Origin of the sequence: Nitrosomonas sp. Is35, assembly GCF_033063295.1 — a bacterium.
GTDB lineage: Bacteria > Pseudomonadota > Gammaproteobacteria > Burkholderiales > Nitrosomonadaceae > Nitrosomonas.
Genome location: NZ_JAWJZH010000001.1, coordinates 230289 through 287959, shown reverse-complemented (window position 1 = coordinate 287959; position 57671 = coordinate 230289). Strand labels below are relative to the sequence as shown.

Annotated in this window: 64 protein-coding genes (1 of these 64 only partly in view); 15 read left to right on the top strand and 49 right to left on the bottom strand. The window is 46.9% G+C overall.

Translation table 11 applies throughout. The annotated features are described in order from the left end of the window. Positions 1-181 precede the first annotated feature (181 nt). From R2083_RS01425 to R2083_RS01410, 4 genes are all read left to right on the top strand, one after another. Entirely contained in the window at positions 182-385 is a 204-nt protein-coding gene (locus R2083_RS01425; RefSeq protein ID WP_090317641.1) for a cold-shock protein, read from the top strand. Between the two features lie 361 nt (positions 386-746). Next, positions 747-1973 carry a bifunctional glutamate N-acetyltransferase/amino-acid acetyltransferase ArgJ gene (argJ, locus tag R2083_RS01420; protein ID WP_317537268.1) on the top strand — a complete coding sequence of 409 codons (1227 nt, stop codon included), beginning with the start codon at positions 747-749 and terminating at the stop codon, positions 1971-1973. Between the two features lie 20 nt (positions 1974-1993). Next, complete coding sequence (locus R2083_RS01415) at positions 1994-2869, top strand: ATP-binding protein (RefSeq protein ID WP_317537267.1); 876 nt, start codon at positions 1994-1996, stop codon at positions 2867-2869. A 3-nt stretch (positions 2870-2872) separates the two neighbouring features. Beyond that, positions 2873-3841 carry a Nudix family hydrolase gene (locus R2083_RS01410; protein WP_317537266.1) on the top strand — a complete coding sequence of 323 codons (969 nt, stop codon included), beginning with the start codon at positions 2873-2875 and terminating at the stop codon, positions 3839-3841. A gap of 26 nt (positions 3842-3867) precedes the next feature. Here the strand turns inward: R2083_RS01410 and R2083_RS01405 are convergent, their stop codons facing one another. Continuing rightward, the gene (locus tag R2083_RS01405; RefSeq protein ID WP_317537265.1) at positions 3868-4998 is read right to left on the bottom strand and encodes a GGDEF domain-containing protein; all 1131 of its coding nucleotides are present in this window, start codon (positions 4996-4998) and stop codon (positions 3868-3870) included. Beyond that, entirely contained in the window at positions 4998-5186 is a 189-nt protein-coding gene (locus R2083_RS01400) for a DNA gyrase inhibitor YacG (protein ID WP_317529769.1), read from the bottom strand. Before R2083_RS01400 ends, R2083_RS01405 begins: the two co-directional genes overlap by 1 nt. A 276-nt stretch (positions 5187-5462) precedes the next feature. Between R2083_RS01400 and R2083_RS01395 the strand changes: the two genes are divergently transcribed. The 4 genes from R2083_RS01395 (at position 5463) to R2083_RS01380 (ending at position 9629) form a co-directional block, all read left to right on the top strand. Beyond that, the gene (locus R2083_RS01395; RefSeq protein ID WP_317532039.1) at positions 5463-6029 is read left to right on the top strand and encodes an RNA polymerase sigma factor; all 567 of its coding nucleotides are present in this window, start codon (positions 5463-5465) and stop codon (positions 6027-6029) included. Then, positions 6026-6592: a DUF3619 family protein gene (locus R2083_RS01390; protein WP_317537264.1), complete on the top strand. Its 567-nt coding sequence runs from the start codon at positions 6026-6028 to the stop codon at positions 6590-6592. Before R2083_RS01395 ends, R2083_RS01390 begins: the two co-directional genes overlap by 4 nt. Before the next feature lie 272 nt (positions 6593-6864). Next, positions 6865-9159, top strand: coding sequence for an ABC transporter ATP-binding protein (locus R2083_RS01385; protein ID WP_317537263.1), 2295 nt, complete (start codon positions 6865-6867; stop codon positions 9157-9159). Then, positions 9156-9629, top strand: a complete 474-nt coding sequence (locus R2083_RS01380; RefSeq protein ID WP_317537262.1) for a DUF1854 domain-containing protein — start codon at positions 9156-9158, stop codon at positions 9627-9629. Before R2083_RS01385 ends, R2083_RS01380 begins: the two co-directional genes overlap by 4 nt. Positions 9630-9676: 47 nt before the next feature. On the opposite strand, the gene mnmE is transcribed toward R2083_RS01380, so the two are convergent. The 5 genes from mnmE to rpmH all read right to left on the bottom strand — a co-directional run bounded on the left by mnmE (position 9677) and on the right by rpmH (position 13901). Next, entirely contained in the window at positions 9677-11032 is a 1356-nt protein-coding gene (mnmE, locus tag R2083_RS01375) for a tRNA uridine-5-carboxymethylaminomethyl(34) synthesis GTPase MnmE (protein WP_317538961.1), read from the bottom strand. Between the two features lie 77 nt (positions 11033-11109). After that, positions 11110-13038 (bottom strand): membrane protein insertase YidC, encoded by a 1929-nt coding sequence (gene yidC / locus R2083_RS01370; protein WP_317537261.1) that lies wholly within the window; start codon positions 13036-13038, stop codon positions 11110-11112. A gap of 140 nt (positions 13039-13178) precedes the next feature. Then, positions 13179-13388: a membrane protein insertion efficiency factor YidD gene (gene yidD / locus R2083_RS01365; protein ID WP_132427095.1), complete on the bottom strand. Its 210-nt coding sequence runs from the start codon at positions 13386-13388 to the stop codon at positions 13179-13181. Then, a complete protein-coding gene (rnpA, locus tag R2083_RS01360) occupies positions 13376-13720 on the bottom strand; it encodes a ribonuclease P protein component (RefSeq protein ID WP_317529764.1) in 345 nt (114 codons plus the stop codon). The genes yidD and rnpA overlap by 13 nt, the downstream gene beginning before the upstream one ends. A gap of 46 nt (positions 13721-13766) precedes the next feature. After that, on the bottom strand, positions 13767-13901 hold the full coding sequence (gene rpmH, locus R2083_RS01355) for a 50S ribosomal protein L34 (RefSeq protein ID WP_090317686.1): 135 nt from the start codon (positions 13899-13901) through the stop codon (positions 13767-13769). 266 nt (positions 13902-14167) lie between these two features. Here rpmH and R2083_RS01350 point away from each other — a divergent pair, with 266 nt between their 5' ends. Beyond that, on the top strand, positions 14168-14893 hold the full coding sequence (locus R2083_RS01350; protein ID WP_317537260.1) for an RNA methyltransferase: 726 nt from the start codon (positions 14168-14170) through the stop codon (positions 14891-14893). A 21-nt stretch (positions 14894-14914) separates the two neighbouring features. Here R2083_RS01350 and argB read toward each other — a convergent pair whose 3' ends face one another. Together argB and R2083_RS01340 are read right to left on the bottom strand one after the other, a co-directional pair. Continuing rightward, a complete protein-coding gene (argB, locus tag R2083_RS01345) occupies positions 14915-15802 on the bottom strand; it encodes an acetylglutamate kinase (protein ID WP_317537259.1) in 888 nt (295 codons plus the stop codon). Between the two features lie 58 nt (positions 15803-15860). After that, positions 15861-16370, bottom strand: coding sequence for a chemotaxis protein CheW (locus R2083_RS01340; protein WP_317537258.1), 510 nt, complete (start codon positions 16368-16370; stop codon positions 15861-15863). A 112-nt stretch (positions 16371-16482) separates the two neighbouring features. On the opposite strand from R2083_RS01340, the gene R2083_RS01335 reads away from it, so the two are divergent. Both R2083_RS01335 and R2083_RS01330 read left to right on the top strand, forming a co-directional pair. Next, complete coding sequence (locus R2083_RS01335; protein ID WP_317537257.1) at positions 16483-17061, top strand: BON domain-containing protein; 579 nt, start codon at positions 16483-16485, stop codon at positions 17059-17061. Positions 17062-17082: 21 nt separating this feature from the next. Further along, the gene (locus R2083_RS01330; RefSeq protein ID WP_317537256.1) at positions 17083-18459 is read left to right on the top strand and encodes an FAD-binding oxidoreductase; all 1377 of its coding nucleotides are present in this window, start codon (positions 17083-17085) and stop codon (positions 18457-18459) included. An 89-nt stretch (positions 18460-18548) separates the two neighbouring features. Here R2083_RS01330 and cyoE read toward each other — a convergent pair whose 3' ends face one another. The 29 genes from cyoE to R2083_RS01185 all read right to left on the bottom strand — a co-directional run bounded on the left by cyoE (position 18549) and on the right by R2083_RS01185 (position 43598). Continuing rightward, positions 18549-19442 (bottom strand): heme o synthase, encoded by an 894-nt coding sequence (gene cyoE, locus R2083_RS01325; RefSeq protein ID WP_317529758.1) that lies wholly within the window; start codon positions 19440-19442, stop codon positions 18549-18551. A 77-nt stretch (positions 19443-19519) separates the two neighbouring features. Beyond that, entirely contained in the window at positions 19520-20101 is a 582-nt protein-coding gene (locus tag R2083_RS01320) for a hypothetical protein (protein WP_317529757.1), read from the bottom strand. Then, positions 20070-20792, bottom strand: a complete 723-nt coding sequence (locus R2083_RS01315; protein WP_317537255.1) for an SURF1 family protein — start codon at positions 20790-20792, stop codon at positions 20070-20072. Before R2083_RS01315 ends, R2083_RS01320 begins: the two co-directional genes overlap by 32 nt. Before the next feature lie 221 nt (positions 20793-21013). Then, positions 21014-21871: a cytochrome c oxidase subunit 3 gene (locus R2083_RS01310; RefSeq protein WP_317529755.1), complete on the bottom strand. Its 858-nt coding sequence runs from the start codon at positions 21869-21871 to the stop codon at positions 21014-21016. A gap of 36 nt (positions 21872-21907) precedes the next feature. Then, positions 21908-22117, bottom strand: a complete 210-nt coding sequence (locus R2083_RS01305; protein WP_090317714.1) for a DUF2970 domain-containing protein — start codon at positions 22115-22117, stop codon at positions 21908-21910. 10 nt (positions 22118-22127) lie between these two features. Then, positions 22128-22679, bottom strand: coding sequence for a cytochrome c oxidase assembly protein (locus tag R2083_RS01300; protein ID WP_317529754.1), 552 nt, complete (start codon positions 22677-22679; stop codon positions 22128-22130). Positions 22680-22798: 119 nt separating this feature from the next. Then, positions 22799-24385: a cytochrome c oxidase subunit I gene (gene ctaD / locus R2083_RS01295; RefSeq protein ID WP_317529753.1), complete on the bottom strand. Its 1587-nt coding sequence runs from the start codon at positions 24383-24385 to the stop codon at positions 22799-22801. A 12-nt stretch (positions 24386-24397) separates the two neighbouring features. Beyond that, positions 24398-25219, bottom strand: coding sequence for a cytochrome c oxidase subunit II (gene coxB, locus R2083_RS01290; RefSeq protein ID WP_317529752.1), 822 nt, complete (start codon positions 25217-25219; stop codon positions 24398-24400). 736 nt (positions 25220-25955) lie between these two features. Next, on the bottom strand, positions 25956-26627 hold the full coding sequence (locus tag R2083_RS01285; RefSeq protein ID WP_317537254.1) for a Bax inhibitor-1/YccA family protein: 672 nt from the start codon (positions 26625-26627) through the stop codon (positions 25956-25958). Positions 26628-26752: 125 nt separating this feature from the next. Then, positions 26753-27187 (bottom strand): hypothetical protein, encoded by a 435-nt coding sequence (locus tag R2083_RS01280; RefSeq protein WP_317537253.1) that lies wholly within the window; start codon positions 27185-27187, stop codon positions 26753-26755. 26 nt (positions 27188-27213) lie between these two features. Next, complete coding sequence (ruvB, locus tag R2083_RS01275) at positions 27214-28260, bottom strand: Holliday junction branch migration DNA helicase RuvB (RefSeq protein WP_317529749.1); 1047 nt, start codon at positions 28258-28260, stop codon at positions 27214-27216. A 22-nt stretch (positions 28261-28282) separates the two neighbouring features. Then, positions 28283-28867: a Holliday junction branch migration protein RuvA gene (ruvA, locus tag R2083_RS01270; protein WP_317529748.1), complete on the bottom strand. Its 585-nt coding sequence runs from the start codon at positions 28865-28867 to the stop codon at positions 28283-28285. Continuing rightward, positions 28864-29382, bottom strand: a complete 519-nt coding sequence (gene ruvC / locus R2083_RS01265; RefSeq protein ID WP_317532037.1) for a crossover junction endodeoxyribonuclease RuvC — start codon at positions 29380-29382, stop codon at positions 28864-28866. The genes ruvA and ruvC overlap by 4 nt, the downstream gene beginning before the upstream one ends. Positions 29383-29409: 27 nt before the next feature. Beyond that, entirely contained in the window at positions 29410-30135 is a 726-nt protein-coding gene (locus R2083_RS01260) for a YebC/PmpR family DNA-binding transcriptional regulator (protein ID WP_317529747.1), read from the bottom strand. Between the two features lie 153 nt (positions 30136-30288). Next, a complete protein-coding gene (gene glmS / locus R2083_RS01255) occupies positions 30289-32145 on the bottom strand; it encodes a glutamine--fructose-6-phosphate transaminase (isomerizing) (protein ID WP_317537252.1) in 1857 nt (618 codons plus the stop codon). Between the two features lie 51 nt (positions 32146-32196). Beyond that, positions 32197-33570 (bottom strand): bifunctional UDP-N-acetylglucosamine diphosphorylase/glucosamine-1-phosphate N-acetyltransferase GlmU, encoded by a 1374-nt coding sequence (gene glmU / locus R2083_RS01250; protein ID WP_317537251.1) that lies wholly within the window; start codon positions 33568-33570, stop codon positions 32197-32199. Between the two features lie 221 nt (positions 33571-33791). Beyond that, entirely contained in the window at positions 33792-34214 is a 423-nt protein-coding gene (locus R2083_RS01245) for a F0F1 ATP synthase subunit epsilon (RefSeq protein ID WP_160818001.1), read from the bottom strand. 17 nt (positions 34215-34231) lie between these two features. Then, complete coding sequence (gene atpD, locus R2083_RS01240; protein ID WP_317529744.1) at positions 34232-35611, bottom strand: F0F1 ATP synthase subunit beta; 1380 nt, start codon at positions 35609-35611, stop codon at positions 34232-34234. A 33-nt stretch (positions 35612-35644) separates the two neighbouring features. Then, entirely contained in the window at positions 35645-36529 is an 885-nt protein-coding gene (gene atpG / locus R2083_RS01235) for a F0F1 ATP synthase subunit gamma (RefSeq protein ID WP_317529743.1), read from the bottom strand. Positions 36530-36533: 4 nt separating this feature from the next. After that, a complete protein-coding gene (gene atpA / locus R2083_RS01230; protein ID WP_121166184.1) occupies positions 36534-38075 on the bottom strand; it encodes a F0F1 ATP synthase subunit alpha in 1542 nt (513 codons plus the stop codon). Between the two features lie 12 nt (positions 38076-38087). Further along, positions 38088-38624: a F0F1 ATP synthase subunit delta gene (locus tag R2083_RS01225; RefSeq protein WP_132427143.1), complete on the bottom strand. Its 537-nt coding sequence runs from the start codon at positions 38622-38624 to the stop codon at positions 38088-38090. Beyond that, positions 38624-39097 carry a F0F1 ATP synthase subunit B gene (locus R2083_RS01220; RefSeq protein ID WP_132427145.1) on the bottom strand — a complete coding sequence of 158 codons (474 nt, stop codon included), beginning with the start codon at positions 39095-39097 and terminating at the stop codon, positions 38624-38626. Before R2083_RS01220 ends, R2083_RS01225 begins: the two co-directional genes overlap by 1 nt. A 40-nt stretch (positions 39098-39137) precedes the next feature. Next, positions 39138-39410 (bottom strand): F0F1 ATP synthase subunit C, encoded by a 273-nt coding sequence (gene atpE, locus R2083_RS01215; protein ID WP_046848906.1) that lies wholly within the window; start codon positions 39408-39410, stop codon positions 39138-39140. 60 nt (positions 39411-39470) lie between these two features. Then, positions 39471-40280 carry a F0F1 ATP synthase subunit A gene (gene atpB, locus R2083_RS01210; RefSeq protein WP_108697669.1) on the bottom strand — a complete coding sequence of 270 codons (810 nt, stop codon included), beginning with the start codon at positions 40278-40280 and terminating at the stop codon, positions 39471-39473. 30 nt (positions 40281-40310) lie between these two features. Next, on the bottom strand, positions 40311-40685 hold the full coding sequence (locus R2083_RS01205; protein WP_317537250.1) for an ATP synthase subunit I: 375 nt from the start codon (positions 40683-40685) through the stop codon (positions 40311-40313). Between the two features lie 117 nt (positions 40686-40802). Further along, positions 40803-41981, bottom strand: a complete 1179-nt coding sequence (locus R2083_RS01200) for an acetyl-CoA C-acyltransferase family protein (RefSeq protein ID WP_317537249.1) — start codon at positions 41979-41981, stop codon at positions 40803-40805. Between the two features lie 66 nt (positions 41982-42047). Next, positions 42048-42407: an Hpt domain-containing protein gene (locus R2083_RS01195; protein ID WP_317529740.1), complete on the bottom strand. Its 360-nt coding sequence runs from the start codon at positions 42405-42407 to the stop codon at positions 42048-42050. A 205-nt stretch (positions 42408-42612) separates the two neighbouring features. Continuing rightward, positions 42613-43134 (bottom strand): cytochrome P460 family protein, encoded by a 522-nt coding sequence (locus R2083_RS01190; protein WP_317529739.1) that lies wholly within the window; start codon positions 43132-43134, stop codon positions 42613-42615. A 98-nt stretch (positions 43135-43232) separates the two neighbouring features. After that, a complete protein-coding gene (locus R2083_RS01185) occupies positions 43233-43598 on the bottom strand; it encodes a DUF6164 family protein (protein ID WP_317529738.1) in 366 nt (121 codons plus the stop codon). Positions 43599-43726: 128 nt separating this feature from the next. On the opposite strand from R2083_RS01185, the gene R2083_RS01180 reads away from it, so the two are divergent. Continuing rightward, on the top strand, positions 43727-44563 hold the full coding sequence (locus R2083_RS01180; RefSeq protein ID WP_317537248.1) for an SDR family oxidoreductase: 837 nt from the start codon (positions 43727-43729) through the stop codon (positions 44561-44563). 23 nt (positions 44564-44586) lie between these two features. On the opposite strand, the gene R2083_RS01175 is transcribed toward R2083_RS01180, so the two are convergent. Then, complete coding sequence (locus R2083_RS01175; RefSeq protein WP_317537247.1) at positions 44587-45078, bottom strand: hypothetical protein; 492 nt, start codon at positions 45076-45078, stop codon at positions 44587-44589. Between the two features lie 60 nt (positions 45079-45138). Beyond that, positions 45139-45327 (bottom strand): DUF3460 family protein, encoded by a 189-nt coding sequence (locus tag R2083_RS01170; RefSeq protein ID WP_090317792.1) that lies wholly within the window; start codon positions 45325-45327, stop codon positions 45139-45141. A 174-nt stretch (positions 45328-45501) separates the two neighbouring features. Between R2083_RS01170 and tsaD the strand changes: the two genes are divergently transcribed. Beyond that, the gene (tsaD, locus tag R2083_RS01165; protein WP_317537246.1) at positions 45502-46533 is read left to right on the top strand and encodes a tRNA (adenosine(37)-N6)-threonylcarbamoyltransferase complex transferase subunit TsaD; all 1032 of its coding nucleotides are present in this window, start codon (positions 45502-45504) and stop codon (positions 46531-46533) included. 5 nt (positions 46534-46538) lie between these two features. On the opposite strand, the gene plsY is transcribed toward tsaD, so the two are convergent. Continuing rightward, on the bottom strand, positions 46539-47150 hold the full coding sequence (plsY, locus tag R2083_RS01160) for a glycerol-3-phosphate 1-O-acyltransferase PlsY (RefSeq protein WP_317537245.1): 612 nt from the start codon (positions 47148-47150) through the stop codon (positions 46539-46541). 106 nt (positions 47151-47256) lie between these two features. Here plsY and folB point away from each other — a divergent pair, with 106 nt between their 5' ends. Together folB and R2083_RS01150 are read left to right on the top strand one after the other, a co-directional pair. Continuing rightward, positions 47257-47625: a dihydroneopterin aldolase gene (folB, locus tag R2083_RS01155; protein WP_317537244.1), complete on the top strand. Its 369-nt coding sequence runs from the start codon at positions 47257-47259 to the stop codon at positions 47623-47625. A 229-nt stretch (positions 47626-47854) separates the two neighbouring features. Continuing rightward, the gene (locus tag R2083_RS01150) at positions 47855-49921 is read left to right on the top strand and encodes a calcium-binding protein (RefSeq protein ID WP_317537243.1); all 2067 of its coding nucleotides are present in this window, start codon (positions 47855-47857) and stop codon (positions 49919-49921) included. 120 nt (positions 49922-50041) lie between these two features. Here the strand turns inward: R2083_RS01150 and R2083_RS01145 are convergent. The 8 genes from R2083_RS01145 to tolA form a co-directional block, all read right to left on the bottom strand. Then, a protein-coding gene (locus R2083_RS01145; RefSeq protein WP_317537242.1) for an IS5 family transposase occupies positions 50042-50805 on the bottom strand; the annotation gives its coding sequence in 2 pieces (ribosomal slippage) (positions 50042-50490 and positions 50490-50805; 765 coding nt in all). A gap of 12 nt (positions 50806-50817) precedes the next feature. Next, on the bottom strand, positions 50818-52350 hold the full coding sequence (locus R2083_RS01140; RefSeq protein ID WP_317537241.1) for a hypothetical protein: 1533 nt from the start codon (positions 52348-52350) through the stop codon (positions 50818-50820). Between the two features lie 52 nt (positions 52351-52402). After that, positions 52403-53077: a 7-cyano-7-deazaguanine synthase QueC gene (gene queC / locus R2083_RS01135; RefSeq protein WP_317537240.1), complete on the bottom strand. Its 675-nt coding sequence runs from the start codon at positions 53075-53077 to the stop codon at positions 52403-52405. A gap of 32 nt (positions 53078-53109) precedes the next feature. Beyond that, positions 53110-53766, bottom strand: coding sequence for a 7-carboxy-7-deazaguanine synthase QueE (queE, locus tag R2083_RS01130; protein WP_317529726.1), 657 nt, complete (start codon positions 53764-53766; stop codon positions 53110-53112). A 93-nt stretch (positions 53767-53859) separates the two neighbouring features. Next, on the bottom strand, positions 53860-54786 hold the full coding sequence (gene ybgF, locus R2083_RS01125) for a tol-pal system protein YbgF (protein WP_317537239.1): 927 nt from the start codon (positions 54784-54786) through the stop codon (positions 53860-53862). Between the two features lie 2 nt (positions 54787-54788). Then, the gene (gene pal / locus R2083_RS01120; RefSeq protein WP_317537238.1) at positions 54789-55313 is read right to left on the bottom strand and encodes a peptidoglycan-associated lipoprotein Pal; all 525 of its coding nucleotides are present in this window, start codon (positions 55311-55313) and stop codon (positions 54789-54791) included. 25 nt (positions 55314-55338) lie between these two features. After that, positions 55339-56637 carry a Tol-Pal system beta propeller repeat protein TolB gene (gene tolB / locus R2083_RS01115; RefSeq protein ID WP_317538960.1) on the bottom strand — a complete coding sequence of 433 codons (1299 nt, stop codon included), beginning with the start codon at positions 56635-56637 and terminating at the stop codon, positions 55339-55341. Between the two features lie 48 nt (positions 56638-56685). Next, positions 56686-57671, bottom strand: the 3' portion of a protein-coding gene (tolA, locus tag R2083_RS01110; RefSeq protein ID WP_317537237.1) for a cell envelope integrity protein TolA. 58 nt of this gene lie beyond the right edge of the window; the window shows 986 of its 1044 coding nt (coding positions 59-1044); its start codon lies beyond the right edge, outside the window; its stop codon occupies positions 56686-56688.

The following is a 57671-nucleotide window of genomic DNA, read 5'->3' as shown; positions in this document are numbered from 1 at the left end:
TCATCACTCCAGCATTATTAATAAATGCTTGAACTTTGTCAGGAAACGTGTATCTTAGAAGAGTCTTTTGGATTCAAGTTGTGAAATGTGATGCTTATAGTTGAGCTTTTTCCTTGATATTCGATGGCCACTACGGATCACTGTAGAAGAAGTAAATTCATTAATTATTAAGGAAATAAACATGGCAACAGGTGTAGTTAAATGGTTCAATGACGCTAAAGGTTTTGGCTTTATTACCCCAGATAACGGTGGAGAAGATTTGTTTGCACACTTCTCTGCAATCAACAGTAACGGTTTCAAATCATTGCGTGAAGCACAACGTGTTACTTTCGATGTAACGACAGGCCCTAAAGGCAAGCAAGCATCGAACATTGTGCCGCAGTAAACGAGCTTAAAGCTTAAATAAAAAGCCCCGGTAATCCGGGGTTTTTTATGGGCGAGATCCCGAAATCCAATAAACATTTCTTTCCTTAAAATCGTTATCCCTGCTTCGCTACGCGGCTAGTATCGGCTTAAAACCAAGCCATCACCTTTATCAGCAGCTTACCGTATTGCTCACCCAGTTCGGCCATGCTCGATAAATCCTGTCCACGAAATTTTTATCCATGTGAAGTTTTAGTGCCAAATGCTTGAATTAGTCATAGCGAAAATTGGGTACATTGCGGGAAAAATGATGTCGCAATTTATGGCAAATATCACAGCAGATGAGGTAGCATAGCGGCTTTCAATCAAGCTGATTACTAACTATGCCTGTCAATATTCCTCCTCTAACCCCTGAACAATTGCTGCCTGTTGCGGGTGTCGAGCTCGGCACCACCGAGGCCGGGATCAAAAAGGCCAACCGCAAGGATTTGCTGGTGATGGTGCTGGACGAAGGCACGCAAGCGGCCGGGGTGTTTACGCAGAACCGTTTTTGCGCCGCGCCGGTGACCGTGGCCAAGCAGCATTTGGCGCACGCTGCCATCCGCGTCTTGGTGGTCAACACCGGCAACGCCAATGCCGGAACCGGCGAGGTAGGCATTCAGCATGCCCTGGCAACCTGTGCCGAAGCTGGCCGGTTGTTGGGTTGCGACACACAGCAGGTGCTGCCGTTTTCGACCGGCGTGATCATGGAGCCGTTGCCGGTCGATAAGATTGTTCAAGGATTGCCCGCCGCAGTGGCGAATTGCAAAGCGGATAACTGGTTTAACGCCGCGCACGCGATCATGACCACGGACATCGTGCCGAAGGCGGCCTCAAAGCAAGTGCAGATCGGCGGCAAGACGGTCACGGTGACCGGCATCGCCAAAGGCTCCGGCATGATCCGCCCAAATATGGCGACGATGCTGGGGTATGTCGCGACCGATGCGGTCATCAGCCAGCCTTTGTTGCAAGAGTTGGTGAAATACGCAGCGGATCATTCGTTCAACCGCATCACGGTGGACGGTGACACCTCGACCAACGACGCGTTCATCGTCGTGGCGACCGGAAAAGCCGGGAATGCGGAAATCACCCGGCAAGACAGCAGCGAATTTAACCAATTGCAGCAAGCCGTGACCGCGATTGCCGCCGAGCTGGCGAAAATGATCGTGCGCGACGGCGAAGGCGCGACCAAATTCATTACCGTGCAAATCGAAGCGGGCAAGGATGCCGGTGAATGCGCCAAAGTGGCGTACGCGATTGCACATTCGCCGCTGGTCAAAACCGCTTTTTTCGCCTCCGACCCGAATCTGGGCCGAATTCTCGCGGCGATCGGTTACGCCGGAATCGATGATCTAAACGTCGACGGCATTCAACTGTATCTCGACGATGTGCTGGTTGCGGAAAAAGGCGGCCGGGCAGCCAATTATCGCGAAGCGGATGGGCAGCGCGTGATGAATCAAGCTGAAATCACCATCCGGGTCGTGCTCAATCGCGGTAGCGCATCGACTACGGTGTGGACCTGCGATTTTTCCTACGATTATGTGAAGATTAATGCCAGCTACCGCAGCTGACATACCGGTAAACCAATCCGATGAATGATTTAGATAAGCTCTGTGCGCGTTTGGATCGATTACTCGATCACGTGGAAAAAGCGCTGCCGTCCGTATCACCGGAACCGGATTGGCAAGCAGCGATCGCTTTCCGCTGGCGCAGGCAGGGCAACAACGGATTCATTCAACCAGTGACGCAGCCGCATCGGATCACACTCGACGCATTGTGCGGCATCGACGAACAGAAACAGCGCATCGACCAGAACACGCAGCAGTTCGTGCAGGGTTTTTCCGCCAACAATGTGTTGCTGACGGGCGCGCGCGGCACCGGAAAATCGTCCTTGATTAAAGCGCTATTGAATAAATACGCGCAAGACGGGCTGCGCCTGATTGAAGTGGAGAAGCATCATCTGGTCGATCTGCACGACATTGTGGAAAAGATTTATCAGCGCCCGGAACGCTTCATTCTGTTTTGCGACGATTTGTCGTTTGAAACCGACGAGCCAGGCTACAAAGCGCTCAAAGTGGTGCTGGACGGTTCGATTGCCACGGTTTCCGACAATGTGCTGATTTATGCCACATCGAACCGGCGTCACATGGTGCCGGAATTCATGCGCGACAATCTCGACACCAAGCATATCGGCGACGAAGTGCATCCGAGCGAGGCCATTGAGGAGAAGATTTCACTGTCGGAGCGCTTCGGGCTGTGGGTGTCGTTTTATCCGTTCGATCAGGATCAGTATCTGGATATCGTGCGCTACTGGCTGGCTTATTTCGGTATTCCGGAAATGACCGCGCTGGCGCGTACCGAAGCATTGCAATGGGCGATCGAACGCGGCTCGCGCAGCGGCCGGGTGGCGTGGCAATTCGCGCGCGATCTGGCAGGGCGGCAACAATCGGCTGGCAACCATCCCTAGTCAATGAATCACTCAACCACGCCAATTGCCGGATCGACACCTATCGTTGAAGTCGTCGCAGCGGTGATTCTGCAACCGGATGGCCGGTTCTTACTGACACGCAGGCCCGCCGGGAAAGTGTATTCCGGCTACTGGGAATTTCCCGGCGGCAAGGTTGAACCGAACGAATCGTTGCTGCACGCGCTGGAGCGGGAATTGTGGGAAGAACTCGGCATCCACGTGCGCCAAGCTCATTCCTGGATCACACGCGTTTTCAGCTATTCACATGCCACCGTACGACTGCATTTCTTTCGCGTGGTGGAATGGGAAGGTCAGCCCTCACCCCGGGAAAAACAGGGATTATCCTGGCAATGGCCACATCCGGTTGAAGTATCTCCGATGCTGCCTGCCAACGGCCCGATTTTGCAGTCGCTGCGGTTACCGCCGGTTTATGCCATCACCCATGCGGCTGAAACCGGCATCGAGGCCGCATTACAGCACATCGAGCGCGCATTACAAAACGGCTTGCGCTTGCTGCAAATCCGCGAGAAGCAAATGACGCCCGATGCGCTACGTGACTTTACCGGGAGAGTTCTGGAACTTGCCCGGCCCTATCAAGCAAAAGTGTTGATCAATGGCAGCACGGAACTGGCGCAAGAACTTGGCGCCGATGGCGTACATCTCACATCGTCGCAGCTGATGGCCATGTCATCCCGCCCCGATCCGGCCGCTGGATTATGCGCTGCATCCTGCCACAACGCCGAAGAACTTTTTGCCGCCGAACAGCTGGGGCTTGATTTTGCCGTGCTGGGACCGGTGCAGCCGACACTGAGCCATCCGGGATTGTCGTCATTGGGATGGAGAAGGTTTGCGACGCTGATTCGCGGCTATTCGCTGCCGGTGTATGCACTGGGCGGATTGCACCGGGAAGATTTGCCCATCGCCCAGGAAATGGGCGCGCATGGCATTGCGATGATGCGCGGAATCGAATGAACGCAGGTGAAAAGAACCGCCCCGGTTCAGTGCGTAATCAGATCGGCATCGGCGTATACCGCCACCTGATTGCGGCCGCCTGATTTGGCGGCGTATAACGCCTGGTCGGCTCGATCGAGTAAGGTGCTGCAGATGAAATCCGCGTCGTGTTGCTGCGCAGTCAACAAACTTCGCAGGCTGGCAATACCGATCGAAATCGATACCGTGAATTGTTTGTCATGAAAATTCAGCGCAGTGGAACAAATCGCTTGACGCAACCGTTCGGCAATTTCATGCGCTGCTTGCAACGTCGTCGACGGTAGCGCAACGACGAATTCTTCCCCGCCATATCGCGCCACAATATCACACGACCGGACTTGCTCCTTGATTAAGCCGACCATATAGCGGAGCACCAGATCGCCGGTTTGATGGCCGTAGGTGTCATTGATTTTCTTGAAATGATCCACATCGAGAAACATGCAGATCAAATCATCATCCCAGCGCATGCAGCGTGCAATTTCATCCTTGAAACGCAGATCGAAATAACGGCGGTTATACGCTTGCGTCAACACATCCTGGTAGCTGATTTCCTTGAGCCGTTGCTGATTGAGGCAGTTTTCGATCGCAACGGCAGCCATCGCGGATATTTTTTGCAAGAAAAGCGTCCCGATACCCGCCTGATAGCGATGCGGATCGTGACTAAGCAACAATAACGCGCCGATTATCTGATCGCCGCGCAGCAACGGCAGAAATGCAGCACTTTTTACCTGATCGCGGCTTTTCAGATTAGCGATCATCCAGCGGTAATTCTTCAATGCTTCCACGCCCAGCACCGGATGACTGGATAGCGAATGGATGATTTCCGCATCTTTTAAGGTATCGAGAATCAAGAGCTTGTTCTCGTAGCTCAGCTGCGCTTCTTCGTCGCGTTCAAAGAACAGACGTTCGGTGTCTTTATGGTAGTCAACCAGACACAAAACAACATCGAGTAACTGAAAACGCTCAACGGTTTGCGATAACAGCAGATCCCGCAGCTGTTTGGGTGTGCTGGCGCCAATAATTTCAAAGCCAAAGGTCTCATATAACTCCTGCTTTTTCTCATTGGCTCTGGCTTGCTTGAGCAGATGATCGAGCTTACGCTGTAACTCCCGGTTCTTCTCGTAGATCGATTCATCCATTATATCGGCTCAGTGGTTATAGTATTCTCCGGATCTTTTTCTACTTCAGGGATGCGGTAAGATTCCTGGGCCCATTGCGACAGATCGTTCGTTTTGCACCGTTCGGAACAAAACGGACGGAAACGGCTGGCCGGTTCCCAGATTATTTCTTTACCGCATTGCGGGCAATTGACTGTGCGCTGTTGCATAAAAGCAGATCATTGTTAGATTGTTTTAAGATAAGAGTTTTGTATTAGCGAAAAATAAGTAGAATAGTAATAAAATTATTACGCATGAATCTGATAGGGAATTATTCGTTTTAGTTTTAAACTGATCATAAAAAATAAAATCCTTTTTTTCTTATCTGTGATGAAATTTAACACTATTCCAGCAGCCCGCGAGATTTAGTATTCTACAAAAATTTAGCGCCCGTTAGTTTTAACTTTCTAAATTATTTTTAATCACTTACTTTAAGGTTACAAATCCTGGCCACGCGACAAGAACTTTCAGATTTTCTGATTGCAACCGAAAAGCGCGCCTATAAACAAGCCTTGTTCGCGGTTCATGACGAGCATATGGCATTGGATATTGTTCAGGATTCCATGATGAAACTGACGGCGAGCTATGCTTCAAAACCAGCCGAAGAGCTACCGTTATTGTTTCAGCGCATCCTGCAAAATACCATTCGCGATTATTACCGGCGGCAGAAGATCCGTTCACTATGGACGACACTGTTTTCAGCATTCACCCCCAGTGATCAAGATAAGAATCAAGAAGACTTCGATATACTCGAAACTTTACAGGTAAAGCAGGAATCCAATGATCCCCATGCTCAGCTTGAAAGATTACAACTCATTAATTTAATAGAGGAAGCAATAAAAATTCTGCCATCACGTCAACGCGAAGCCTTCATACTGCGTTACTGGGAAGAAATGAGTTTGGCGGAAACAGCCGCTATTATGAAATGCTCGGAAGGTAGTGTAAAAACACATTGCTCACGGGCAGTTCATACATTAGCTACAATTCTCAGAGAAAAAGGAGTGAAATTATGAACGAGCAGGAACTGGGAAAAGAAATTGCCAGATTATTGGACACCAGTGCTAATGAAACTATTAAGCAGAGTACCCTGTATCGGCTGCAAGCAGCGCGCCGTGCCGCTCTGGAAAATTGCCAGCCCACATTGGAAATGATGAATTCAGGTAATGGCACGTCCGTTTTCGGTGGACACAACGAACATTTCAATGCTGGAAAGTTGTTGTTATTAGTAGCCGTGTTGGTCACTTTTGCTTTGGTGTCGGCAACTTATTGGCAATTTCTGGAAAGAAACAGGCTAACCACAGACACTACGATACTGGTTGATGGCTTATCGGCAGACGGTCTTAGTGATAATGAGCCGAAACTGATTGATGAGTTATCGATCGATAACTATATTGACAATGTACTCCAATTGGTTGAGGACATATCCGCAGAGGTTCTGATCGCTAATGAGCCTATCCCTGAGGAAATTGATGGCTCTCCGGCAAATGTTCAAATTGAGAGTGAACCGGAATTGATCGAGGATTTACCCACGGAAGCCCGCGCTGATAGTGAACTAGATGAAAAATTAGATCCCTAATGGACCTATTTCTTTCTTTAATGCCTCGCCTGAATCCACTGATTCTTTAAGGAAAGAACTAAAGCTGCAATAATCGAAAAGGCTAGGAAAAAATTCCAGCAGCTTGCAACTGGCGAACATAAACCAGAAGAAATCACATAGTCCAGCCAGAAGCTGAAGCTATAAAAAACGCATGCTGGAAAATTCTATAATCAATCCATTAAAGGGTTGATTGCGTGTCTTACTTCACTTTCTAAAGAAAATCTCATTTTATCTTTTTTGCAGTTTAATTCATGCAACAACTCCCTCATCCATCATTAAGCAACTTGCCTTCAGCTTGGCTCAATGCGCTTTCTTCACAATTGATCAACGAAGAAAGCATTCTCGCCTGGCTTGAAATCGATCTCGACCACCAGCTGCATTTTGCTACAGGCATCATCATCGCAACGAATAAACGTGTATTGGCAAAAATGGCTGGCGATGAAACTTGGCAAACGTGGAATTATCAGCAAGGATTGCAGCTGACACAGCGTGATCATGCCGGTGTTGGCTGTTTGGAATTGTTCGATCCGCATACGCGGCTGGCCTTTTGGCGTTACCGCTTAGGTAATGTCATGGCGGCAAACCGGCTGATCGAGTGCTTTACGCAGCAATTGGATTATCATGTCGACGGCAAGCTGCCCGAATCCTCGCAGGCATCGGCTCAATGTCCCCATTGCGGCGCTTTTCTATCTGCTGAACAGGATGAATGCCCTGTTTGCGAAAAACAAAATCATATACCGCCTTCCACCTGGGTCTTACTACGCTTGTGGCGCTTCGCAAAACCCTACAAAGGACGACTGCTCATCGGTTTTCTGCTGACCTTATGCAGCACTGCCGCAACCTTGGTGCCGCCCTACTTAACCATGCCACTTATGGATAATGTGTTGATTCCATATCAGAATGGCCAGCCTATCGATACCGACTTAGTACAATTCTATCTCTCCGGCTTACTGGGAGCGGCGATCCTTGCCTGGATGCTGGGCTGGGCGCGAACCTACATGCTGGCGCTGGTTTCAGAGCGTATCGGCGCTGATTTGCGCACCACCACCTACGAGCATTTACTGAATCTTTCGCAGGAATATTTCGGCGGCAAGCGGACCGGCGATTTGATGGCGCGTATCGGTGCTGAAACTGACCGCATTAATCTTTTTATTTCATTGCATTTACTCGACTTCGCCACGGATGTCATCATGATTTGCATGACGGCTATCATTTTAGTGTCGATCAATCCCTGGTTAGCTTTGGTAACGCTGATACCGCTGCCAATTATCGCATGGCTGATTCATTTGGTTCGCGACCGCTTGCGAATTGGTTTTGAAAAGGTGGATCGCATCTGGGCCGAAGTGAACAATGTGCTCGCAGACACAATTCCAGGTATCCGGGTAGTTAAAGCCTTCGCGCAAGAGAAAAGAGAAGCGGCGCGTTTTCATGCCGCCAACCAACGCAATTTACAGATCAATGACCGAGTAAATAGAATCTGGTCACTATTCACGCCGACGGTCACCCTGCTGACCGAAGTCGGGTTACTCGTCGTATGGGTATTCGGCATATGGCAAATATCGCAAGATGAAATTACTGTTGGGGTGCTGACGGCATTTCTTGCGTACATTGGCCGTTTCTACATCCGGCTCGACTCAATGAGCCGGATTGTATCGATCACCCAGAAAGCGGCAGCTGGCACCAAACGCATTTTTGACATTCTGGATCATGTATCCAGCGTTCCAGAATCGGCCAATCCGGTACATTTACCAATGATTCAAGGGCAAATAGAGCTGCGTCACGTTGGTTTCCGGTATGGAACGCGCAGTATAACGCGCGGCATCAATCTAGTTATTAAACCCGGCGAAATGATTGGCCTGGTTGGGCACAGCGGTTCGGGAAAAAGCACGTTGGTCAACCTGATCTGCCGTTTTTACGATGTCACCGAAGGCGCCATTCTGGTCGACGGACACGATATCCGTACCTTACCGCTTGCTGAGTATCGCAAACATATTGGCCTAGTGCTGCAAGAGCCCTTTCTGTTTTTCGGCACTATCGCTGAGAATATCGCTTATGGCAAACCAGACGCGAGCCGCGCAGAAATTGTCGCGGCGGCGCGAGCGGCGCACGCACATGAGTTTATTTTACGCCTGCCGCATGGTTATGATTCGCTGGTTGGCGAGCGCGGGCAAGCATTATCGGGCGGTGAACGTCAGCGCATTTCAATCGCGCGCGCGCTATTGATTAATCCGCGTATTCTCATTCTGGACGAAGCCACCTCTTCGGTCGACACCACCACGGAAAAAGACATTCAGAAAGCATTGGATAATCTGGTACGCGGCCGAACCACGATCGCGATCGCACATCGTCTATCGACTCTTCGCGAAGCCAACCGGTTGATTGTCCTGGATCGTGGCAAAATCGTGGAAGTTGGCAATCACGCTGAATTAATGGCACGTGAGGGCTACTATCACCGGCTGTATTTGGCGCAAGCGCGTAATGTCGATGAAGAAGAACGGGCACTGATTTCCGCTGCGGAACACAGCATTGCAGGAGAACACAAATGAGTGCTACCGTTACTTATCAATTAACCCGGAATTCCTACGGCCGTTTGGTTTTGACCGATCAATCCGGTGTCACGCACGAAGGTGTCATTCCCGTACGATCATTTCCGATTACCGATCCGGGACAAGGCATCGCGCTGATCGATTCGCATGGCCATGAGTTGGCATGGATAGAGCAGTTCGATGATTTACCGGAAGCGTATCGCATGTTGATTGAATCAGAACTGGCAAGCCGTGAATTTATGCCGGAGATAAAACGCATCACGAAAGTCTCCGGTTTCATCACGCCAAGCACCTGGCATATCGAAACAGATCGTGGTGCAGCGGTACTGATTCTGAAGGGGGAAGAGGATATCCGCCGTTTAACCGCATCGTCGTTAATGATCACCGATGACCATGGCATCCATTTTCTGCTTCGTGACCGCACGGCACTGGACCGTCATAGCCGCAAATTGCTGGATCATTTTCTGTAGCGATGGACTTTATTAAGACTCGAGCAAATTAATAGGCGCTGGCGGTATTACTTACCAATGCAAAAATGCGAAAAAATTTCCCCGAGCAAATCATCGGCGGTAAATTGTCCTGTAATCGACGACAAAACGTTTTGCGCCAATCTTAACTCTTCCGCCAGCAGCTCTAATTGATATTCACCTTCCGTGAATCTCTGCGCATTTTCCAGATGCTTCTTGGCTTGGTTCAGTGCTTCCAGATGGCGCTGTCTGGCCATAAACACACCCTCCCCGGCCTGATTAAATTGCCAGCCTGCGATTTCCAATATTTTGCTGCGCAGTAGTTCAATACCCGCACCGGTTTTGGCCGAAAGATAAATGACGCTGTGTCCTTCCAGATCTTCAGTTCTTGGATTCTCACTGACTAAATCAATTTTGTTGAATACCGTGATTTGCGGTTTACCGGCCGGAATAGCATGTTGTGCCGGATTGTTTTCAGCGGGCTGGGGTTGACTGCTGTCAATGAGCCGGAGCACCATGTTGGCATCCCTGATCGCAGCATGCGTACGCTCAATGCCTTTTTGTTCAACCACATCCTGGGTTTCTCTCAGTCCGGCCGTATCGATGATATGAATTGGCATACCGGCAAGGGAAATAGTGCGTTGAATTGTATCGCGTGTGGTTCCGGGAATTTCTGTGACGATAGCGGCCTCTTCTTGCACCAATTGATTCAGTAAGCTGGACTTACCGACATTGGGCGCTCCCGTCAAAACGATGCGAATACCCTCCTGCAACAAATTACCTTGCCGTGCGGCCAGAAATATCTGCTCAAGTAGCACATAGATTTGCGCTAATTTCTCGTCGATGCGTAACGTTTGCAAATTATCGATTTCATCTTCGGGAAAATCCAGCGTAGCTTCTATGAGCATGCGCAGCTTAATCAATAAACTGACGAGTTCTTCAATCCGGGATGAAAAATGCCCTTGCAATGAGTTGATTGCGCAGCGCGCTGCTTCATGGGTACTGGCTTCGATAATCGCTGCGACGCTTTCCGCTTGAATCAAATCAATCTTGTTATTGAGATAAGCGCGTAACGTAAATTCACCGGGTTGCGCCAAACGGGCACCGGCCGCAAGACAGCGATCGAGCAATAAATCCATGACGGCTGGACCGCCATGCCCCTGTAACTCCAGGACATCTTCACCCGTGTAGGAATGAGGTGCAGGAAAGTAGAGCGCGATACCTTGATCGATGACTTGTCCACCGGCATCCAGAAACTGGCTGAGACACGCATAACGCGGTTTCGGGAGTCTGCCAAGGATTGCTTCCGCCAATTTTGTCAGATGCTTGCCGGAAATCCGAATGACTCCGATTCCACCGCGACCGGGCGGGGTTGCAATTGCTGCAATGATATCAGAGCCTGCTATAGATCATCTCCATGACTACTTTGCTGTAACTGATCATGACGGGTCATTGATGATAAGCAATAACCCGTCATGATTTTTTATTTTTTCTTCGTTTTTTTGCCAGCAGGGGCACTCTTCGCTTTTACCGGCGCTTTGCCTTTAGCGGAAGCAGCCGCTTGGCTGGATTGTTGCTGTTGTTTCTCATTTTCTTGACTGCTGGCAGCGGCAACAGTTTCTGCTTTAACTGCCTCCTCTCCTTCGTCAGTCAGCACAGCTGGTTGAGAATTCTCTTTAGCTGGCTCAGGCTTGTTTTTACTTTTCTTCCTGTTTTTATCCTTGTTGGCTTCTTCTTCCGCTTTATTCTCAAACATGCGTGTTATTTGCCATTGTTGCGCAATGGACAGAATATTATTGCAGAGTGAGTAAAGTACAAGCCCCGCCGGAAAGAAGAAAAAGAACACGCTGAAAGCAACCGGCATAATCTGCATGACTTTTGCCTGAATTGGATCAGTGGGTGTCGGGCTAAGTTTCGATTGAACCCACATCGACACACCCATAATCAATGGCAATACATAATAGGGATCAGGTACCGACATGTCGGTTATCCATAACGCAAGCGGCGCATAACGGAGTTCAACGGCAGCCAGCAACGTCCAAAACAGTGCAATAAATACTGGAATTTGCACCAGAATCGGCAAACACCCTCCCATCGGGTTAATCTTCTCTTCCTTGTAGAATTCCATCATCGCTTGGTGCATACGCTGACGGTCACTGGCATATTGCTCACGTATCCGCTGCAATTTGGGTGTCACCAGCCGCATTTTTGCCATCGACCGGTAGCCCGCAGCCGACAGTGGAAAAAACAGCAGCTTGACTGTTAATGTCAGCAAAATGATCGCCGCGCCCCAGTTATCAGTCCATGAATGATAAAAGGAAAGCAACCAGAAAAGCGGTACAGCCAAGACTGTTAACCAGCCATAATCCACTGTCAATTCGAGGCCGGGCGCCAGCTCGGCAAGCTTATTCTGCTCCTGTGGACCTGCATAGAGCGGCATCGTAATATTTTTCACTTGTCCTGGCTCAACAACGCCAACCGGTGCAATAACGCCCGCAGTATATTGATTGGGTGCCAAACGCTTGGCAAAATATTCACGCGGGGTGTTTTGCGGAGGCAACCAAGCCGTCAAGAAGTAATGCTCGAGCATGGCGATCCAGCCATTATCCGCATTGGTGGGATATTCCGCTTTATTTTTATCGAGATCGGAGAATTTTATTTTCAGGAATTTTTCTGCGTCTGTATACATTGCGGCACCAGTGTACGAATGTACCATGGTGCTGGCACCGGTAGGATCGTTCCCATCCCTTAGCATTTGAAAGTACGAGAACGGCATGATCGTAGCTTCGCTATGATTTACGATCTCAAACTCAACATCAATAACATAACTGCCGCGATGGAAAGTATAAATCTTGGCGACCTGTATACCATCCACTTCCGGTGCAAGAAGTCGTACCACAATCTTGTTCTGCCCGGATTCAAGTTCATAATTATTTGAATCTACAGTGTACTTTGTTTTGTGATTGGGTAATCCATCGCCAATCAATCCGGCTTGAGCAACCTGAAACCGTGCGGCTTTATCCAACAACAAATCGTAGGGTTTGTTCACGTCCTCTCGGGATGGGTGCGCAATCAAACCGAGCTGACGGATATCACCGCCTGCAGTATCGATTTCCGCAACAACCAGATCTGTTTTGACATGAATTTTCTCACCGATTGTAAATAGATTCGGTGTCACGGATGAATTAACACCATCAATTTCCGGAATGGCCCCGGATCCTCCGGCTGCGGAAGCAGTCAATTCGTCGCTGGGTACCGGCAATGATGGGTCATGGCGCTGATTCGCGGAACCCGAAACCGCTCCGGACATGACTTGTGAAGCGGGCGGATATAATTCTTTTTGCCATGCATCCCACAAAAACAATAGTGACGTGGAGAAAATGATGATAAGTACGAGTTTTTTTGTTTCCATTATTTATCTAATCAAGTTAATTTTTCGACAAAACCGTTCAGTTATTGTTTTTTTCATTTATCGCAGCGCTATTTTGTCGAAAATTTTGTACATATACAGCAATAAATTATATGCTTAACTACAGTCGAACTGACTTGGCATCAAGGAACGGGCTCATAACCACCTTTACTCCAAGGATTGCATCGCAGGATGCGCCAAACACTCAACCGCGTTCCATGGAATAAACCATATTTTTCATATGCCTCAAGAGCATATTGTGAGCAAGTCGGACTAAAACGGCACGATGGCGCAAACAGGGGGCTGATACAATATTGGTAGAATTTTATTAAAGCAATAATTAACCGTGACATTGCTGTAGTTGATGCATTAGTAATTGTGTCTCAGCCGCCAGTTTCTTTAGTTCATCGCTCCGAACAGGCCGTCGCAACCGCATAACCCAATCCATTTTTATCGTTTGATCGTAAAACCGGTTCTTACGAAATGTCTCCCGCAAAATGCGCTTAATCTTATTGCGCTTTACTGCGGATCGTTCAATTCTCTTTGCAACAATTAGACCCAGCCGCGCATATTCAAACTCATTCGGTTTCATATAAATTTGAATTAAATCACCGTTGGTCTGACATCGTAAATTGATTACTGCTGCGAATTCCGTTGCCTTATGTAACCTGTAGCTTTTCGGCAAAGAGTAGGTTTCAACAAATCTAAAAATAAAAATTATCCGATCAGATTTAAACGCTTAATCGAGCACGGCCTTTTGCCCGGCGAGCGCGAATTACAGCCGCACCACCGCGCGTTCTCATGCGCACTAGAAATCCATGTGTACGTTTTCTTCTTGTCACTGAAGGTTGATAAGTACGTTTCATTTTTCTCTCTAATTTATTTGGTCAATAGAACCGCGTATTAGAACTTGTTATGGGGTTTTATGTCAATATTTTTCTAAATTCATTTGCAAATAAAGACCTTAATTATCCCTCACACAGCAACTCCTCCGTAAGCAGAATTATACAAAAAATCCTGTCGCACCTTCAGATGCGCTTTACCGATTGTTTTGTTTTGCTAAAATCGGATCGATTGATATAAATTGGCAAAGTCATTAACCGCGCACGCCGCTTGAGATCAACCCATTCACATGAACACACCTTGTCCGCTAGATAACATCCGTATCGTGCTAAGCCACACGAGTCACCCCGGCAATATCGGCGCGGTTGCGCGTGCCATGAAAACAATGGGGCTGCATTCATTGTATCTGATCAATCCGAAATGCTTTCCCGATGCGGAAGCTGACGCCCGGGCAGCCAATGCCATCGATATTCTGCAACAAGCTAATGTTTGCGTAGAACTTGACAAGGCATTGGAAAATACCGTTCTAACCGCAGCAGTTACCGCGCGACCACGCGAGCTATCGCACACCATTTTCGATGCACGGCAGGGTGCAATGGAATTAATGCAGCAAGCACGGCAGCAACCGGTGGCGTTGCTATTTGGCCGTGAGAATTCCGGCCTGACCGCTGCGGAAGTGAACAAATGCCAGATCATTATTCATATCCCTGCAAATCCGCAATATCCGTCGCTGAATCTGGCGAGTGCCGTGCAAGTGATGGCTTATGAATTGCGCATGGCAATTACCGAAAATCCAACGCGTCCGGCCGTAAGTGGAGTAACGGCAAACTTTAACGAACTGGAATTATTGTATACGCACCTTGAACAGCTGATGACCGCCAGCGGTTTTCTCGATCCGCAGAAACCCAAATTACTGATGCAGCGTATCCGCCGCCTGTTTGCCCGCGCACGTTTGGAAAAGGAAGAAGTACAGATTCTACGCGGTATTTTGACAGCTCTGGGCAAGCGCTGGTAGCGGTGCTTAGCGGATTATCCGCTAATTTTCCTTGATCAATGTACCGATCCCTTGATCGGTCAGAATCTCTAGCAGCAATGCATGTTCTACTCTCCCATCAATGATATGACAGGATTTAACCCCTTTCTTGACAGCATCGAGTGCCGAGCCAATCTTGGGCAGCATACCGCCGGAAATGGTGCCATCGGCAAATAACTCATCCACTCTTTGTGCAGTCAGTCCAGTTAATAGGTTGCCCTCTTTGTCCAAAACACCCGGAATATTGGATAACAGAATCAGTTTTTCCGCCTTGAGGATTTCCGCCAGTTTACCAGCCACCAGATCAGCATTGATATTGTAGGACTCGCCGTCAGCACCCACACCGATTGGTGCGATAACTGGAATAAAATCCTGCGTATCGAGGAGCGCGATCAACGCAGGATCAATCGACTCGATCTCGCCGACTTGACCGATATTAATCCATTTTCCAGCGGTTTCCCGATCTGCCATGAGCATTTTCTTCGCGCGAATAAAAGCACCATCCTTACCTGTTAGACCGACTGCTTTACCGCCATGACGATTGATTAGATTCACGATATCTTTATTCACCGATCCGCCCAATACCATTTCAACCACATTCATGGTCTCAGCATCGGTTACGCGCATGCCTTGGATAAATTCACCTTGTTTGCCGACACGCTTAAGCATTTCGTCGATCTGCGGACCGCCGCCATGCACAACCACCGGATTCATACCGACCAGTTTCAGCAGCACAACATCACGCGCAAAACCATGTTTCAGATTTTCTTCAATCATCGCATTACCGCCATATTTAATGACGATGGTCTTGCCATGAAAACGTTGAATATACGGCAGCGCTTCAGCCAGAATCTTGGCTTTGTCTTTCGCAACGATAGGGGAGGTCAGCATAACTTTCTCAATCTCTTTTCAAACAATTCCAAAAATAAGCCACTGATAAAAAAATTTCTCATTCGCGTGCAACTTGTAAAAATTTTTCATCACCGATTAATTTAAACAAACTCAACTCCCGCCATTGCCGCCCTTCTGCATCTTTATATTGCGCAGTAACGCACTTAGGTAACTTTTTCTTTGCCAGTTTTGCCGGCGCGAACTCGGACAAATCCCTGATCCCCAACATGCTATTGACAATAAAACCGCCATACAGCTTATTCCCCGGCATGACCAGCAGAATGCGTGACTTTAAATTGAATGGCACCGGATCGCCGCCCAGATAAACACCAAGATCCGTAATACCGTAAAGATTTCCGCGTACGTTGGCTAACCCAAGAAACCACGGTTGTGTCAGCGGGACATGTGCTAACTTGGGTATCGCGATCACTTCACTGACTTCCGTCATCGGTATCAGATAACGATCTTCGCCCACGGCAACACCCAGCACTGCTGATGAGGTTTCACTGTTATCTATGCCTGGCATTTGTGCGGTCAGCAATTGTAGAGATTCTTTTGTGTCCATCATCTGCGTAAAATTACAACTTTTGTAGCTTCATCGCGAGGCAATTGATTATTCGTTGTCCGGTTATTTTACTGTATTATCGGTCATTAAATTTTGAATTCTACGGAGTGGAAAAATGAAATATTACGATCGCTGCTGGTTATCTCTTTTGATACTCCTGCCCTTCTTGACGGGGTGTGTTCCTATGTTTGCCATCGGCACCGCAGCAGGAACGGGAGCGTACATCTCTGAAGATCGCAGAACCAGTGGTATGTTCATCGAGGATGAAGGTATTGAACTGAAAAGTTCGCGGCGCATTCACCAGCAATTTGGCGATAAAGTGCACATCAATATCACCAGCTATAACCGCATGGTTCTCTTGACCGGCGAAGCCCCCTCAGAGGACATCAAGACGGATATCGGAAAACTTGTGATGGGCGTTGATAACGTACGCAGGATTTTCAACGAAATTGCGGTTGCCGGACATACTTCATTAGCCTCCCGCAGCAATGACACGCTGCTGACCTCCAAAGTGAAAGCACGCTTTCTTGCTGAACGAAAATTTCAAATCAATCACGTCAAGATTGTGACTGAAAACGAAGTTGTTTATTTGCTCGGTGTCGTGACACGTCAGGAAGCGGACAATGCCGCGCAAATTGCCAGTTCAACTTCAGGCGTTAAGAAGGTCGTCAAAGTATTTGAATATTTGAATTAAGCAATCAAGTAATTAGTAAACATGCTGCCGGAAAATCTGCTTGTTGAATTACATGCCACATTTCCGCCGGATCGGTTCTATACCGATCCGGTAGACTGTTATGCTTATGCGTATGACAATAGCCGCAAGATTTTTCCTCCTGATGCCGTGTTGTTTCCGCTCACCACCGCAGAAGTAAAAAACATCGTTACCCTCTGCAATCGCTATCGAGTACCGCTCATTCCACGTGGACGTGGCACGGGGACAGCGGGCGGCAGTCTGCCGGAATTAGGCGGTATAGCGTTGTCGATGGAGCGCATGTTGAACATTATTTCGGTTGATCCCGCTAATCGGGTAATTGTTGTTGAACCCGGTGTATTGAATCAAGCCGTGCAAGATGCAGCGAAGCCGTATGGTTTTTTTTGGCCGCCGGATCCTTCCAGTGCGATGTTCTCAACAGTCGGCGGAAATATTGCAACTGGCGCGGGTGGACCACACGCTGTCAAATACGGTACAACCCGGGAACATGTTTTAGGTTTGAAAGCCGTTACTGCCGCAGGTGATTTTATTACCACCGGTTGCTATACCACCAAAGGTGTTGTCGGCTATGATCTCACGCGCCTGCTGATTGGTTCTGAAGGCACATTGGCTGTGATTACGGAAGCGACGCTTAAACTGACTGCATCACCTGCCGCCGTTGCCGGTATCACAGCGCATTTTCGTGATTTAACGAGCTGCACGGCAGCCATCGGTAAAATTATGGCACAGCCACAACTGCCTAGTGCACTTGAATTCTTGGATTCCGGTTCACTGAATCTGATACGAGGCCGCTACCCTGACATGCTTCCGGTGGATACCAATGCCATGCTGATGATTGAAGTTGATGGTTTTCACAATGATATTACCGATGCGATCGCGGTCATTCTATCCGCATGCCAATCAGACGGCTTAATTCATGCAAACCAGGTAGAAAATACAGCCATGCTCTGGCAAGCGCGCAAGGCGCTCTCACCACTGCTGCGTGAAATTGCACCGAAGAAAATCAATGAAGATGTTGTCGTGCCTGTTAACACATTGCCGCAATTTCTGCATGGATTGACGCAATTATGTGCGCACTATCATCTACAGAATGTGAATTTTGGCCATGCCGGTAACGGTAACATCCATGTTAACCTGCTGATTAATCCTGATGATGCGGATGAAGTAACACAAGCGGAACGCTGCTTGGATGAAATATTCGACTTAGTGATCAAGCTTCGCGGTACGCTTTCAGGAGAACATGGCGTGGGTAGTGAGAAAAGAGCTTTTGTAAGCAAAGAAATTGATTGTGTGACTTTGGATTTAATGCGGAATATCAAAAAACTGTTTGACCCCAATAATATTCTTAATCCGGGCAAATTATTTCCCGCAGTCGAATAAGCTTGAAATTTCAATTGCTAAACTGCGCTTGCGATATTTGATCATTACAGCAGCTTATCAAATATCACAGGCGCAGCTTAGTTGCTCATCTAAAAAAAGAAATAGTGATCCATAAGCAACGCAACAAACAGCAGCGCTAAATAAAGTATCGAGTAGCGGAATGCTTCACGAGCCAGTTGATCGCTGTAATTACGATAAATCTCTATGGCGTAGTACATAAAAATGCCATTTAATATCGTTGAACTCACCAAATAGATCATTCCGCTCATTTGAGTTACGTATGGCAGAAAGGTGACTACACACAGAATAACGGTATACAACAATACCTGCAATTTTGTGAACTGGTCGCCATGTGTCACTGGCAACATTGGCATGCCAATTGAGGCATATTCATTCTTTCTATATAACGCAAGGGCCCAAAAATGGGGCGGAGTCCATGCAAAAATAATCAGAAAGAGTAATAACGCATCACTTGCGATCTCTCCAGTCACCGCTGTCCATCCAAGTACCGGAGGCATAGCGCCTGATGCGCCGCCAATTACGATATTTTGTGGTGTCAGTGGTTTCAGAATTACAGTATAAATAATGGCATAACCTACAAAAGTGCCTAATGTCAGCCACATGGTCAATTCATTTACCCATTCATATAATATGAAGAGTCCTGTGCCGCCAACAATCATCAGGAAAAACAGTGTTTCTGGCACACTTACTTTACCTTGCGGTAACGGACGACCCTTTGTCCGGGCCATAACAGCATCCATTTTTTGTTCAACTAAGCAATTCAATGCGGCCGCGGCCCCTGCAACCAGTGCAATACCGATGGTACCCAATAGCAAAATATCTAAAGGTACAGCACCTGGAACAGCCATAAACATCCCTATAACAGCGGTAAATACGATGAGAGATACAACACGCGGTTTTGTCAGTCGATAAAACTGGTTGATTCGTGTTGCTGTTTCATTCAACGCCATACTGATAGCCATCTTATTAACCTCCTTGCAAATCGAATATTTTTTATTTATTAGTTACATAGTTTTCTACGAGGAGAAAACTGCCAGTCTTAATGTTCTATCTGTGATACGTGCAGCAGTCTTTTTAAATCCTGCCCCATTTTGGTTCCATTAACTTTTTCTGGAAATCGCATCATTAAATTACCCATCGGATCGATGAGATAAATATGTTTTGTTTGTGTTTCAGCATTTTCTATAAAACTTAAAATTTCACTATTTTCAGCATTCACAAAAAACATGCCTTCATATTCTTTAATAAGTTCAGCATCGGGTGCACTATCGTCATTTATGAGCCATAACCGTTCGATCCGATGTTTTTGTTTTCCCTGCACAAGTCTTACTTGACGCATGAAATATAATTTTTCTTTGCACGCTTCATCGCAATGACCAGAATCTACCGTGACTAATACCCATTTACCATGCAAATCCTTCATGCGTAGAATCGTGTTATCTGTAAGATTTGTACCTTTTCCCGTAACCTTCACAATAGGCAGCAAATCACCATAATGTGTACTAATAGGTCTATATTCGAAGAAATAGAGTGCATATGAAATTATTACCGGAGAACACATTAGTGCTAGCAATAATAAAAACTTACGTCTATTTGTTTTTTGAATTTTTTCGTTTGACATTCAACACTATGAAAATAATTACTGCTGTCGCAGCTAATGAAAACCATTGAATCGCATAACCGATATTTTTAGAAGCACCCGAATCAGGCTTACTCCAATCTCGTATCAATCCGTCTTTTTCTTCACTTTTCTGTAGAAGCATCAGCGGCTGCAATGTTAAACCAGTAATTTCTTGATACCGCTGTATGTCGAAATTATCCCACACCTGCCCTTCATTAGCTCTATCCGAAATCTCGAGCGTTCTGATTTCAGGCGACGCTGCAATTCCTGTAATTTTTACTTCACCACGTACTTCCGCGACGGCAGGTAATACTGACCGATCCGATCCTGTTGCAACCCAACCTCTATTTACTATCACATAAAGCGCGCTGTTCAAAATTTTAAGCGGCGTGATAATGTGGTAGCCTGCTCGACCATGGTATGTTTTGTTATCCAGATAAATTGTATGCTCCGGTAAGTATTCACCACTTACCTCCACATCACGATATTGAAAATCTTTTAACTTTACCAAAGTACCAGGCAATAAAACTGCGGGCTGTTTTGCGTATTGTTCCAATTGCTCAAATTGCGCACTTTTTTCTTCTGCACGCGATAATTGCCATTTACCCAACTCAATAAAAATTATTACAGAAACAATCGTGATTGCAATTGCCCACAGTTTTGGTTCAAAGCGATACCCCAATAGATTCATTTTATTTGAATATTGCTATATGAATTGTGAATTGCTTCTGAATGAACTACCGGAATCCGATATTTTTATTGAAAGCTGCAATCTAAATTGTTGATTAGTTAATCGTTTAAACAAAGATTCCAGCCGTTTACACACTTTATTGCTGCGCTTTCACTTTAACTTGAAATTCACAACTTTTTCGGTGCAAAGGCTGGAATCTTAACTTGCTATGACTGAATAATTTACATCAGATACACAAACACAAACAATCCAAGCCATACCACGTCAACAAAGTGCCAGTACCATGCCACACCTTCAAAGCCAAAATGATGTTCTGGCGTAAAATGACCTGCTACGCTTCGGAAATAAATCACAATCAGCATAATCGTACCGATTGTCACATGGAAGCCATGGAATCCGGTCAACATGAAAAAAGTAGAACCGTATGCACCTGATGTCAATTTCAGATTCAAATCATTATATGCATGAATATATTCGTATGCTTGACATCCAATAAATAATGCACCTAAGAATATAGTCGCCAGCAACCATAATTTCAGTCCGTCACGTCTGTTTTCTTTTAGTCTCCAGTGCGCAAATGTAACTGTAACGCCTGACGTTAAAAGCAACATTGTATTAAATGCTGGCAATCCCCATGCACCCATCGATGTAAATTTCTCATGCACGCCTGGACCAGCTGTCGGCCATGTACCGTCATAGGTTGACCAGAAAGAATTACCTAACACTGTACTTTCTTCTTGCAACCATGGTATCGAAAGGTTGCGCATGTACCACAACGCGCCGAAGAATGCGCAGAAAAACATAACTTCAGTAAAGATGAACCAACTCATTCCCCAACGAAAAGAGCGATCCACTTGCTCCCCATATTTACCACTCTCACTTTCTCTGGCTACTGTTCCAAACCAACCAAACAACATATAAATTAAAATTGCAAAACCTATCGCTAACAGACCGTAACCTAGCTCTATTTTATTCATGGTCAGAGCTGCGCCTGATCCCATAAACAAAATCGCCGTTGATCCAATAATTGGATATGACGATGGAGCTGGGACGTAATAATGTCCTGATTCTTGACTCATTCTTCTCTCCTCCTACTTTTATGTTTTTCTCAAATTCTAACTAACAACTAATCTGACTAAAAGCATCACGCTTATTACAAAAAGTGCACCACCTATAATTCCGCCGATGATTAATTGAACTGGCTTCAACGTTGCCGCATCTTTTTCAAGATCACTTTTTTTTCGTATTCCCATAAAGGCGAACATTACTGCTTTTGCAACTTGCCAAATTGTTCCACTGGTTTGTTTATCAGTAACATTGTTCAACTTCTATCCCCTATTTTTTGGTCGTACTACCACCATCTGGTAATTCGAAAAAAGTGTATGAAATCGTCACAGTATCCACATCGGCTGGCAATCCCGGTTCAACTACAAATTGAACCGGCATTTGCCTTGTTTCATTCGCTTTCAGCACTTGCTTTGTAAAGCAAAAACACTCAAATTTCTTTAAATGTTTTTCCAAAAACCGTGGGCTATAACTAGGTATTGCTTGTCCCGCTATCTCACGATTTGAGCTGTTTGTAATTTCATACATCACAGTAATCGGCTCTCCTGGATGAATGCGAGCGCTCGATTGAAGAGGTTTGAATTGCCAAGGTAATCCTCTTATATTGGCATCAAACTCAATTGTGACCCAACGCGTTTCATCCACCCAGTTATCTTTAGTTAGAACATCTGGCTGCAACAGATTATTAATTCCGGTTACTTCACAAAACTTCTCATAAAATGGGACTAATGCATAACCAAATACGAACATCACTAATGAGAAAATCATTAGCTTCTTAAACATCAGCACGTTCGCTCTAGAATTGCTATTTATCAATCCCATTGTTTTATGATTACCGTTATATAAAGCGCTAATACAGTCATTAATAGAAACATTGCTGTTCTAATTTTTTTGCGCTTCAGATCCGTTTCCTGTGACATAAGATTTCCTAACTACTCCATTTACTTAACGATAGGTGGTGTTTCAAAACTATGGTATGGAGCCGGTGAAGGCAAGTGTGTCCATTCCAAAGTCGTTGCACCATCCCACGGCATTTGTGGCGCTTTTTCTCCACTACGAATGCAATTAATCACAATGTACAAGAAAAGCAATTGTGTCAATCCAAATCCAAACGCACCGATACTTGAAATCATATTGAAATCGGCAAATTGGATATTGTAATCCGGAATTCTACGTGGCATTCCAGCTAAACCTAAGAAATGCTGAACAAAGAATGTCAGATTGAAGAAGAACATTGACAACCAGAAATGTGCTTTACCCAATGTTTCGCTGTACATATGACCGGTCCATTTTGGCAGCCAATAATATACACCTGCGAACAATGAGAATAATGCACCTGAAACTAACACATAATGGAAATGTGCAATGACATAGTAGGTATCTTGCACTTGAATATCAATCGGTACGATTGCGCAAATAACGCCACTGAATCCACCGATTACAAACAAGAAAATAAAACCTATTGCAAATAACATTGGTGTCTCGAAAGACATTGATCCGCGCCACATTGTTGCTGTCCAGTTAAATACTTTCACCCCTGTTGGTACTGCAATCAACATCGTTGCATACATAAAGAACAACTGACCAACGGTTGGCATACCGGCTGTAAACATATGATGCGCCCAAACTACACACGACAAAATAGCGATCGACGCAGTAGCATAAACCATTGATGAATAACCAAATAACGGTTTACGTGAGAACGTTGGAATAATTTCAGAAACAATCCCGAACGCTGGCAAAATCATAATGTAAACTTCTGGATGACCAAAAAACCAGAAAATATGCTGGAACATTACTGGGTCACCACCGCCAGCTGCATTGAAGAAGCTTGTGCCGAAATGACGATCGGTCAACAACATGGTTACCACACCTGCTAACACTGGCATTACCAATACCAGCAAATAAGCGGTAATTAACCATGTCCACACAAACATCGGCATCTTCATCAGCGTCATACCAGGCGCGCGCATATTCAAAATGGTCGTTATGATATTGATCGAACCCATGATTGAGGATGCTCCCAAGATATGCACTGAGAAAATCATCAGATCAACACCCAAACCACCTTGTACTGATAGTGGCGGATAAAAAGTCCAACCGCCCGCTGCTGCGCCACCTGGCACAAAGAACGAACTAACAAGCAAAGTTCCCGCTACAGGCAATAACCAAAAACTCCAGTTATTCATGCGCGCAAATGCCATATCTGGCGCGCCGATCATTAACGGCACTTGCCAGTTCGCAAAGCCCACGAAAGCCGGCATAATGGCGCCAAACACCATAATTAAGCCATGAAGAGTCGTAAATTGATTAAATAATTCAGGTTCTAAGATTTGAATCCCTGGCTGGTATAGCTCTGCTCGAATACCCATAGCCAAAAAACCGCCCACAAGAAACATGGTAAAACTGAACCATAGGTACATCGTACCAATATCTTTATGATTGGTCGTTCTAACCCAACGCATTATCCCACTGGGATGATGATCATCATGTCCGTGACCGTGTGCGTCACCATGTACTGCTGCCATAATTATCTCCTTTTACTTATTTTCTACATGCATTGATGTTTTAACTGCAGATGCATTCAACTGAGCGGCCGCCCATTTCGAATATTCACCTGCTTCCATGACTTCTACCACAATCGGCATAAATCCATGATCTTTACCACACAATTCGGCACACTGACCACGATAAATCCCTGGTTTATCCGCCGTGAACCATGTATCACGAATAAAACCCGGCACAGCATCCTGCTTGATACCCAATGCTGGTACCCACCATGCATGAATCACATCGTTTGCTGTCAGTATAACGCGCACTTTTTTTCCAACTGGCACCACTACACGATTATCCACTTCCAGCAGATAGTTCTCGCCTTTAGGCGCTTTATTCTCAACTTGAGCGGGCGGTGTCGAAAGCTTGCTATAGAAACTAATACCCTCGCCCTCACCTTGGAGATAATCATAACCCCACATCCATTGATAGCCAGTTGCTTTAATGGTCATATCAGGACTTGATGTATCTTTCATTGCAATCACTGTTTTTGTTGCAGGATAAGCCATCGCAATCAAAATGATACAAGGTATGATGGTCCAAATAAACTCAACGGCTGTACTGTGATGAAAATTCGCCGCTTTATAACCCAAAGACTTTCTATGTTTGAGTATCGAATAAAACATAACCCCAAAAACGGCTATGAATATAGCCAAACAAATCCACATAAGCAAAATGTGCTGATCGTAGATATCTCTTGCTATGACACTCTGCGGTTCTGGAAAATTATATTTAGATCCCACCGCCATGCTTGAGTACAAAGCAAGAGCGGATATTCCAGACAGCGTTACTACTGATTTACTTCTCATATTTCCCCCCCACATGATTACTAATTTTACAGATCTAGGTACAACCAAGAACGCCACCTACCTGCACGCTTTTTTGTTCAGCCAGCTAACGGAAGTCATACGCCAGAATCTTACTTTGTTAAAACCACACCATGATTGACGCTAATTAAATTTCCTTGGCCGAATTTCCTAATTATCCGCAACTTAGATTTTCTTAGTTATAGATATCTTCTACATGCTAATTAATCGAATGGAAATTCTAGCATGCCACCGCTGCTCAAACAAGGAAAAATCATGATTTTTATAGCAATATTCCCATGCTTATAAAATGGTATTGCCCTAAGAACACTACTAAGAAACACCGCATAAAGCAGAAAATTTCATCTTAATTATTGATACAAGTGCTACGTTAAAATACATCATCACCACATTCCAATCTGAAATTTTCTTTGACTGAAATTCTACCTACCCACGACAAAATTAGAGTTACACCAACATTACCAAAAATGTGACAAATAAGGCTATAGCTATTATAGGAATGACAAAACTCATCCAATCGGACGATGTTCCCTGCGGGTTGTTTTTTATCATTTCCCGGGCTGCCGGAAATAAAAAGATAATGAACGCGATTAATGCCAAAGCAGAAATAATTTCCATCCAATCCATAATTGATCCCGAATTAACCTGGACACTCGTTCCAAAACAAAGCCCCGGCTAAACCGGGGCTTCAAATGCCTAAAACAAACGAACTTAGGAATTAATCATCGTTGCTCATAATTCCCAATATTTGCAGCAAACTGATAAAAATATTAAAAATTGTCATGTACAGTCCAATCGTAGCCAATACATAATTGGTTTCTCCACCATGAATAATGCGGCTGGTGTCGTACAGAATAAAACCGCTCATTATCATGATGACAACTGCGGAAATCATTAATGACATGGCCGGTATCTGCAGAAAAATATTAGCCAGCGCTGCCAACAATACCAGCAGGAAACCCACCATCAAAAATCCGCCTAAAAAGCTGAAGTCTTTTTTTGTAGCCAATGCGTACGCGGACAAGCCTATAAATATAACACCCGTGCCAACTAACGACAACGTAATGATATTCCCGCCATTAGGCAGAGATGCATACATGCTCAGCACTGGTCCCAACCCAAATCCCAGCATACCGGTAATCAAAAAAACGATTCCAATGCCCGCCGGTGAATTGGCAAAACGCGGTAACACAAACATGGCGATTACCATACCGCCGATAACAGATATTAAATAGGTCATCGGTGGCGTATTCATCATCATTGAAAGCGCAGCAGTAAATCCGCTGAACAACAATGTCATGGATAAAAGCAAATAGGTATTACGCAGCACCTTATTTGTTGCAATTGCAGACGTAGATCTTTGCGCAACTGTCGAGTAATTTTGATTCATTTAAATAGCCTCCCTTGTGAAATTCATACAAAACTATCCTCTAACGACCGCTATGACTACTATATCCAAAATATAGTTCAAACTATCATAGCATGGATTATGTCAATCTTTTAATTACATTATTCTTACTTGGCTTTTGCCAAAGTAAAGTTATAAACAAGAAAAAATCCGCCACGTTCAATCAGAGTAATATTCAAATTGACAAGGCTTACATCAAATTTAGCTATGCCGGAGTAATTGATTCGCTTTTCACCCATCAGCGAGAATGCGCTCACCGTGCGCGAAAAATTAAGTTCCTGAATGGATTGAAATCGGCCAAAACCGCGATAAAGTTTTAACAATTCATCCAGTTGCTCATCATTGATTGTTTGCTTGGCTTCCGGCGCCAAGTGAAGCAGCAATTTTTGTTTTTCCCAACTGGAAATTTCAGTGAGAATCTGAGCAACAGCCGGTTCCGCAGCCTTAGTGTAGTAGCTCTTTTCACGATCCGTATAAAAATACAACATGACAACCGATGTCAGCAAAATAGCGACGATGATGCGTAATGTATGGATTTGCATAAATTTTGAGATACCAAAACAAATAACTATGAATTATTTTCTTCCCGCAAACCATTACTGAGCTCGTCTCTGGGCAAGGTAATACCAAAATGCTGATACGTAGCCGCTGTTGCCATCCGGCCTCTCGGTGTCCGTTTCAGGAACCCCTGCTGGATTAAATAGGGCTCCAATACATCTTCGATCGTATCCCTTTCTTCACTGATCGCTGCAGCGAGATTATCGACACCAACTGGCCCGCCGCCAAATTTCTCCAGCACCGCCAACAATAATTTTCGATCCATGATATCCAGACCTATGGCGTCTACATCCAACATGCTTAAGGCCGCATCCGCCACTACACGTGTTACATGTCCATCGGCTTTGACTTCAGCGTAATCACGCACCCGGCGTAACAATCGATTCACTATCCGTGGCGTGCCACGCGCGCGGCGTGCAATTTCAAACGCACCATCCGGGGATATCTTCACATTCAGCAATCCTGCGGAACGGCTCACTATTTTGCTCAGCTCTTCCGGTGTATAAAACTCCAGCCGGGAAACGATGCCAAAGCGATCGCGTAACGGATTAGTTAGCATACCGGCGCGTGTCGTTGCGCCTACCAAAGTGAATGGTGGCAAATCCAACTTAACCGATCGTGCCGCCGGTCCCTCACCAATCATGATATCCAACTGATAATCTTCCAGCGCTGGATACAAAATTTCTTCAACCATCGGCGATAAGCGGTGAATCTCGTCGATAAACAATACATCATTGGGTTCCAGGTTGGTCAGCAAAGCGGCCAAATCACCTGGCCGTTCCAGAACCGGGCCGGAAGTTTGCCGCAGATTCACACCCATTTCCCTGGCGATAATATGCGCGAGGGTAGTTTTACCTAAACCCGGAGGACCGAACAACAGCACATGATCGAGCGCCTCGCGCCGCTTCCTTGCGGCTTCAATGAAAATCTGCAACTGCCCGCGTATTTTTTCCTGGCCGACATATTCCTCCAGTTGTTTCGGGCGTAACGCGCGCTCCAGAATTTCTTCCTGCGATGATGAAGTGATTGCGGTAACCAGTCGATCCGTTTCGATCATTCACTACTCCTCATTCAGTCGGCTACCTTTCCTTCGATAATAACTGCAATGCTTGGCGTATGCCTTCCGATACCGTTGCGGTTGAAGAGATCTGTTTAATCGCCCAACCTGCCTCGCGATCATTATAACCCAGCGATAACAGTGCATTGAGTATGTCACTATCATGCATAGGTACAGAATGGGTTTGGTCCAGACTGATCGCGGCGGAGTCGAGTTTATCGCGCAACTCCAGCAACAAACGTTCAGCCGTTTTTTTGCCGATACCGGGTACTTTGATTAGCCGTGCACTATCCTGAGCCACGACCGCACGGTGCAAATCCGGCACACTTAGCCCCGATAAAATTGCTAATGCGGTTCTTGCGCCTACACCTGAAATTTTTATCAGCTGACGGAAAGTTTGCCGCTCCGGCTCTGTTGCAAAGCCGAATAACAGATGTAAATCTTCCCGTATCACCAAATGTATATGCAAGGTTATTTGCGCGCCAAGCGCCGGAAGCTCATAAAAAGTGCTCATCGGTACGTCGATCTCGTACCCGACCCCTTGCACATCCAGTAAAACCTGCGGCGGATGTTTTTCCAGCAATACACCAGTTAATCGTCCGATCACACCAAACGCCCCCGTTTCATGCGGTAACCCGTGGTTGCAATTTTCCCAAAACCGAGCCCGCCATGCGCATGACAGATCGCGCAAGCCAAGGCGTCCGCGGCATCGGCACTGGGATTACCGGTCAATCTGAGCAAACGCACCACCATCTCCTGCACCTGGTTTTTTTTTGCATGCCCATTCCCGACCACGGCTTGTTTTATTTGCAACGCGGTATACTCTGACACCGTTAAATTATTCATGACTGCGGCACAAATAGCTGCACCACGTGCCTGACCAAGCAATAAGGTAGTTTTAGGATTGATATTGACGAAAACTTGTTCGATGGCGACATGCTCAGGTTGATACTGCGCAATGACTTCACTCAAGTTATTCAGAATTAACTTCAAACGGGAAGGCAATTCGCCCGCCAAGGTCTTGACGCTGCCGCTACTGACGTAGGTTAGATTACTCCCGCTTTTATCAATCACGCCAAAACCAGTAATACGTAAACCCGGATCTATGCCAAGAATGCGGATTTTATCACCTGCTGATCGGCGGAATTTCTATTCATCAAGTACGGCCGTAGTGTAAACATTTTGCACATCATCAAGATTTTCCAAGGCGTCCAGTAGTTTCTGCATTTTTACTGCATCATCGCCCGTTAAAACAGCTTCATTACCGGGTTTCATCGTGACCTCTGCCAGTTCAGCTTTAAATCCGGCTTTTTCCAGTGCTACCTTCACATTGATAAATTCGTAAGGCGCTGTGATCACTTCGATACTGCCATCGTCATTGCTGATCACATCTTCTGCACCGGCTTCCACTGCGGCTTCAATCAGTTTATCTTCATCGGTTTCCGGAGCGAAAATCAACTGCCCGCAATGTTTGAATAAGAAACTGACGGATCCATCCGTGCCTAAATTTCCGCCATATTTGGTAAATGCATGCCGCACATCGGCTACCGTGCGGACACGGTTATCGGTCATACAATCCACCATGACGGCGGCACCCGCGATCCCATAGCCCTCGTAACGGATTTCTTCATAATCGACACCATCCAGCGCGCCGCTGCCACGCTTAATTGCACGTTCGACATTATCCTTAGGCATATTCTGATCGTATGCCTTGTCCACAGCCAAACGTAAGCGCGGATTGCTGTCCGGATCGCCGCCCCCCATGCGCGCAGCCACGGTTATCTCCTTGATAAGCCGCGTAAACACTTTACCACGCTTAGCATCCTGCGCAGCTTTTTTATGCTTGATATTAGCCCACTTACTATGACCCGCCATTTATCTATACCTTTTGTTTAAGTATTTTTATATTACCACCCTGCATCTCATGGATAAAGTATCAAACTTTATAAACAATGACAGAAGAAAGAGCAGTTCAGTGGTGTGTATACAGTTTTATTGAATCCGATCCGGTGCACGCAAGAACAATTTTTATTCAACCGTCACTGCTTTTGCCAGATTTCGCGGCTTATCGACATCCGTGCCTTTCACCAAAGCTACATGATACGCCAGCAACTGTAGCGGTATGGTATGCAGAATAGGACTCAGCAAACCGGCATGTTCCGATAAACGAATGACATGTTCATTTTCACTCTGGGCGATCTGTGAATCGGCATCTGCGAATACATACAATTCACCACCTCTGGCATGCACTTCCTGCAAATTCGATTTGAGTTTTCCTAACAGTTGATCGTTGGGCGCTATCGCAATTACAGGCATTTCATCATCCACCAATGCCAACGGCCCATGTTTAAGCTCTCCAGCCGCATAGGCTTCGGCATGAATATACGAAATTTCCTTTAGTTTAAGCGCGCCTTCCATCGCGATAGGGTAATGAACGCCGCGCCCAAGAAATAATGCATGGCGTTTTTGCGCAAATCTTTCCGCCCAAATACGCACTTGCGGTTCGACTTGCAGCGCATGTTGCAAAGCCATCGGTAAATGACGCAGCGTCATGATCATCTCTTGTTCGTCTTGCGCGGATAATTTATGACGCATTTTTGCCAGCGTTACAGTCAGCAGCAGCAGTGAAGCTAGTTGTGTAGTAAATGCTTTGGTTGAGGCGACACCGATCTCGGGCCCGGCACGTGTGAGAAAGCGCAAGTCGGTTTGGCGTATCAATGCGCTTTCCGGCACATTGCAAATCGCCAGACTATACCGATGACCCAGTTTCTTTGCGTAGTTGAGCGCTGCCAACGTGTCTGCGGTCTCACCCGATTGTGAAATACCAACCACCAACGTATGAGGATCCGCAATCGGATCGCGATAGCGGTATTCGCTGGCGATCTCAACGTTGCACGGCAGGCCGGCAACGGTTTCCAGCCAATAGCGCGCAACCAGTCCGGCATGATAGCTGGTCCCGCAAGCCAGAATGAGAATACTTCTGGTTTGAGAGAATACTTTCTCGGCCTCGCTGCCAAACAAATTGGGCGAGATGGATTGCGCATTGAAGACCATTTCCAAGGTATTCGCCACCGCACTCGGTTGCTCGAAAATTTCTTTCTGCATGTAATGGGTATATGGTCCGAGCTCAATCGCTTCGCTGGAAAGATTGCTCTCGTGTACTGTCCGCTTGACTTCCCTGACCGAGTTACCATGCAGACAATTCACAATTCGATATCCATCGCGAGTCAGCTCGGCTACATCGCCCTCTTCCAGATAAATCATATTCCGAGTCGCTTTTAACAACGCGGAAGCATCGGAAGCAGCATAATTACCGCTTTCACCCAATCCCAGCAGTAATGGAGCGCCATTACGTGCTACCACAATTCTTTCCGGCCGGGCTTCTTCCATCACAGCGATCGCGTATGCGCCTTGCAGTTCGTCAATAGAAGTGCAGACTGCTGTTAACAAATCGTCGGTATGCTTGAGATTGAACGCGATGAGATGCGCAATGACTTCGGTATCAGTGTCGGAAACAAATTCATATCCTTCCGCCTGCAAACGCTTTCGCATGACTTCATGATTCTCAATGATGCCGTTATGCACAACGGCTATCCGCACCGATGAATCCGGCATTCCGGAAAAATGCGGGTGTGCATTGCGCTCGGAAGGTGCGCCATGGGTTGCCCAGCGGGTATGCGCAATGCCAGCAAAGCCATGGGTATTTTTTTCGTGTGCGAGTTTTTGCAACTCGGTTACACGGCCTGTAGTTCGCAGTCTTTGCAGACCGTTGCAGGTAACGACGAGTCCGGCTGAATCATATCCGCGGTACTCCAGATGTAATAATCCATCCAGCAATACCGGAACAACATTGTTATTAGCCACTGCACCAACTATTCCACACATAGCGCATTCTCCTCACAACTCAAGCTAAAAGAACGATACTGCATAGACTTACTATGCTTTTGATTTTTGCGGGCGCTTCCATCCAGTAATGCTGACTTGCTTCGATCTGGACAAGGTAAGCTGATTCTCTGGAGTTTCTTTAGTGATAGTAGATCCAGCACCGATAGTCGACCCTTTTGAAATCTTAACGGGCGCAATCAACTGTGTATCGGATCCGATGAACACATCATCTTCAATGACTGTTCGATATTTGTTTGCGCCATCATAATTACAAGTAATTGTTCCAGCGCCAATATTGACATTTTCCCCTACGGTGGAATCACCAATATAACTTAAGTGATTCGCTTTACTTCCTGCTGCAATCTGACTATTTTTGACTTCGACAAAATTTCCGATATGCACTTTCTGTGCTAGCCGTGTTCCTGGCCGGATGCGCGCATATGGACCGATCTTACCATCTTCTCCAATTTCGGCTTCTTCAATCAGGCAGAAGGGATGAATAATACTCCCTGACGCAACTGTTACATTTCTTAATATGCAATGCGCGCCTATACGGACGGAATCGCCCAGCGTCACAGTTCCTTCAAAAATACAATTAACATCGATTTCAACATCAGTACCGCAGCTCAGTTCACCCCGTATGTCTATGCGATTGGGATCGAGTAAGCTGACCCCTTCTTCCAATAGCTTCTCAGCGCGGTTTTTTTGGTGAACACGCTCAAGCTCGGCCAGCTGATGCTTGTTATTAACACCCATGACTTCCCAGAAATTGTCCGCTTGTGACGATGCGACATATATACCATCTTTTACCGCCATTGCTATGATGTCGGTCAAGTAATATTCGCGCTGTGTATTTTTGTTTTCAAGCTTTGGCAGCCATTGATGCAAATGCTGATTAGGTATAAGCATTATTCCGGTATTAACCTCACGGATACTCTGCTGTTCTGCAGTGGCATCCTTTTGCTCAACGATTGCAACAACTTCGCCGGTTTCCCGATTACGCAAAATCCTGCCGTAGCCAAAAGGATCATCGATTATTGCAGTTAATAGCGCACAGTTTTTTTCTCCTGCCGCTGCGATTAACTGTTGCAAAGTTTGAATCTGAACCAATGGCACATCACCATACAAAACCAGCGTGAATCCATTGGTATTCAATTGCGGCAAGACTTGCATGAGCGCATGTCCGGTGCCTAATTGTTGCGCCTGCAACACCCATGTCAAATCATCGTCGGTGATCGACTGTTTTACTTGGTCGCTGCCATGACCTATAACAACACAGATTTTGTCAGGCGAGAGCATGCGTGCTGTGTTAATGACATGCATTAGCAGTGGACGCCCCGCCAAAGTATGTAACACCTTAGGAAGTGTTGATTGCATACGCTTTCCAGCACCGGCTGCCAGTATCACTACATTAAGCTTGGACACGATAATCTACTTATGAAATGAAGTTTTCAATGGATTCTAACTAAATGCGCCATAAATGAACAACAAATGCAGTCAAATCTCCTCGTCGATTTGATGTAATCCAGCGCATTATCTTTTACTGCTTACAATCTAGTTATTGTAACCAGATCAATGTTTGATAAATAGATACAAAAAAGGCGACTTATGTCGCCTTTTTCATCATTAGAACTTATGACTTACAATCAATGACCGCGTTTTCTTAGTTTATCAATTGCCGCTAATTGTGCCATCGCTTCTATCAGCTCGGCCTGCGCTTTAGCGTAATCCAGTTCGGATTCTCGATTTTTCATTGCTTCTTCAGCAGCCCGCTTCGCTTCGAGCGCTTTAGCTTCGTCAAGATCGTGACTACGTACTGCAGTATCCGCCAATATCGTCACCACATCAGGTTGGACTTCCAGCATTCCACCCGATACATAGATTAATTCTTCTTCTTTAAGTTGCGCTTTGATCCGCACCATCCCAGATTTTATTCTTGTCAGCATCGGTGTATGGCGCGGATAAATACCTACTTCACCCATTTGCGCCGGCGCCACCAAGAATTCAACGGGACCGGAATAAATAGATTCTTCAGCACTAACGATATCAAGATGAAATATGGTACCCATCACTATTTCCTCTTGGTTTATTGAAGTGTTTTCGCTTTCTCAACAGCTTCTTCGATACTACCGACCATATAGAATGCTTGTTCAGGTAAATCATCATATTCACCTTCGACAATTCCCTTAAAGCCTTTAATCGTATCTTTAAGAGAAACATATTTTCCTGGTGAACCGGTAAATACCTCAGCTACGTTAAACGGTTGAGATAAGAACCGCTGAATCTTACGCGCGCGGCTAACTGCCAGCTTATCTTCCGGTGATAACTCGTCCATTCCCAGAATCGCGATAATGTCTCGCAATTCTTTATAACGTTGCAATGTCTGCTGCACAGCACGAGCAGTATTGTAGTGGTCCTCACCAACAACTTGCGGATCTAACTGACGAGATGTGGAGTCAAGAGGATCGACAGCCGGATAAATTCCCAACGATGCGATATCACGCGACAACACAACGGTCGCATCCAAGTGTCCAAATGTTGTTGCTGGAGATGGATCGGTCAAATCATCCGCTGGTACATAAACAGCTTGAATAGATGTAATTGAACCTGTTTTAGTCGATGTGATACGTTCTTGCAATCGCCCCATTTCCTCTGCTAGTGTCGGTTGATACCCCACTGCAGATGGCATACGTCCTAGCAAAGCTGAAACCTCTGTTCCAGCCAGTGTATAGCGGTAGATATTATCAACGAAGAACAACACATCTTTGCCTTCGTCACGAAATGATTCTGCCATTGTCAGTCCGGTTAGCGCAACGCGGAGACGGTTTCCAGGTGGCTCATTCATTTGCCCATAAACCAATGCCACTTTATCCAGAACCTTCGATTCTTTCATCTCATGATAAAAGTCGTTTCCTTCACGCGTGCGTTCCCCAACGCCTGCAAATACTGAATATCCGCTGTGCTCAATCGCAATATTGCGAATCAATTCCATCATGTTGACGGTTTTACCAACACCTGCACCGCCAAACAATCCTACTTTCCCGCCCTTAGCGAATGGACAGATTAAATCAATCACTTTAATGCCGGTTTCCAGCAATTCGGTTGATGCCGATAATTCATCAAACGCAGGTGCTTCACGATGGATTGACATTTGTTGATCAGCACCGATATCACCCATTTCATCAATGGGGCGGCCCAAAACATCCATAATTCTTCCCAGCGTTTTGGTTCCAACAGGCACGGTAATCTGCTTACCGGTATTTTGCACTACCATTCCACGGCGTAATCCGTCAGAAGATCCCAATGCAATGGTACGCACCACGCCATCACCAAGCTGCTGTTGCACTTCTAGCGTAAGCTCGGAGCCTTCCATAATTAATGCATCATATACCTTTGGCAGAGATTCGCGCGAAAACTCCACATCAATCACCGCACCAATACACTGAACAATTTTTCCTTGACTCATCGTTGTTCCCTAGACTCTATATTCAAAAATGTTTTAAACAGCTGCAGCGCCACCGACGATCTCGGATAGCTCTTTCGTAATTGCTGCTTGTCGAGACTTGTTATAAATTAATGTCAGTTCATCAATAACATTGCCCGCATTGTCCGATGCAGCTTTCATCGCCACCATCCTGGCAGATTGCTCCGAAGCCATATTTTCTGCTACTGCTTGATATATCAATGCTTCTACATAGCGCACCATGATATCATCAATGACAGGCTTTGCTTCTGGCTCGTAAATATAATCCCATGCCGCTTTAGATTTATCGCCATCTTGTTCGCTACTTTGCATACGATCATCAGTCAGCGGAAGCAATTGTTCCATCACAGGCTCTTGCTTCATGGTATTAATAAAACGATTATAAAAAATGTACACTCGATCAAACTGATCTTGAGTATAACCATCAAGTACCACTTTTACGGCGCCGATGAGCCTTGATATATCTGGAGTATCACCTAGATTTACTACTTGCGAAGTGATACTTGCACCAACTCTGCTCATAAAACCTAAGCCTTTGTTGCCGATACAGCAGACTTCGATTTGCTCTCCTTCTGCTTTCCAGGTCTTCATCTGATTCAGAGCTTTGCGTAAGACGTTGGTATTTAACCCGCCGCACAGGCCTTTATCCGAAGTCACGACGATGACGCCAATTCGTTTAACGGTATCACGCGCAATCAAAAAAGGATGCCGATATTCGGTATTTGCCCGGCTCATATGAGCAGCCACATTCCGTATCTTCTCACCATAGGGACGGGCTTTTTTCATACGATCTTGAGCTTTACGCATTTTCGACGCTGCGACCATTTCCATGGCCCGCGTAATCTTCTGTGTATTTTTTACACTCTTTATCTTATTGCGGATTTCTCTGCTGCCGGCCATTTGCTTAATAGGTTCCGTTTTGCTTGAATTCTTGAATCGCAGCGGTCAATTCTTTTTCTGTTTCCGCATTGAGCTCTTTACTTTTCTCAATTTTGTCAAGAATTGCAGCATGTTGACCGCGTATATAGTTTTTTAACGCAGATTCAAACGCAAGTGCTCTATTCACTTCAACATCGTCAAAGTAGCCATTGTTGATTGCGAATAGTGTAAGCGCCATCTCTGATACGCTGAGCGTCGCATACTGAGGCTGCTTCATCAACTCTGTTGCCATCTTTCCACGTTCAAGCTGTTTGCGAGTCGCTTCATCTAAGTCCGATGCAAATTGTGCGAAAGCTGCCAATTCACGATATTGCGCCAATGCCAGCCGTATACCGCCCCCCAATTTCTTAATGACCTTCGTTTGAGCTGCACCGCCCACACGAGAAACCGATACCCCTGCATTAATTGCAGGACGTATACCAGCGTTGAACAAGTCTGTTTCAAGAAATATCTGCCCGTCAGTAATTGAAATTACGTTCGTTGGCACAAATGCTGTCACGTCACCAGCTTGTGTTTCAATAATCGGTAGCGCTGTCAAAGAACCTGTTTTACCTTTTACCGCACCATTTGTTGCTTTCTCGACATAGGCAGCACTTACTCTCGCCGCTCTTTCCAGCAAACGCGAATGGAGATAAAACACATCACCCGGATAGGCTTCGCGGCCTGGTGGCCGACGCAGCAGCAAGGATATTTGACGATAAGCCCAAGCTTGTTTAGTTAAATCATCGTATACAATCAGTGCATCCTGGCCTTTATCACGGAAATATTCACCCATGGTACACCCAGAATAAGGTGCGATAAATTGCATTGCCGCTGACTCTGATGCTGTTGCAGCCACAACAATGGTATATTCCATGGCGCCATGTTCTTCCAGTTTGCGCACCACGTTGGCAATCGAAGAGGCTTTCTGCCCGATTGCCACGTAAATACACAGCATGTTCTGGCCTTTTTGATTGAGAATCGCATCTATCGCTACAGCAGTCTTACCTGTTTGGCGATCACCGATAATTAACTCACGCTGTCCACGCCCAACCGGAACCATCGAATCGACAGACTTCAGTCCGGTTTGTACGGGTTGATCTACGGATTGCCGCCAGATTACACCCGGTGCAATTTTTTCGATCGGCTCAGATTTCGCCGCTGTAATTGGACCCTTACCATCAATCGGTTGCCCCAGCGCATTCACTACACGGCCCAGCAAGCCTTCACCTACGGGTACCTCTAAAATACGCCCAGTACACTTGACTGTATCGCCTTCGCATATGTGTTCATACGAACCCATAATAACGGCGCCCACGGAATCACGCTCCAGATTCAGCGCCAAACCGAAAGTATTGCCAGGAAATTCCAACATCTCACCCTGCATCACGTCGGATAAGCCGTGTATACGAACAATACCGTCTGTTACAGAAACAATCGTTCCTTGTGTACGAACCTCTGCCGTATCAACAAGTCCTTCTATCCTTTTTTTAATCAGCTCACTGATTTCGGATGGGTTTAACTGCATTTCATTTAACTCCTAGCTTTTAAGGGCAATGGCCATAGCTTCAAGCTTACCGCGTACCGAGGCATCTAGAATCTCATCACCAATCTCAACTTTTATACCACCAATTAACTCTGGATCAACACTTACCTGAGCCTCTATTTTGCGCTTAAATTTTTGTTCCAGATCATCAACTAATTTTTTTAATTGCTTACCTTCCAATGCGAAAGCACTGGCTATTTTTGCCTCAAGAACACCCTCATGCTGCGCTTTCAACTGCTCAAATAACTGACTAATCTGCGGCAATATTGATATCCGTTTATTCTCTGCCAGCAACATCACTAGATTACGAGCTTCGGAATTAAATTTACTCTTTCCGATCTCTAGAAATATTTCGCCAAGTTGTTTTGCTGAAATTATTGGATTACCGATCAGTGATCTCATATCATTATCTTCAGCAATCATTCCAGCTAGCTGCAATATTTTTGACCACTGCGACAAACTATCGTTAGCAACAGCATGCTTATACACTGCTTCCGCATAGGGTCGCGCAACTGTAATCGCTTCAGCCATTATTTCAAATCTTCCTCAATTGCAATCAGTATATCCGCATGTGCTTTAGCATCAACTTCCCGGCGTAATATTTTCTCTGCACCAGCAATTGCTAACTGAGCAGCATGCTGACGCAAAGCTTCTTTTGCGCTGAATACCTCATGCGAAATATCTGCTTTAGCACCCGTTATAATACGATCGCCTTCTTCTTTTGCGGTTCGCTTAGCTTCCTCGACGATTTCGGTAGCTCGTTTTTCAGCCTGCAGAATGATTTCCGAAGCACGTTGTTTCGCTTCTTTCAACACATCAGATGAGCGCTGACTGGCTAACTCCAATTCATGACGGCCACGCTCTCCGGCAGCCAAACCATCGGCTATCGTTTTCTGACGTTCTTCTATCGCGCGCAGCAGTGGTGGCCACACAAACTTGACCGTGAACCAAATAAATACCGAGAAGGCTATCGCCTGAGAAATTAAAGTAAAGTTAATATTCATGACAAGCCTGTAATTTCCGATCTAAACAACAACAGCATTGTTATTGAATCACTGCCAACAATGGGTTTCCAAATGCAAACAGCATAGCCAGACCAACAGCAATAATAAAAGACGCGTCAGTTAAACCCAGCAGAAGAAACACTTTACCTTGCAGAGTCGGTATCATTTCCGGTTGACGTGCTGCACCTTCAAGAAAACGGCTACACATCACACCCACACCAATACACGCGCCTGCCGCACCAAGTCCGATCATCAAACCAATACCTATTCCGGTGTACGCCTGAATCATTGCCAAAAACTGCAAATTCTCCATTTTAATTTCCTTTTGTTAAGATTAATAATATGTTACTAGATGAGCTCTATAAAATTTAATTTAGTGAGATTCGTGCGCCATTGATATATAAACCACTGTCAGCATCATAAAAATAAATGCCTGCAAGGTTACGATCAATATATGAAATATCGCCCAACCAGCGCCTAAAATCGAACCAAAAATTGTGCCCGATACTCCTGTAGCTGCCCACATGCCGAGCAACAGAAAAATTATCTCGCCCGCATAAATATTTCCAAAAAGCCGCAGCGAATGAGACAAAGGCTTGGACACATACTCGATAAAATTAAATAATAAATTCAGTATCCAAAGCAGGGGATTTTTCCCAAATGGCGTACAGAACAACTCATGCATCCACCCGCCGAATCCCTTAACCTTGAGATTAAAGAAAATCATCAAAAACCATATTGAAAGCGCCAGCGCAAAAGTTGTATTGACATCCGTTGTAGGCACAATCTTCCAATTATGCAATCCAAATACATTTTCCGTGATCCAAGCCATGATATCGATTGGCAGTATATCCATGGCATTCATCATCAAAACCCATATGAAAATGGTCAATGCCAAAGGCGCAACCAGCACATGCCGGTTACCATGAAATGTATTTTTTACTTCGTTATCAATAAACTCGACCGCAAGCTCAACAAATGCCTGGCTTTTAGAAGGCACACCTGGCGTAGCTTTACGCACAATCAACCAGATAAAACCAAAACTGATAACACCGAGGATTACGGATGTGATCAAGGTATCAATGTGCAATACCCAAAAAGAACCTTCACTGACTTGTGTTGTTAAATAGGTTAAATGATGATCAATATATGATGTTGGAGTAAGTTCTGTTCCCGATGCCATGCGTGCCTACTTTACTTTTATAAATTTATCTTACTTCGTATCGTCCGATACCAACAATGCCATGCTATAAGCCAAAACTGTCAGGATAAATGTTCCGATAAACGCGAAAGCGTTTACATCTTCATAAAATTTAAACACTACCCATAACAAAATGACGGTTAATATTATTTTTACCGATTCTGCTCTTAGTGCGGTTCTGACCGTTTCTCCTGCGGTATAACCTTTATGATGAGAAACGATGATTGCATACGCTGCCGAGGAAATCACACTTATGCTTCCTCCCAATGCTGCTGAAATCGCACTTTGCACGCCAAGAAAAATCCCTATAGCAACTGCCACCACCAGCGTTATCAGCAACTGCACGCGCAAAACAATCTTGAGCGGCCTATTCTTAATCCAAGACATGTTCACCACCTGCCCTTGGAAAGACAGCTTTACCCGTACTTAAAAAAGCCGTGACTATAGCTTAATTACCCAGCCCAGTCAATGCGAAATTCCGGTTAACCAACATTCGGGAATCTTTCAAAGTCTTTCAAAAATAGCAGCAATCCCTTGCCCGCCACCGATGCACATTGTAACCAGCGCATATCGCCCGCCGCTACGTTGCAGCTCGTAAATCGCCTTGATTGCCAAAACACTTCCCGTCGCTCCGATGGGATGACCTAACGCCACGGCACCACCATTCGGATTGGTTTTCTCCGGATCAAACTGCAATTCCTTTGCCACTGCGCAAGCCTGCACAGCAAACGCTTCATTGGATTCAATGACATCCATATCTGATATTTTAAGACCGGCGCGCCGCAACGCATTCTGAACTGCTGGAACCGGGCCAATGCCCATAAATTTAGGATCAACGCCGGCATGACCGTACGAAACCAGCCGCGCCATCGGATGAAGGTTACGCTTTTGCGCCACTTCCCCCTCCATCAACACCAATGCCGCTGCACAATCGTTAATGCCGGAAGCGTTACCCGCTGTCACTGTGCCATCTTTCTGAAAAACCGGACGTAATTTAGCCAAGCTTTCGATACTCACATTTTCACGCGGATGCTCATCGGTATCGAAAATAACGGTTTTTTTATGCTCAATCACTTCCACAGGCACTATCTGCTCTTTGAAATGACCATTCTTAATCGCCCGTAGCGCACGCCGATGACTTTCCACGGCAAATGCATCCTGCTCTTCCCGGCTAATCTGCCACTGCGCAGCGATATTTTCCGCGGTAACTCCCATATGCACAGTATCAAAGGGATCGGTTAACGCGCCCACCATCATATCCACAGTGCCGCCGTCGTTCATGCGCTGACCCCAGCGCAAAGCAGGCAACAAATAACCGCCACGGCTCATGGATTCGGCTCCGCCCGCAATGGCCACATCGGTATCGTTGAGTAATATATTCTGACTGGCTGAAATAATGGCTTGCAAGCCGCTTCCGCACAGCCGGTTTACCGTCAGTGCGGCAGTATGTTGCGGCAAACCGCCATTGATACCAGCCACGCGCGCAAGATACATATCACGCGCTTCACCGTGTATGACATTGCCAAAAACCAGGTGTCCGGCTTCATTAGGATCAATCCCAGCACGCAAGACTGCCTCACGAACCACTTTAGCCGCCAGATCAACGGGCGCAACTTGCTTTAACGCACCGCCGTAATCGCCTATCGCCGTGCGCACACCGCTTAGAATAACAACTTCACGCATGGATTTTCCTCTGTGGATAGTGATGGGAAACTAGCGCTCAGCAAACCCAGTCAATTGCATTGCAACTCAACATTTCCCCAATAACTCTTCTAACGCAGTTATCACCCGCCGGGATTCGTTTTGCATTTCTGCCAGCAACTCAGCAGCACTGCTGAGCTCATTTTTATCGCCATACTCTTCCAATTGCCGGCAAATATCAGCAAGCAATTCAGCACCCACATTTGACGCGCTGGACTTCAAAGTATGCGCCGCTTTGACCAATGCATCGCTATCCGCAGCTTGAATAGCATGCTCAATCCGCATCTGAAATACGGGCGCGGACGACAAATAAATGGTGATCAGTTTTTTTATAAACCCGGTTCCACCTTCGGGATCCATTTGCCGCCAGGTATTGAGTTTATCTAAATTGAGAACTGAGTCGCTCATCGATTCTTTGAATTATCTAAATGAGGATGCTTATTGAATTACGCGGCACTTCTCCGAGATGATGTACCAGCACGGCGGGCGAGAAGATTAAGCTTAATTAGCACGATCCATGATCAATTAAGCCAGAAGCCTTCATGCACAATCAGGCAATCGCTGAGCAGACTATCTGTTAAAACAGAATCGCCCGCTCAGTTAGTCCGGTTGCTTATTTCTTCACGAAATCAACCAGCTTCTGATACGTAAACATATAGTCTTGCGCTTGCAACGGTGTGTGGCATTGCACACAGTTCAAATCGTTGCTTTTGGCGGTGCCATCGGGATTGTAAACAGCAAATCCCCAATCTCCGGTGCGATTTTCCTTTGGAAAGGATGCATCCCAATTATTCCTGTTTTCCATCACCGCAACCGCAGCCAGCGAATCGATCTCAAAGAGTCCGTCGCTACCGGCTACAGGCTTACCATCCGCGCCTTTTTTAGGAGTATAGATTTCCATCACCAAAACGCCACCGGGAGCGCTTTTATTTCCTTGCTTATAGCCGGAAATCGCGGCTTCGTTGGCATACAACTTAGCTACCTGGGTTTGATTCGCACGATTCATGGTGCCGTATTGCGTGAAAGTTTTGCTATAGCCTTCAGGAAACTTAACGTGCTCAGGATCTCCGCCAGCATAGGCATACACTGAGGTTATCGCGAATACTGCGGCCATTGCTTTCAACGTATATTTCATGTTTTCTCTCCTTTTTAGAATATTCCTGGATAAAACAAGGTTTGGATCGCTATCATACCGCATTGCACGGAGAAAATTGCTGGCATGAAAAATGTCTTTTATCGCGCAAGATCCAGAACCAATTGGATAGACAAATAAATAACCAGCCACGTAACCGCCAGATGGATCGTAAAGCTGACAGGCTTTTCTTTAACTGCATCAAAGAAGGTTCTATTTCCCCCCTCCTGCTTCAGACGCGCATATTCCGCCCGCATTCTGACTGTCCGCTCGTTTTGATAAGCATCCAGCAGTGCGCGTGCCTGCTCAAACTGGCCGTCATCCTTGAGCCATATCGCCGGCATCGATACCCCCCAATTTCCCGCCGAAGTTTCATAAAAGTCAATTGCATGGCTGGCTAACAATTCGCGCACATCGCGCGCTTCATCGTCGGGAACGCCATTAAGCCTGAATATAATTTTTGCCATGAATAGCCTTCGATTATGTTATTTTCTGTTGTGAAAAGCTGATCAGCCGCAATTGATGCTATCGTTGCATTGAATTCATTGTCAAGCTTCAAGAAATAGAAATACCCATTACAAGTTGATCTGAATAAATGAAAAAAACCATATTAATCACAGGATGTTCCAGCGGAATTGGTTACTGCGTTGCCAAGGGATTGCAGGAACGCGGTTACCGCGTATTTGCCACAGCCAGAAGACACGCTAGCGTAGAAAAACTGCTGGCCGAAGGACTGGAAAGCTTCCGTCTGGATTTGAACGATTCCAATTCGATTCATTTTGCTTTTGAAGAAACCATGCGCCGCACCGGCGGGGAATTGTATGCGCTATTCAACAATGGCGCTTACGGCTTACCGGGCGCCGTCGAAGACTTGAACCGCGACGCCCTGCGCGCGCAATTTGAAACCAATGTGTTCGGCTGGCAGGAATTAACCAATCTTGCGATACCGGTGATGCGCCGCCAGGGATACGGACGGATCATCCAGAATAGTTCGGTGCTCGGCTTCGTCGCCCTGCCTTTCCGCGGTGCTTACAACGCCTCCAAATATGCCATCGAAGGCTTGAGCGATACGCTACGGCTGGAACTCAAAGGCAGCAATGTGTTCGTCAGCCTGATCGAACCGGGACCGATCGCCAGCCAGTTCCGGATGAACGCCGTCCAAGCGCTGCAAAAATACATCGACATCGAAAACAGCTTTCACCGGGAGAAGTACCAAGGCGTACTAAGCCGTCTGAACAAACCGGGACCGGCTGTTCCCTTCACACTGCCGCCGGAGGCCGTGCTCAAACGCGTGATTCACGCGCTTGAAGCCGGAAAACCGCAAGCGCGTTACTATGTGACGGTTCCAACGTATCTGTTCTGCATCCTCAAACGCATTCTCAGCACGCGCGCGCTGGATTTCTTATTGGCAAAATCCGGGAATAACAACTAACAGGCGGAATCAAGCCTGGGGAATCAAGGTTTGGCCGTGGCAGCTACGCACGACTCCATGATTTTCCAGGCAATATTGGCAAAGAAGGGATCGCCGCGCAAGGATGCGGTAACCTTTGTATCATCAGCTTGCTGCAGCAACAAAGCGAAAGCATAAACCGGCTTGTCATTGTCACTGCGCTGCGCGGTGGACTGAATTTCCAGCGCCGGATTGCCATAGATCAAAATCGCATCGGGATTTGAAGGCGCGTAAGTCGCGATGGCGTTGCGCAGATAGCGGGTATCGTAGGCATGAATCTCCGATGCATGCATATCCGGATATTGGCGGTTTTTGAATTGCAGCGGCCGCAGAAACGACCGCCCGTCGGATTGTAATTTTGCCACCACGCACGCCGCGAGCGCGGCATGCTCTCCGGCAAATTGCTCTTCGCTGCGTTGCGTCTTATCGGTCGCGCCATTTAGATTCGCGCATGCCGCCAGGATAAATACGGTTAAAACGGCAATCCATCGCTGCATGGCAATACTCCCGGGAATCAGCGCGCTATCGATTGAACGCAGCTGAAGGGTTACAAAATCTTACCCGCCAAAATAGACATACGGTTTCATCGGCTCGGCGGCTTCCTTAAAACGCTTACGCTCTTCCAAGTTCTGTTTTTTATCCCACCATACGCTCCGCGCGGCCAAACGTTTTTCTTCCACTTGCGGATTCTTTTCCAGAAATTCACGCATAAATTTGGTGTGTTCAGATTCGTAGTTATAATCCATGACTTACCTCGTGCACTAAAATTACAAAAAACGAACTTTAGCACAGACCTGATTTTCGATACAGCCCCGGCTTCTATCTTCCAGTCCGCACGCAAACAAACCGCCGCAGTGCAACGATGTTAAAATAACAGCGTTACCGCCAATCTCCCATTAAACCAACCTTCACTTTTCCTGATGCTCGTTCTCGGTATTGAAACTTCCTGCGATGAAACCGGCATCGCGCTCTACGACACCGGACGCGGTCTGCTGAGTCATACGTTGTATTCGCAAATCGCCATGCACAGCGAATATGGCGGCGTGGTGCCGGAACTGGCGTCGCGCGATCATATCCGGCGCGTGCTGCCATTGATCCAACAAGCATTGCGGGATGCCCAATGCCAGCTGCACGACATTGAAGCAATTGCCTACACGCAAGGCCCCGGCTTGGCAGGTGCATTGCTGGTCGGCGCCAGCATTGGCGCGGCGATGAGTTTTGCGCTGAATATCCCGGCGCTCGGTATCCACCATTTGGAAGGCCATTTGCTGTCGCCGTTGCTATCCACCCCGGCACCGGCCTTTCCGTTCGTCGCCCTGCTGGTATCGGGCGGACACACCCAGTTGATGCAAGTCGACGCTGTCGGTCATTACAAATTACTGGGCGAAACCGTCGACGACGCCGCCGGTGAAGCGTTCGACAAAACCGCCAAGTTATTGGGATTAGGCTATCCCGGCGGTGCGGCTTTATCGAAACTCGCCCGGCAAGGACGGCCCAGGCAATTCAAACTGCCGCGCCCCATGCTTAACAGCGGCGATCTGAATTTCAGTTTCAGCGGCCTGAAAACCGCAGTGCTGACTTTGCTCAACAAGCAGGAAATCACCGATCAAATCCGCGCCGATATCGCACTGGCGTTTCAGGAAGCCGTAGTGGATGTACTGACGGAAAAATCGCTGGCCGCATTGGCGCAAACCGGGCTGAAGCAACTGGTAGTCGCCGGAGGTGTCGGTGCGAACGAACAACTGCGCCGCAATCTCAGCGGCAAAGCCGCAGCCAGAGGCGCCACAGTGTTTTATCCGGAACTGGAATTCTGTACCGACAATGGCGCCATGATCGCGTTCGCCGGTGCCATGCGTTTACAAGCGATGCCGGAATCCGCCCGGCAACCGGCCAGCAGCTTCACCGTCAACGCGCGCTGGAATTTGGAAATGCTGGAAACGCCCGAAACGTGATGAGACTACTCAGGGGATTTTTTCTCGCCGATACGGCCTTCCTTGCCCGCCAGCAAGTTCACAATATTCGACCGGTGGCGCCAGATCAGCAGCAATGACATCGCCGAAACCGCCAGCGTCCCGGCTTCAAAGCCCAACAGAGCGACACTATACAGCGGCGCCAAAACCGCCGCGATCAAGGCCGACAACGACGAAATGCGCCAGGTGAACGCAACCGCCAGCCAGGTCGCCATTGCCAGCAATCCCAGCCACACATTCAAACCGAGCAATACGCCGACCGCAGTCGCCACGCCTTTACCACCTTGGAAACGCAAAAACACCGGGAACACATGCCCGAGAAACACCGCCAGCGCCGCCACGGCCACCGCTTCGTCACCCAATCCCCACAGCGGCGCATAGGTTTGCGCCAGAAACACCGCCAGCCAGCCTTTCCCGGCGTCGCCGAGCAAGGTCAGCACCGCCGCGGCTTTCTTGCCGCTGCGCAGCACATTGGTCGCGCCGGGATTTTTTGAACCGTAAGTGCGCGGATCGGGCAATTTAAAAATCCAACTGGAAATCAGCGCAAACGACACGGAGCCCAGCAAATAAGCCAGCACGGCAAATAACAATAACGTCATCGGATTAGCACCACCTGGAAAAAATAGACTAGAATCCGGTATCGCCCGCTTTCAAAAGCTTCCGGCCATACCCGAACAATCCGCACATTTTAGCGCTTAATCATTCATGGATATTATTTTTCTGCACGACTTCAAAGCCAAAACGCTGATCGGCGTGTACCCGTGGGAGCGCATCGTGCCGCAAACCATCCAGCTCGACCTGGAAATCGCCCTGCCCAGCAGCCGCGCGTGCCAGACGGACAACATCGAAGACGCGCTCGATTACGCGCTGATCGTCGACCGCATCAACGACATTCTCACCAACAAACACTTCTCACTGCTGGAAGCGCTGGCCGAACATATCGCGCAAACCATCCTGAGCGAATTTCACGCGCCGTGGGTCAAGGTCAGCGTAGCGAAGTTGGGTATTATTCGTGGGGTAAAAAAACTGGGAATTTGTATCGAGCGAAAATCTGACACCAGACAAACCTCATAGAATCAGCCATTAATCTCAAGTTGTAAGCAGTCAAAAACGAATTTCTACCCAAATATCCATCTCGCCACAGAATTACCATATAATTCCTACGGTTTTTCCATTGTTAACAAGATCCTTATTGTAAATAAAGAACTTTACGTCAACGGAATCTTGTTTATTGGCGTTAAGGCAGCGCAGCTTATTTGAAATTTCTCAATCGGTAATTCAACTTTTTAGGAAAACAAAAAAAATGGCAACCATAACAGGGGACGACACTAGTGACTCGCTCGTAGGAACGGATTCAAACGACACCATCACCGCGAAAGGAGGCAACGACACCATCAATGGAATGGGTGGTGGTGATGACTTACGTGGCGGCTTAGGCGATGACACCTATGAGTTTTCCGGTAATTTTTCACCTTCGGGTAGTTTCGATCGAATATGGGAACTGGCTGGTGAAGGAAGTGACACCATACATATCTTAAGTGACATCCCCGCCTCTTCAGTACGCATTGTCGGCAGAAGTGTATATTTTGATGGCGATAGCGTCCAAATTATTGCCGGTAGCTACGGTACGATTCATTTAAATAGTCAACTGGCCGAGGCAAAAGTTGAATGGCTGCAATTAGGTGATAGCGCTCCCATTTCCCTTACCGGCGGTCTCACCATGACGGGCGATTCATCTTCTGAGGATATTAAGGGAACTAAATTCAACGACACCATCAATGGAATGGGTGGTGGTGATGACTTACGTGGCGGCTTAGGCGATGACACCTATGAGTTTTCCGGTAATTTTTCACCTTCGGGTAGTTTCGATCGAATATGGGAACTGGCTGGTGAAGGAAGTGACACCATACATATCTTAAGTGACATCCCCGCTTCTTCAGTACGCATTGTCGGCAGAAGTGTATATTTTGATGGCGATAGCGTCCAAATTATTGCCGGTAGCTACGGTACGATTCATTTAAATAGTCAACTGGCCGAGGCAAAAGTTGAATGGCTGCAATTAGGTGATAGCGCTCCCATTTCCCTTACCGGCGGTCTCACCATGACAGGTGATTCTTCTATCGAAGAAATTAAAGGAACTAAATTCAACGACACCATCAATGGCATGGGTGGTGGTGATGACTTACGTGGCGGCTTAGGCGATGACACCTATGAGTTTTCCGGTAATTTTTCACCTTCGGGCAGTTTTGATCGAATATGGGAACTGGCTGGTGAAGGAAGTGACACCATACATATCTTAAGTGACATCCCCGCTTCTACCGTACGCATTGTCGGTAGAAGTGTATATTTTGATGGCGATAGCGTCCAAATCATTGCAGATGGGTATGGCACGATACACTTAAATAGCCAACTAACCGAAGCAAAAGTCGAATGGCTGCAGTTAGGTGATAGCGCTCCCATTTCCCTTACCGGCGGTCTCACCATGACGGGGGATTCATCTTCTGAAAGTATTAAAGGAACTAAATTTAACGACATCATCAATGGCATGGGCGGCAGCGATAGCTTATATGGTGGATCAGGTGATGATGTTTATATCGTAAATAATGCAGGGGTTGCAATCTTCGAAGACTTGCCTAATGGTAACGACACTGTCAACAGTACCATCACATACACGCTAAGTGCTAATTTAGAAACCCTGAATTTGGTGGGTACAGAGACTATCAATGGTACCGGTAATGACCTTGACAATAACCTGACTGGCAATTCGGCGGATAATCTTCTTGATGGCGGGTTAGGCAAAGACATCATGTCAGGAGGACTTGGCAATGACACTTACGTTATCGATAACATCGACGATGTTGTCACTGAAAAACCAGACGAAGGCACGGATACCGTAAATAGCGGTATAACTTATGCGCTATTGCCAGATTTTGAGAACCTGACTTTAACAGGTACTACAACCATCAACGGTACTGGAAATTCATTGAATAATATCCTCATCGGTAATTCAGCAGCTAATGAGTTGAATGGTGGAGAAGGTGATGACAATCTTAGTGCCGGCGCAGGAAATGATACTCTCCAAGCAGGGTTCGGTCATGATGATTTAACGGGTGGAGACGGTAAGGATGCCTTTGTCTTCTATTCACCCGGAGATTTTGTAGTACATGATTTTAAAAAATCAGATGATTTATTAAAATTTGACTCAGCAACAACCGGGCTGCACGATCTTGAAAGTTTATTGGGAGTAATCACGCACATCGACGATACCCCCGAAGGCGTCGCGGTTCATTTTGTATATGATATCGCTTCAATTACATTGATTGGCATACATCCAGCTGATTTAACAGCCAGTATGGTTGAGTTCTCTTAAGTTATCTTGATTCTAAGCATTACGATTTTTTTGAAATACCGATAACACCGCTTATTCATTATTCTGAATAAGCGGTGGCAAAGGTGAGAAGTTTAAAAATTTATACTGTATTAGGGTCTGTTAACACAATCTGATTGCTTCGACGATGAGAGCGAAGTGGATAAAGGAGATGAAGACGACATCGAGCTTATCGAACCTGGAGAAGATGCGGCGAAATCCCTTGAGCCTTCTGAACAATCGTTCGATCTCGTTGCGTTTTTTGTACATGGCACGGTTGTATTCCCAGGGTGACAAGCGATTTGCTTTGGGCGGAACAACCGGGATGTAACCCAAATCTAGTGCCAGTTGCCGGGTTTGGTCGCCCTCATAAGCACGATCCATCAGCAGGTAGGTGGGCGTATTGACGGGACCGAGGGAAAGCAAAAGCTGCCTGCCCTCTGGCGCATCGTGGGCGTGACCGGGCGAGAGGGCAAAGCTTATGGTTGTTCTGGAATCTGCGGCAACCAGATGAATTTTGGTGGTCCATCCACCTCGAGATTTTCCGATGGATTGGGGGCCGTTTTTTTTAACGCACCCGTACCGTCGGGATGGACTTTGATGCTGGTGCTGTCCAGCGAAACAGTTTCAATACGGATACGGATGATTTGCTGATGCTGAAGTTGCCCAAATACATGGCTCAGTACACCACTCTTTGCCCAGCGATTCATGCGGGTATAGATGGTATGCCAGTTGCCGAATCGCTTGGGCAGTCCTCGCCACTTGCAGCCATGCTCGGCAACGTAAAGAATGGCACTGAGAACTTGCAGATTGGAATGGCTGACGTTGCCACGCTGACGCGGCAGGCAGTGCTCGATCTGTTGATATTGAGTTTCGGTGATTTCCATCACCAAATTATATCAAATAGCGTTAACAGGCCCTAGTAAAATGGCGACATTTGAACTGCTATTTAAAGAAGCACGGAATACAATCTCACCAGTATCGCTAAACCACGATGATTGCCCTCCTGCGGTTGATAAAGTCACAGCTTTGGTAGGAAAAAGATCAATGTCTCTGAGAATATATTCTACGTTGTTTATGGAACACTTCATGCCGTCCTGGGCAATCAATCTGGGCCGTTCGGTACCGGTTCCGCGCCACATGGCAAAAACACTGCGTCTTTCTAGCGCATTAGCAGAGTAACCAGTAAAAACATATTGCTCGGCGTTGTTGATGGCACGATTTGAAAAAATATTGTAATACCAGCTCGGATCGAAACCGGGTGGTTGATCATTCTTAGCTGCAATCGTAGTCAGTTGTGTAGCTCCCGTTCCTTTCGGATCGTCATATGGTTGTATTTCCCTCGGCTTTCCGGCTAACAATACATCCAAACCGTTTGCAATAACGGGAAGCATCGAATAGCCAAAATTAGCAAAATTAGAGTCAAGAAAAATTGCAGGAAAAATTAAATTATCTGATTTTTCTTTTAACCCCTCTCCACCTAAAAGTAATAATCTTGGTTCATTCAAACCATTTTTAATCCATATACTATTATTTGTAGATCTGGAAGAGGTAATTTGAATCAATTTCGCAGTAAAAATGATTTCATCCTGATCGTTAATTTTTGGCGGGGATTCGGTCAAACTTACCCCGAATACTGCGTCCGGCATTCCAGGCACCGGATCGCCATCCGCTACAAGCAGTTCTGTCTTTCCATTGCTCCATTTAAATACACCGCCTGAAAAGCATTTCTTTTTGTCTCCACTATAAAGCGTTGCATTAAAAACTACATTCCCCGTTTGATTGATACCTACTGAACCAGGAACATAAACAGCAAGAGAGAAATAGTTGCAATCTCCTATCGTTGTGGAAATGCGTTCAATTTTCTCGAAATCCCAAAACCATAACGCAGCTCCAGCAGTAGTCATACCGCCTAACACAACTCCAGCGTCCGAAATGGCAAGCGGGGTAACTTCACCAACAACTGTTCCCGGTGGAAAACCAGGTGCCGGATCGGCCGCTTTTAAAATTCCTTGCGTAACACCATTGCGGTAAACCAATGCAGTATTGCGAGTAATTGCTCCTTTCAATGTTGCTGAAAAGGCAACCGCTCCTGAGCGACTTATTAAAAATGAACTCGATACATCACTAAAAAACACATTCCCGGGAAAACCGGCAATCGTGTCATTTTCCTTGATGATCGCCTCCAGATCCCCAGGCAGTCCTGCCCAAGCCGCCTTTGTATAAGCTCTTCCATCAAAAGCTAACCCTGCAAAAGCGACATGACCTGACGGTCCGATGACCGGTTCCTGCAAATTCTTATAACTAAAATGCGATGGAAAACCTGCTGCAGTCTGGTCAACTTTGGCAACCAGCTTGATGTCGGCACCAACGGGTGCAGCAAGAAAGAAACTCGCCAATCCGATTATTTTTATAAGATTTCTTAACTTCATATATCTCCTTATAGTTATAGTTATTGAAAACAAAAAATCATTTAAAGAAAACTTAAGCAAGGTAACTCACTGGATCGCATTTTCCCGCCGCCGCGAACCCCGCTTTACGAATCCGGCAGGAATCACAGACGCCGCAAGCGTGTCCCATTTCATCCGCTTGATAGCACGAAACCGTCAAGCTGAAATCCACACCCAAGGCCAGTCCGGCTTTGATGATTTCTTTTTTGGACAAATGCATCAGTGGCGTATGAATAGTAAGTTTCTTGCCTTCAATTCCTGCTTTGGTCGCTAGATTCGCCATTTTCTCGAAGGCTTGAATATATTCCGGGCGGCAATCCGGGTAGCCGGAATAATCGACGGCGTTCACGCCCACAAAAATATCCTGGCATTGCAGCGTTTCCGCCCAGGCCAGCGCCAGTGACAGCATGATGGTATTTCTGGCCGGTACATAGGTAACCGGAATGTCCGTTTCTGCTCCACTTGTTGGCACTTCGATGGTCTGATCGGTCAGCGCTGATCCGCCAAAAGCGGTGAGATCCAGCTTAATAATTTGATGCGCAACCGCCCCCAATGATTGCGCGACTTTGCGCGCTGCAACCAATTCCGACCGGTGCCTCTGGCCGTAATCGATACTCAACGCATAGCATTGATAACCCTGGTCGCGTGCAATCGCCAAGGCCGTTGCGGAATCGAGACCGCCGGAGAGTAATACCACCGCTTTCTTCATGATTTAATCCAGCCAGAAAAACACTAAAAACTTCACCGCCCCGGCCCCTCGCCCCACAGCAGCTTATGCAATTGAACCTGCATCCGGACAGGCAATTCATCGCGCAATATCCAAGACGCCAATTGGGCGGGATCGAGGCTTTCATAAACGGGGGAAAAAAGGATCGGACATATCGGCTGTAATTGGCTGCTGCGAATAATCTCACAAGCCCATTGGTAATCGGCCTCGTCGCACAGTACAAACTTGATTTCGTCCTGCGGTGTCAGGTATTCGAGATTACGCCAGTTATTTTTGGAGACTTCACCCGAACCGGGTGTTTTGATATCCATGATCTTGGATACTCGCGTATCGACATGAGATAAATCGAGCGCGCCGCTGGTCTCCAGCGATACGGAATAATGCGCATCGCATAACGCTGTCAGCAAAACCAGGCATGCCTTCTGCGCCAATGGCTCGCCGCCGGTGACGGTCACATAGCGCGTTTTATACCGGGCTACCTGACGCAGTATCTCCGCGATCGATAGGTTCTCACCGCCGCTAAAAGCATACGCAGTGTCGCAGTAGCCACAGCGTAACGGGCATCCCGTCAGGCGTACAAACACGGTCGGCAAGCCAATTCTGCTGGTTTCGCCTTGTAAGGAAAAGAAAATCTCACTGATACGCAAGACTGTTGTCTCTAACGCTTGCATGATGTTGGATCGCTTGGAGAAAAAGACCGATTATATTGCTTTGCAGGTAATGCGGGAAACTACGATTGAACAGCTAGGGGTAAAACTGGGCGTTTATTTGATGTTAGCCAGACGTTGTTTGGCTTTTTTGGCGGCATCGCTCTGCGGGTATTTTGCCAGCAAATTTTCCAGGGTTTGCTTGCTTGCCTTGCTATCGCCCATTTCCAGTTGACTGGAAGCGATGTTCAAAAATGCATCCGGCACTTTGTTGCTGGCGGGGTAATTGCTGATCAATTTTCTTTGCGCATCGATCGCTAATTGATAATCGCGCAGAGCATAGCGCGCATTGCCGATCCAATAAGCAGCACCCGGCGCTAAATTGGATTGCGGGTAATTTTCCAGGAAGCTCTCAAATTGCGCGATTGCATTAGCGTATTCACCGTTCTTGAACAAATCAAACGCTGCTTTATAAGCACCACTTTCTGTAGTTCCCGGTGGAGTCAGCTCATTCGCGGCTACCGCAGCGGAATCCTGAGTCGCGGAAGCATCCGCGGCTTCGGATGACGGCGATTCCGGTATTACCGTATCGGCATCTAGCGGAGGCGCGGCGGCGGCTTGTTCGCTTGGTGAAGGTGAAGGTGAAGGCGCAGCCGCGCTGCCGGGTGCGCCTTTGTTGGGCTCAAAGTGAGAAGAAGGGGATCGCTTTTGAGGAGATTGCTGTTCGATCTGGCGCAGGCGATTATCCAGATCAATATAGAAATCCCGCTGCCGTTTTTGTAACAGCGCATTATCGTTACCCAGCATTTCTATTTGTCCGTTGAGCTTTCCCAATTCCTGTTCCAGCGTTTCAACTTTTGAATAAAGCTCGAGTAAAGCCTGGCTGTTCAGCGCCTCTTCCATCTTGGCAATACGCGCTTCCATTTCTTTCACTTGTTTACGTAATGCGTTAATCTGCTCGCGTGCCTCATCATCGCCAAACAATGCGGCATAACTGACATTACAGCTCAGCAATACCAGCAGAAGGAAAGCGCGTATCAGCATGTTTATTCACCCCGGTACAGGATGTCGGTGCGGCGGTTTTGACTCCACACCGATTCACCGTGCCCCAGCGCGCGCGGTTTTTCTTCGCCCAAGCTAACCGATTCAATTTGCGCATCACGGGCACCGGCTAAAGTCATCATGTTTTTGACGCTATCGGCGCGGCGTTGACCCAAAGCCAGGTTGTATTCACGGCTGCCGCGGTCATCGGTATTTCCTTGCAAGATTACGCTGGCGCTGGCGTTGTCGCGTAAGAACCGGGCGTGTGACAGCACCAGTTCGCGGTATTCGCCTTTGACGCTATAGCTATCGTAGTCATAATAAACGCTGCGTTGCGACAGGATACTGTTCGGATCATTCAGCTGACTGAAATAGCCCGGTCTGCCTGAGCCGGATCCGCCCAAATCGCTGCCGCCCAAACCGGCGCCAGCGCCCGAGCCTGCGGTAAGATCATCTACTTCGGGTTGCGTTGTTTGACTGGCGCACGCTGACAACAAAACAATCAATGAAATACCTAATAGTTTTCTCATTTATAACTCCTTTAAAATAAAAATATTACTTCCAAGTTGGTAAGGGCCCCCAGGCCGGTTCCCGGATATCGCCGGTCTGTACTGTCAGATGCTGCCTCGTCTGCCCATCCCTGGAAACAGCGGATAATATACCATGCCCGTTAATCTCGGTTGCATACAAGATCATCTTGCCATTGGGGGCAAAACTGGGCGATTCGTCGAATTTGGAGTTTGTCAGTATCTGCACTTGGCGCGAACCGATATCCTGCACCGCGACATTGAATTGGCCATTGTTACGGTGGATGAAAGTGAAGCTTTTACCGTCCTGACTATAATCCGGGCTGACATTGTAGCTGCCCTCGAAAGTGAGCCGATCGGCATTGCCGGATTCCGAGCTCCCTACCGCCATGCGATAAACTTGGGGACTGCCGCCACGGTCGGAGGTAAACAAAATATACCTTCCGTCCGGTGAAAAATTGGGTTCCGTATCGATCCCGGAACTTCGGCTCAACCTTTGCAAACCGCTTCCATCGGCATTCACCAGAAAAATTTGCGATCCGCCTTGGCCGGTCAACACCACAGCCAATCGTTTACCATCGGGCGACCATGCCGGTGCGCTGTTGCTGCCTTTGAAGCTGGCAACCGCTCTGCGTTCCCGGGTTGCCAATGTTTGCACATAGACAATTGGTTTTTTATTTTCAAAAGAAACGTAGGCCAATTGTTTGCCGTCAGGCGACCATGCCGGTGAAATAATCGGTTCGGTATATTCAATGATCGATTGCGCGTTATAGCCATCCGCATCGGCCACCTGCAAGGCATACTTGTTACCGCGTTTCAATACATAAGCGATTCGCGTGCTGAAAACACCCACATCGCCGGTCAATGCTTCATAAATGACATCCGCAATCCGATGCGCCGCAGCGCGCAATTGTGACGTGGTAACCGTGATCGCCAATCCGGTCAGTTGCGATTTTTTAGCCACATCCATCAAACGGAACTGTATTTCCACCTGATCGCCGGATACAGCAGCCACGCGGCCGATCACCAATGCATTGGCGCCACGGTTGGCCCAGTCGGAATACACGACTTCCACCGGCGCATGCGGCGATAACCCTGCGGGATCAACCAGTCTGAACAATCCGGTGCGTTGCAAATCGGCGCCAATGACCGCCGTGATGCTTTGCTGCAGCTTATTTTCATCGGCGAATGGAACGATCGCAATCGGAATACGGGATGCGCCACCGCCAAAAATTTCGATGTTCAGCTGCGCATGCGAGTGTGCGCTGATCAAGCATAAAAGCAAAATCCATGCGACACGAATAGATTGAAACCAATTAATTGACATAGGCATTAAATTTTCAAAAAACAAAAAATTACCGGCTGATTATAACAATCATTCACGATAATGCACGGTAATATTCAGGTTGCGAAACTCGTTAAACAGTGCAGGATCAGGCGGTAACGGCAGCGGTTTGGATAAGAAGATCGCCCGCTCCACCGCGCTGTCAAAAGCGGCGTGTCCGCTGCTTTTACTGAGCCTGACATCGAGAATGTCCCCGCCTGGCAGCAACGTGACACTGAACTCGGCGACCGGATTACCGGGCAGGTCCGGCGGCATCACGATTCTGCTTCGGATTTTGGCAAGAATCAGCGCCTTATATTTGCCGATCTCACTCGTCACCTGATTCCTTGCCGCAGCCTGCTGCGCGGCGCGTTGCGCTTCCGCTTCGCGCTGTGCCTTGGCTTCCTGCTCACGTTGCCGTTGCGCCGCCAGTTCTTTTTCTTTCTGTTTCTGTAATTCCTTCTGTTTCTCCTGCGCTTTCTGTTTCTCGGCTTCCTTTTGCTTCGCTATTTCTTGTTGTTTTTCCAGCTCTTTCTGCTGTTCGACATCTTTTCGCTTCTCTAAGTCTTTCTTTTTCTCAAGTTCTTTCTTCTTCTCCAGCTCTTTTTGTTTTTCCAGTTCTTTTAATCTTTCCTGCTCTTTAATTTTTTCCTGTTCTTTTTTCTTTTGCGCTTCCACATCCGGTTTTTCCTTGACCGGCTCCGGTTTCTCCTTCATCGCAATATCCGGTTTTCTGACCGGTGGCGTAACCGCCGCTTTTTGCGGCTCAGGTTTAGCAGGTTCCGGTTTCGGCGGTTCGGGCTTAGGCGGCTCGGGTTTAACCGGTTCCGGTTTGGGGGGCTCTGGCTCGAGTTTCACAGGCTCGGGGACCGGTTTAGGCTGCTTCGGCGGCGCTTGCGTTTTTACCGGTTCCTGCACCGGTTTAGGCAATTCGGTCCAGATATCGACCATCATCCCTTCCGGCGGATGATCTTTCCAGCTCACACCAAAAACCAGTAATGCAATAAACAGCAGATGCACCAGCACCGCCAGCACAC

What these genes read in the sequence shown, in the direction of transcription:
- R2083_RS01425 (WP_090317641.1), top strand. Translation starts at nt 182, where the DNA reads ATGGCAACAGGTGTAGTTAAATGGTTCAATGACGCTAAAGGTTTTGGC.
- argJ (WP_317537268.1), top strand. Translation starts at nt 747, where the DNA reads ATGCCTGTCAATATTCCTCCTCTAACCCCTGAACAATTGCTGCCTGTT.
- R2083_RS01415 (WP_317537267.1), top strand. Translation starts at nt 1,994, where the DNA reads ATGAATGATTTAGATAAGCTCTGTGCGCGTTTGGATCGATTACTCGAT.
- R2083_RS01410 (WP_317537266.1), top strand. Translation starts at nt 2,873, where the DNA reads ATGAATCACTCAACCACGCCAATTGCCGGATCGACACCTATCGTTGAA.
- R2083_RS01405 (WP_317537265.1), bottom strand. Translation starts at nt 4,998, where the DNA reads ATGGATGAATCGATCTACGAGAAGAACCGGGAGTTACAGCGTAAGCTC.
- R2083_RS01400 (WP_317529769.1), bottom strand. Translation starts at nt 5,186, where the DNA reads ATGCAACAGCGCACAGTCAATTGCCCGCAATGCGGTAAAGAAATAATC.
- R2083_RS01390 (WP_317537264.1), top strand. Translation starts at nt 6,026, where the DNA reads ATGAACGAGCAGGAACTGGGAAAAGAAATTGCCAGATTATTGGACACC.
- R2083_RS01385 (WP_317537263.1), top strand. Translation starts at nt 6,865, where the DNA reads ATGCAACAACTCCCTCATCCATCATTAAGCAACTTGCCTTCAGCTTGG.
- R2083_RS01380 (WP_317537262.1), top strand. Translation starts at nt 9,156, where the DNA reads ATGAGTGCTACCGTTACTTATCAATTAACCCGGAATTCCTACGGCCGT.
- yidC (WP_317537261.1), bottom strand. Translation starts at nt 13,038, where the DNA reads ATGGAAACAAAAAAACTCGTACTTATCATCATTTTCTCCACGTCACTA.
- yidD (WP_132427095.1), bottom strand. Translation starts at nt 13,388, where the DNA reads ATGTCACGGTTAATTATTGCTTTAATAAAATTCTACCAATATTGTATC.
- rpmH (WP_090317686.1), bottom strand. Translation starts at nt 13,901, where the DNA reads ATGAAACGTACTTATCAACCTTCAGTGACAAGAAGAAAACGTACACAT.
- R2083_RS01350 (WP_317537260.1), top strand. Translation starts at nt 14,168, where the DNA reads ATGAACACACCTTGTCCGCTAGATAACATCCGTATCGTGCTAAGCCAC.
- argB (WP_317537259.1), bottom strand. Translation starts at nt 15,802, where the DNA reads ATGCTGACCTCCCCTATCGTTGCGAAAGACAAAGCCAAGATTCTGGCT.
- R2083_RS01340 (WP_317537258.1), bottom strand. Translation starts at nt 16,370, where the DNA reads ATGATGGACACAAAAGAATCTCTACAATTGCTGACCGCACAAATGCCA.
- R2083_RS01335 (WP_317537257.1), top strand. Translation starts at nt 16,483, where the DNA reads ATGAAATATTACGATCGCTGCTGGTTATCTCTTTTGATACTCCTGCCC.
- R2083_RS01330 (WP_317537256.1), top strand. Translation starts at nt 17,083, where the DNA reads ATGCTGCCGGAAAATCTGCTTGTTGAATTACATGCCACATTTCCGCCG.
- cyoE (WP_317529758.1), bottom strand. Translation starts at nt 19,442, where the DNA reads ATGGCTATCAGTATGGCGTTGAATGAAACAGCAACACGAATCAACCAG.
- R2083_RS01320 (WP_317529757.1), bottom strand. Translation starts at nt 20,101, where the DNA reads ATGTCAAACGAAAAAATTCAAAAAACAAATAGACGTAAGTTTTTATTA.
- R2083_RS01315 (WP_317537255.1), bottom strand. Translation starts at nt 20,792, where the DNA reads ATGAATCTATTGGGGTATCGCTTTGAACCAAAACTGTGGGCAATTGCA.
- R2083_RS01310 (WP_317529755.1), bottom strand. Translation starts at nt 21,871, where the DNA reads ATGAGTCAAGAATCAGGACATTATTACGTCCCAGCTCCATCGTCATAT.
- R2083_RS01300 (WP_317529754.1), bottom strand. Translation starts at nt 22,679, where the DNA reads ATGGGATTGATAAATAGCAATTCTAGAGCGAACGTGCTGATGTTTAAG.
- ctaD (WP_317529753.1), bottom strand. Translation starts at nt 24,385, where the DNA reads ATGGCAGCAGTACATGGTGACGCACACGGTCACGGACATGATGATCAT.
- coxB (WP_317529752.1), bottom strand. Translation starts at nt 25,219, where the DNA reads ATGAGAAGTAAATCAGTAGTAACGCTGTCTGGAATATCCGCTCTTGCT.
- R2083_RS01285 (WP_317537254.1), bottom strand. Translation starts at nt 26,627, where the DNA reads ATGAATCAAAATTACTCGACAGTTGCGCAAAGATCTACGTCTGCAATT.
- R2083_RS01280 (WP_317537253.1), bottom strand. Translation starts at nt 27,187, where the DNA reads ATGCAAATCCATACATTACGCATCATCGTCGCTATTTTGCTGACATCG.
- ruvB (WP_317529749.1), bottom strand. Translation starts at nt 28,260, where the DNA reads ATGATCGAAACGGATCGACTGGTTACCGCAATCACTTCATCATCGCAG.
- R2083_RS01260 (WP_317529747.1), bottom strand. Translation starts at nt 30,135, where the DNA reads ATGGCGGGTCATAGTAAGTGGGCTAATATCAAGCATAAAAAAGCTGCG.
- glmS (WP_317537252.1), bottom strand. Translation starts at nt 32,145, where the DNA reads ATGTGTGGAATAGTTGGTGCAGTGGCTAATAACAATGTTGTTCCGGTA.
- R2083_RS01245 (WP_160818001.1), bottom strand. Translation starts at nt 34,214, where the DNA reads ATGGGTACCATATTTCATCTTGATATCGTTAGTGCTGAAGAATCTATT.
- atpD (WP_317529744.1), bottom strand. Translation starts at nt 35,611, where the DNA reads ATGAGTCAAGGAAAAATTGTTCAGTGTATTGGTGCGGTGATTGATGTG.
- atpG (WP_317529743.1), bottom strand. Translation starts at nt 36,529, where the DNA reads ATGGCCGGCAGCAGAGAAATCCGCAATAAGATAAAGAGTGTAAAAAAT.
- atpA (WP_121166184.1), bottom strand. Translation starts at nt 38,075, where the DNA reads ATGCAGTTAAACCCATCCGAAATCAGTGAGCTGATTAAAAAAAGGATA.
- R2083_RS01225 (WP_132427143.1), bottom strand. Translation starts at nt 38,624, where the DNA reads ATGGCTGAAGCGATTACAGTTGCGCGACCCTATGCGGAAGCAGTGTAT.
- R2083_RS01220 (WP_132427145.1), bottom strand. Translation starts at nt 39,097, where the DNA reads ATGAATATTAACTTTACTTTAATTTCTCAGGCGATAGCCTTCTCGGTA.
- atpE (WP_046848906.1), bottom strand. Translation starts at nt 39,410, where the DNA reads ATGGAGAATTTGCAGTTTTTGGCAATGATTCAGGCGTACACCGGAATA.
- atpB (WP_108697669.1), bottom strand. Translation starts at nt 40,280, where the DNA reads ATGGCATCGGGAACAGAACTTACTCCAACATCATATATTGATCATCAT.
- R2083_RS01205 (WP_317537250.1), bottom strand. Translation starts at nt 40,685, where the DNA reads ATGTCTTGGATTAAGAATAGGCCGCTCAAGATTGTTTTGCGCGTGCAG.
- R2083_RS01200 (WP_317537249.1), bottom strand. Translation starts at nt 41,981, where the DNA reads ATGCGTGAAGTTGTTATTCTAAGCGGTGTGCGCACGGCGATAGGCGAT.
- R2083_RS01195 (WP_317529740.1), bottom strand. Translation starts at nt 42,407, where the DNA reads ATGAGCGACTCAGTTCTCAATTTAGATAAACTCAATACCTGGCGGCAA.
- R2083_RS01190 (WP_317529739.1), bottom strand. Translation starts at nt 43,134, where the DNA reads ATGAAATATACGTTGAAAGCAATGGCCGCAGTATTCGCGATAACCTCA.
- R2083_RS01185 (WP_317529738.1), bottom strand. Translation starts at nt 43,598, where the DNA reads ATGGCAAAAATTATATTCAGGCTTAATGGCGTTCCCGACGATGAAGCG.
- R2083_RS01180 (WP_317537248.1), top strand. Translation starts at nt 43,727, where the DNA reads ATGAAAAAAACCATATTAATCACAGGATGTTCCAGCGGAATTGGTTAC.
- R2083_RS01175 (WP_317537247.1), bottom strand. Translation starts at nt 45,078, where the DNA reads ATGCAGCGATGGATTGCCGTTTTAACCGTATTTATCCTGGCGGCATGC.
- R2083_RS01170 (WP_090317792.1), bottom strand. Translation starts at nt 45,327, where the DNA reads ATGGATTATAACTACGAATCTGAACACACCAAATTTATGCGTGAATTT.
- tsaD (WP_317537246.1), top strand. Translation starts at nt 45,502, where the DNA reads ATGCTCGTTCTCGGTATTGAAACTTCCTGCGATGAAACCGGCATCGCG.
- plsY (WP_317537245.1), bottom strand. Translation starts at nt 47,150, where the DNA reads ATGACGTTATTGTTATTTGCCGTGCTGGCTTATTTGCTGGGCTCCGTG.
- folB (WP_317537244.1), top strand. Translation starts at nt 47,257, where the DNA reads ATGGATATTATTTTTCTGCACGACTTCAAAGCCAAAACGCTGATCGGC.
- R2083_RS01150 (WP_317537243.1), top strand. Translation starts at nt 47,855, where the DNA reads ATGGCAACCATAACAGGGGACGACACTAGTGACTCGCTCGTAGGAACG.
- R2083_RS01140 (WP_317537241.1), bottom strand. Translation starts at nt 52,350, where the DNA reads ATGAAGTTAAGAAATCTTATAAAAATAATCGGATTGGCGAGTTTCTTT.
- queC (WP_317537240.1), bottom strand. Translation starts at nt 53,077, where the DNA reads ATGAAGAAAGCGGTGGTATTACTCTCCGGCGGTCTCGATTCCGCAACG.
- queE (WP_317529726.1), bottom strand. Translation starts at nt 53,766, where the DNA reads ATGCAAGCGTTAGAGACAACAGTCTTGCGTATCAGTGAGATTTTCTTT.
- ybgF (WP_317537239.1), bottom strand. Translation starts at nt 54,786, where the DNA reads ATGCTGATACGCGCTTTCCTTCTGCTGGTATTGCTGAGCTGTAATGTC.
- pal (WP_317537238.1), bottom strand. Translation starts at nt 55,313, where the DNA reads ATGAGAAAACTATTAGGTATTTCATTGATTGTTTTGTTGTCAGCGTGC.
- tolB (WP_317538960.1), bottom strand. Translation starts at nt 56,637, where the DNA reads ATGTCAATTAATTGGTTTCAATCTATTCGTGTCGCATGGATTTTGCTT.